General features: G+C 68.9%; 50 protein-coding genes and 3 tRNA genes (1 of these 53 running past the window's edge). 16 read left to right on the plus strand and 37 right to left on the minus strand.

Annotated elements, in window-relative coordinates:
* Positions 1-28 precede the first annotated feature (28 nt).
* The 4 genes from ACFSJG_RS08690 to ACFSJG_RS08705 all read right to left on the minus strand — a co-directional run bounded on the left by ACFSJG_RS08690 (position 29) and on the right by ACFSJG_RS08705 (position 5,244).
* The gene (locus ACFSJG_RS08690; RefSeq protein ID WP_378484801.1) at positions 29-1,729 is read right to left on the minus strand and encodes an Ig-like domain-containing protein; all 1,701 of its coding nucleotides are present in this window, start codon (positions 1,727-1,729) and stop codon (positions 29-31) included.
* A gap of 78 nt (positions 1,730-1,807) precedes the next feature.
* A complete protein-coding gene (locus tag ACFSJG_RS08695; RefSeq protein WP_378484802.1) occupies positions 1,808-3,580 on the minus strand; it encodes an Ig-like domain-containing protein in 1,773 nt (590 codons plus the stop codon).
* A gap of 280 nt (positions 3,581-3,860) precedes the next feature.
* Entirely contained in the window at positions 3,861-4,478 is a 618-nt protein-coding gene (locus ACFSJG_RS08700) for a DUF4304 domain-containing protein (RefSeq protein ID WP_378484803.1), read from the minus strand.
* 100 nt (positions 4,479-4,578) lie between these two features.
* A complete protein-coding gene (locus ACFSJG_RS08705; RefSeq protein ID WP_378484804.1) occupies positions 4,579-5,244 on the minus strand; it encodes a TetR/AcrR family transcriptional regulator in 666 nt (221 codons plus the stop codon).
* Positions 5,245-5,312: 68 nt separating this feature from the next.
* On the opposite strand from ACFSJG_RS08705, the gene ACFSJG_RS08710 reads away from it, so the two are divergent.
* The gene (locus tag ACFSJG_RS08710) at positions 5,313-6,749 is read left to right on the plus strand and encodes an MFS transporter (protein WP_378484805.1); all 1,437 of its coding nucleotides are present in this window, start codon (positions 5,313-5,315) and stop codon (positions 6,747-6,749) included.
* 114 nt (positions 6,750-6,863) lie between these two features.
* Here the strand turns inward: ACFSJG_RS08710 and ACFSJG_RS08715 are convergent, their stop codons facing one another.
* From ACFSJG_RS08715 to ACFSJG_RS08725, 3 genes are all read right to left on the minus strand, one after another.
* Complete coding sequence (locus tag ACFSJG_RS08715; protein ID WP_378484806.1) at positions 6,864-8,315, minus strand: glutamate synthase subunit beta; 1,452 nt, start codon at positions 8,313-8,315, stop codon at positions 6,864-6,866.
* Entirely contained in the window at positions 8,308-12,906 is a 4,599-nt protein-coding gene (gene gltB, locus ACFSJG_RS08720) for a glutamate synthase large subunit (RefSeq protein ID WP_378484807.1), read from the minus strand. The genes ACFSJG_RS08715 and gltB overlap by 8 nt, the downstream gene beginning before the upstream one ends.
* A 282-nt stretch (positions 12,907-13,188) precedes the next feature.
* Positions 13,189-13,776, minus strand: coding sequence for a TetR/AcrR family transcriptional regulator (locus ACFSJG_RS08725; RefSeq protein ID WP_378484808.1), 588 nt, complete (start codon positions 13,774-13,776; stop codon positions 13,189-13,191).
* Positions 13,777-13,872: 96 nt separating this feature from the next.
* Between ACFSJG_RS08725 and ACFSJG_RS08730 the strand changes: the two genes are divergently transcribed.
* The gene (locus ACFSJG_RS08730) at positions 13,873-14,880 is read left to right on the plus strand and encodes an FAD-dependent oxidoreductase (RefSeq protein ID WP_378484809.1); all 1,008 of its coding nucleotides are present in this window, start codon (positions 13,873-13,875) and stop codon (positions 14,878-14,880) included.
* Here ACFSJG_RS08730 and ACFSJG_RS08735 read toward each other — a convergent pair whose 3' ends face one another.
* Together ACFSJG_RS08735 and ACFSJG_RS08740 are read right to left on the minus strand one after the other, a co-directional pair.
* Positions 14,881-15,429 (minus strand): dihydrofolate reductase family protein, encoded by a 549-nt coding sequence (locus tag ACFSJG_RS08735; protein ID WP_378484810.1) that lies wholly within the window; start codon positions 15,427-15,429, stop codon positions 14,881-14,883.
* Between the two features lie 240 nt (positions 15,430-15,669).
* Positions 15,670-16,209, minus strand: coding sequence for a putative immunity protein (locus tag ACFSJG_RS08740; protein WP_378484811.1), 540 nt, complete (start codon positions 16,207-16,209; stop codon positions 15,670-15,672).
* Positions 16,210-16,282: 73 nt separating this feature from the next.
* On the opposite strand from ACFSJG_RS08740, the gene ACFSJG_RS08745 reads away from it, so the two are divergent.
* Complete coding sequence (locus tag ACFSJG_RS08745; protein ID WP_378484812.1) at positions 16,283-16,960, plus strand: DNA alkylation repair protein; 678 nt, start codon at positions 16,283-16,285, stop codon at positions 16,958-16,960.
* Positions 16,961-16,969: 9 nt separating this feature from the next.
* Here the strand turns inward: ACFSJG_RS08745 and ACFSJG_RS08750 are convergent, their stop codons facing one another.
* Together ACFSJG_RS08750 and ACFSJG_RS08755 are read right to left on the minus strand one after the other, a co-directional pair.
* Positions 16,970-17,392, minus strand: a complete 423-nt coding sequence (locus ACFSJG_RS08750) for a VOC family protein (RefSeq protein WP_378484813.1) — start codon at positions 17,390-17,392, stop codon at positions 16,970-16,972.
* A gap of 65 nt (positions 17,393-17,457) precedes the next feature.
* Positions 17,458-18,345, minus strand: coding sequence for an esterase/lipase family protein (locus ACFSJG_RS08755; protein WP_378484814.1), 888 nt, complete (start codon positions 18,343-18,345; stop codon positions 17,458-17,460).
* A 188-nt stretch (positions 18,346-18,533) separates the two neighbouring features.
* On the opposite strand from ACFSJG_RS08755, the gene ACFSJG_RS08760 reads away from it, so the two are divergent.
* Positions 18,534-19,505: an NYN domain-containing protein gene (locus ACFSJG_RS08760; RefSeq protein WP_378484815.1), complete on the plus strand. Its 972-nt coding sequence runs from the start codon at positions 18,534-18,536 to the stop codon at positions 19,503-19,505.
* Between the two features lie 41 nt (positions 19,506-19,546).
* Here ACFSJG_RS08760 and ACFSJG_RS08765 read toward each other — a convergent pair whose 3' ends face one another.
* Positions 19,547-20,188, minus strand: coding sequence for a vWA domain-containing protein (locus tag ACFSJG_RS08765; RefSeq protein ID WP_378484816.1), 642 nt, complete (start codon positions 20,186-20,188; stop codon positions 19,547-19,549).
* A gap of 17 nt (positions 20,189-20,205) precedes the next feature.
* Entirely contained in the window at positions 20,206-20,574 is a 369-nt protein-coding gene (locus ACFSJG_RS08770) for a hypothetical protein (protein WP_378484817.1), read from the minus strand.
* 170 nt (positions 20,575-20,744) lie between these two features.
* Between ACFSJG_RS08770 and ACFSJG_RS08775 the strand changes: the two genes are divergently transcribed.
* Complete coding sequence (locus ACFSJG_RS08775; RefSeq protein WP_378484818.1) at positions 20,745-21,404, plus strand: hypothetical protein; 660 nt, start codon at positions 20,745-20,747, stop codon at positions 21,402-21,404.
* A 115-nt stretch (positions 21,405-21,519) separates the two neighbouring features.
* Here ACFSJG_RS08775 and ACFSJG_RS08780 read toward each other — a convergent pair whose 3' ends face one another.
* Positions 21,520-21,882 (minus strand): arginase family protein, encoded by a 363-nt coding sequence (locus ACFSJG_RS08780; protein WP_378484819.1) that lies wholly within the window; start codon positions 21,880-21,882, stop codon positions 21,520-21,522.
* A 356-nt stretch (positions 21,883-22,238) separates the two neighbouring features.
* Between ACFSJG_RS08780 and ACFSJG_RS08785 the strand changes: the two genes are divergently transcribed.
* Positions 22,239-23,165, plus strand: coding sequence for a helix-turn-helix domain-containing protein (locus ACFSJG_RS08785; RefSeq protein ID WP_378484820.1), 927 nt, complete (start codon positions 22,239-22,241; stop codon positions 23,163-23,165).
* A 235-nt stretch (positions 23,166-23,400) separates the two neighbouring features.
* Here ACFSJG_RS08785 and ACFSJG_RS08790 read toward each other — a convergent pair.
* Positions 23,401-23,483 (minus strand) — tRNA-Leu (locus tag ACFSJG_RS08790).
* A gap of 162 nt (positions 23,484-23,645) precedes the next feature.
* Here ACFSJG_RS08790 and ACFSJG_RS08795 point away from each other — a divergent pair.
* The 7 genes from ACFSJG_RS08795 (at position 23,646) to pknB (ending at position 33,269) form a co-directional block, all read left to right on the plus strand.
* The gene (locus ACFSJG_RS08795) at positions 23,646-24,968 is read left to right on the plus strand and encodes an FhaA domain-containing protein (protein ID WP_378484821.1); all 1,323 of its coding nucleotides are present in this window, start codon (positions 23,646-23,648) and stop codon (positions 24,966-24,968) included.
* Between the two features lie 164 nt (positions 24,969-25,132).
* Complete coding sequence (locus tag ACFSJG_RS08800) at positions 25,133-25,597, plus strand: FHA domain-containing protein FhaB/FipA (RefSeq protein WP_378484822.1); 465 nt, start codon at positions 25,133-25,135, stop codon at positions 25,595-25,597.
* Positions 25,594-27,069, plus strand: coding sequence for a PP2C family protein-serine/threonine phosphatase (locus ACFSJG_RS08805; RefSeq protein WP_378484823.1), 1,476 nt, complete (start codon positions 25,594-25,596; stop codon positions 27,067-27,069). Before ACFSJG_RS08800 ends, ACFSJG_RS08805 begins: the two co-directional genes overlap by 4 nt.
* Entirely contained in the window at positions 27,069-28,523 is a 1,455-nt protein-coding gene (locus ACFSJG_RS08810; RefSeq protein WP_378484824.1) for an FtsW/RodA/SpoVE family cell cycle protein, read from the plus strand. The genes ACFSJG_RS08805 and ACFSJG_RS08810 overlap by 1 nt, the downstream gene beginning before the upstream one ends.
* Positions 28,520-30,016, plus strand: a complete 1,497-nt coding sequence (locus ACFSJG_RS08815) for a peptidoglycan D,D-transpeptidase FtsI family protein (RefSeq protein WP_378484825.1) — start codon at positions 28,520-28,522, stop codon at positions 30,014-30,016. Before ACFSJG_RS08810 ends, ACFSJG_RS08815 begins: the two co-directional genes overlap by 4 nt.
* Positions 30,013-31,344: a serine/threonine-protein kinase gene (locus ACFSJG_RS08820; RefSeq protein ID WP_378484826.1), complete on the plus strand. Its 1,332-nt coding sequence runs from the start codon at positions 30,013-30,015 to the stop codon at positions 31,342-31,344. The genes ACFSJG_RS08815 and ACFSJG_RS08820 overlap by 4 nt, the downstream gene beginning before the upstream one ends.
* Positions 31,341-33,269, plus strand: a complete 1,929-nt coding sequence (pknB, locus tag ACFSJG_RS08825; RefSeq protein WP_378484827.1) for a Stk1 family PASTA domain-containing Ser/Thr kinase — start codon at positions 31,341-31,343, stop codon at positions 33,267-33,269. The genes ACFSJG_RS08820 and pknB overlap by 4 nt, the downstream gene beginning before the upstream one ends.
* A gap of 108 nt (positions 33,270-33,377) precedes the next feature.
* On the opposite strand, the gene ACFSJG_RS08830 is transcribed toward pknB, so the two are convergent.
* Together ACFSJG_RS08830 and ACFSJG_RS08835 are read right to left on the minus strand one after the other, a co-directional pair.
* Positions 33,378-34,037 carry an aminodeoxychorismate/anthranilate synthase component II gene (locus ACFSJG_RS08830; RefSeq protein WP_378484828.1) on the minus strand — a complete coding sequence of 220 codons (660 nt, stop codon included), beginning with the start codon at positions 34,035-34,037 and terminating at the stop codon, positions 33,378-33,380.
* A 25-nt stretch (positions 34,038-34,062) separates the two neighbouring features.
* Positions 34,063-34,797 (minus strand): DUF881 domain-containing protein, encoded by a 735-nt coding sequence (locus tag ACFSJG_RS08835; protein ID WP_378484829.1) that lies wholly within the window; start codon positions 34,795-34,797, stop codon positions 34,063-34,065.
* A gap of 207 nt (positions 34,798-35,004) precedes the next feature.
* On the opposite strand from ACFSJG_RS08835, the gene crgA reads away from it, so the two are divergent.
* Positions 35,005-35,268 carry a cell division protein CrgA gene (gene crgA / locus ACFSJG_RS08840; RefSeq protein WP_378484830.1) on the plus strand — a complete coding sequence of 88 codons (264 nt, stop codon included), beginning with the start codon at positions 35,005-35,007 and terminating at the stop codon, positions 35,266-35,268.
* 92 nt (positions 35,269-35,360) lie between these two features.
* On the plus strand, positions 35,361-35,828 hold the full coding sequence (locus ACFSJG_RS08845; RefSeq protein WP_378484831.1) for a PH domain-containing protein: 468 nt from the start codon (positions 35,361-35,363) through the stop codon (positions 35,826-35,828).
* A 199-nt stretch (positions 35,829-36,027) separates the two neighbouring features.
* Here ACFSJG_RS08845 and ACFSJG_RS08850 read toward each other — a convergent pair whose 3' ends face one another.
* Both ACFSJG_RS08850 and ACFSJG_RS08855 read right to left on the minus strand, forming a co-directional pair.
* A complete protein-coding gene (locus ACFSJG_RS08850; RefSeq protein ID WP_378484832.1) occupies positions 36,028-36,978 on the minus strand; it encodes a rhomboid family intramembrane serine protease in 951 nt (316 codons plus the stop codon).
* 24 nt (positions 36,979-37,002) lie between these two features.
* Positions 37,003-37,530 carry a peptidylprolyl isomerase gene (locus ACFSJG_RS08855; RefSeq protein ID WP_378484833.1) on the minus strand — a complete coding sequence of 176 codons (528 nt, stop codon included), beginning with the start codon at positions 37,528-37,530 and terminating at the stop codon, positions 37,003-37,005.
* Positions 37,531-37,612: 82 nt separating this feature from the next.
* Between ACFSJG_RS08855 and ACFSJG_RS08860 the strand changes: the two genes are divergently transcribed.
* The gene (locus ACFSJG_RS08860) at positions 37,613-38,023 is read left to right on the plus strand and encodes a hypothetical protein (RefSeq protein ID WP_378484834.1); all 411 of its coding nucleotides are present in this window, start codon (positions 37,613-37,615) and stop codon (positions 38,021-38,023) included.
* Positions 38,024-38,093: 70 nt separating this feature from the next.
* Here ACFSJG_RS08860 and ACFSJG_RS08865 read toward each other — a convergent pair whose 3' ends face one another.
* The 18 genes from ACFSJG_RS08865 to gnd form a co-directional block, all read right to left on the minus strand.
* Complete coding sequence (locus ACFSJG_RS08865) at positions 38,094-39,368, minus strand: lipase family protein (protein WP_378484835.1); 1,275 nt, start codon at positions 39,366-39,368, stop codon at positions 38,094-38,096.
* Positions 39,369-39,594: 226 nt separating this feature from the next.
* Positions 39,595-39,667 (minus strand) — tRNA-Ala (locus ACFSJG_RS08870).
* Positions 39,668-39,674: 7 nt separating this feature from the next.
* Positions 39,675-39,785, minus strand: a complete 111-nt coding sequence (locus ACFSJG_RS08875; protein ID WP_378484836.1) for a DLW-39 family protein — start codon at positions 39,783-39,785, stop codon at positions 39,675-39,677.
* Between the two features lie 27 nt (positions 39,786-39,812).
* A tRNA-Ile gene (locus ACFSJG_RS08880) sits at positions 39,813-39,886 on the minus strand.
* Between the two features lie 118 nt (positions 39,887-40,004).
* Complete coding sequence (locus ACFSJG_RS08885; protein ID WP_378484837.1) at positions 40,005-41,402, minus strand: DUF3566 domain-containing protein; 1,398 nt, start codon at positions 41,400-41,402, stop codon at positions 40,005-40,007.
* A complete protein-coding gene (gene gyrA / locus ACFSJG_RS08890) occupies positions 41,403-43,916 on the minus strand; it encodes a DNA gyrase subunit A (protein WP_378484838.1) in 2,514 nt (837 codons plus the stop codon).
* A gap of 175 nt (positions 43,917-44,091) precedes the next feature.
* Positions 44,092-44,901: an MHYT domain-containing protein gene (locus tag ACFSJG_RS08895; protein WP_378484839.1), complete on the minus strand. Its 810-nt coding sequence runs from the start codon at positions 44,899-44,901 to the stop codon at positions 44,092-44,094.
* A gap of 15 nt (positions 44,902-44,916) precedes the next feature.
* The gene (locus tag ACFSJG_RS08900) at positions 44,917-45,468 is read right to left on the minus strand and encodes a GTP-binding protein (RefSeq protein WP_378484840.1); all 552 of its coding nucleotides are present in this window, start codon (positions 45,466-45,468) and stop codon (positions 44,917-44,919) included.
* Between the two features lie 19 nt (positions 45,469-45,487).
* The gene (locus tag ACFSJG_RS08905) at positions 45,488-45,862 is read right to left on the minus strand and encodes a DUF742 domain-containing protein (RefSeq protein ID WP_378484841.1); all 375 of its coding nucleotides are present in this window, start codon (positions 45,860-45,862) and stop codon (positions 45,488-45,490) included.
* 10 nt (positions 45,863-45,872) lie between these two features.
* Positions 45,873-46,286 (minus strand): roadblock/LC7 domain-containing protein, encoded by a 414-nt coding sequence (locus ACFSJG_RS08910; protein WP_378484842.1) that lies wholly within the window; start codon positions 46,284-46,286, stop codon positions 45,873-45,875.
* On the minus strand, positions 46,283-49,432 hold the full coding sequence (locus ACFSJG_RS08915) for an ATP-binding protein (RefSeq protein ID WP_378484843.1): 3,150 nt from the start codon (positions 49,430-49,432) through the stop codon (positions 46,283-46,285). The genes ACFSJG_RS08910 and ACFSJG_RS08915 overlap by 4 nt, the downstream gene beginning before the upstream one ends.
* Before the next feature lie 331 nt (positions 49,433-49,763).
* A complete protein-coding gene (gyrB, locus tag ACFSJG_RS08920) occupies positions 49,764-51,773 on the minus strand; it encodes a DNA topoisomerase (ATP-hydrolyzing) subunit B (RefSeq protein WP_378485260.1) in 2,010 nt (669 codons plus the stop codon).
* A 224-nt stretch (positions 51,774-51,997) separates the two neighbouring features.
* Positions 51,998-52,945, minus strand: coding sequence for an alpha/beta fold hydrolase (locus ACFSJG_RS08925; protein ID WP_378484844.1), 948 nt, complete (start codon positions 52,943-52,945; stop codon positions 51,998-52,000).
* An 18-nt stretch (positions 52,946-52,963) separates the two neighbouring features.
* A complete protein-coding gene (locus ACFSJG_RS08930) occupies positions 52,964-54,076 on the minus strand; it encodes a PDR/VanB family oxidoreductase (RefSeq protein ID WP_378484845.1) in 1,113 nt (370 codons plus the stop codon).
* The gene (locus ACFSJG_RS08935; protein ID WP_378484846.1) at positions 54,073-54,981 is read right to left on the minus strand and encodes a metal-dependent hydrolase; all 909 of its coding nucleotides are present in this window, start codon (positions 54,979-54,981) and stop codon (positions 54,073-54,075) included. The genes ACFSJG_RS08930 and ACFSJG_RS08935 overlap by 4 nt, the downstream gene beginning before the upstream one ends.
* A gap of 109 nt (positions 54,982-55,090) precedes the next feature.
* Positions 55,091-55,639, minus strand: a complete 549-nt coding sequence (locus ACFSJG_RS08940) for a DUF721 family protein (RefSeq protein WP_378484847.1) — start codon at positions 55,637-55,639, stop codon at positions 55,091-55,093.
* Positions 55,640-55,784: 145 nt separating this feature from the next.
* Positions 55,785-56,975 carry a DNA replication/repair protein RecF gene (gene recF / locus ACFSJG_RS08945; RefSeq protein ID WP_378484848.1) on the minus strand — a complete coding sequence of 397 codons (1,191 nt, stop codon included), beginning with the start codon at positions 56,973-56,975 and terminating at the stop codon, positions 55,785-55,787.
* A 1-nt stretch (position 56,976) separates the two neighbouring features.
* Positions 56,977-57,317: the end of a phosphogluconate dehydrogenase (NAD(+)-dependent, decarboxylating) gene (gene gnd / locus ACFSJG_RS08950; RefSeq protein WP_378485261.1), read on the minus strand. It continues 607 nt past the right edge of the window; only the last 341 of its 948 coding nucleotides appear in the window; the start codon falls outside the window, past its right edge; its stop codon occupies positions 56,977-56,979.

The raw sequence follows: 57,317 nt of genomic DNA on the forward strand, positions 1-57,317 counted from the left end.
ACTCGCTCGCTACACGTCCCTCAACTGCTTACGAGGAACCGAACAACCCGTCGAGGCTGCCCGTTCCGCCGCCGTTGTCCGGGTCGCCCGGGACGGTCAGCGTCTGCGGCTGCGAATCGGAGTCGATGAAGCCGGCCGACCCGACGAACTGTGCCGTCACGCTGTACGTGCCCGCGCTCGCGAAGGTCGTGGGCAGCGTGGCAACACCGTTCACCACCGGAACCGGCGCACCCAGCGGGGTGTTGCCGAGCATGAACTGCACGGTGCCGTTCGCGTTCGCCGGATCTACGTTCGCCGTCAACGTGACCGGCTGCCCCTTCGCGACGGTGCCGACCGGAGCGAGCGTCGTCGTGGTCTGGACGTCCGCCGCAGGCGCGTTGGTCACGCTGACCGGGAACGCCGGGGCGACCGACGCCGCAACGCCGTCGGTCCCGGAGTACCGCGCGACGACACTGTGGGTGCCGGTGTTCGTGAAGGTGTACGGCGCGACCGCGACACCGTCGGAGCCGACCGTGCCGGTGACCTTGTCGCCGCCGTTGATCGTGAACTCGACCGTGCCACCCTGGACGGCGGGCGTCACCTGTGCGTGCAGGTTGACGTCCTGACCGACGTACGCCTTGTCCGGCGCCGTCATCGCGAGGCTCGTGACGATGTCGTCGGTGCTGACGTTGATCGTCTTCGGCGCCGACGTGGATCCGACGAATCCGGCGGTGCCGGAGTACACGGCGGTGACGGTGAAGTCGCCGTCGGTGTCGAAGAGGTGCGTCGTGCTCGCGGCACCGTTGACGACGTCGACCGGACCGCCGATGTCCGCACCGTTCACCGCGAACTGCACGGTGCCACCGTTCGCGGCCGGGTTCACGTTGGCCGTGAGGGTGACCGTGTCACCGTTCTTCACCGCACCCGGGGCCGCGACGGTGGTGGTTGTCTGCTTGTCCGCCTCGACGATGCTGGTGGTGGCCAGCGGACCCGCACCGGAGTTGAGCGGTGCGGTCGAGGTGTCGCGCGGGCTGCACTGCGTCGGTGCCCACGCCGTGATGATGAGCGACGCCTCCGGCAGGAACGTCAGGTAGTTCTTGTCGTTGCCGTAGGCACCCGCGTCGCCGGCGGAGCGGAGCTTGATGTCGACGTTGCCCGACGGGCCCGCCTTCAGCCGCACCTTGACCTGCGGCAGCTGGAAGGTCGTGTTGGTGCCCGACTGGGCGAGGGCGACGATGCCGCCGCGAGAGCTCTTGCTCGCGGTCGGACTGTTGCCGATCACCTGGTTGTTGCCGGACAGCCGCAGGATGCCACCGTTGGCATCGACGACACCGTTCTCGTTGACCCGCAACAGGTTCGGAGCGACACCACTGAGCCCGGAGCTGGTGCCCGGAACGATCTCGGTGCTGACGATCTGCGCGTTCTGCGGCACCTCCATGTCGACCTTGAGACGCGACACGCTCTGCAGCGACGACCCCGAGTTCGAGTTCGGAACGGAGAGCGGCGGCGCGGTGACGACGACGTCGTACTCCTCGCCCGCGTTCACGGAGGCGGGTGCGTCGATGACGATCGAGGCTTCCTGGCTCTGGCTCTGCGGGCCCGCGACCGCGGACGGCGTCGCCAGGCAGGTGTTGATGAAGGTGGTGGTCGTCGGGGCAGCGCCGGCCGGAACCCCGGTCAGCATCATCGTGCCGGCGACGACGCCGACGCCGAGCGGCGCCGCGAGTCCCCGAAGTTTGTTCTTGTTCACAAGTTCTCCTACAGAGGCTATGGGAGTAGGGCCACCCCGGCCCGGAGTGTGTCTGTCACTCCGGGCCGGGGTCGGCTGTCACTGTCCGAAAAGACCTGTCACCGAACCGAGGTCGGCGCTACCGGTGCCACCGCCGGTGCCGGCGGGGCCGACACCGATCACGGTCGGGCCGGAGACCGAGTTCTTGAAGGCGCTGCCACCGACGAACTCGGCGGTGACGGCGTAGGTGCCCTCCGCGTCGAACGTGTGGGTGAGCGTGGCGACACCGTTCACGACCGCGACCGGGCCACCGATGTCGGTGTTGCCGACCTTGAACTGCACGGTGCCGTCGGCGTTCGCGGGATCGACGGTGGCGGTGAACGTCGCGGTCTGGCCGACGACCCCGCCGCCGGCGACGACCAGGCCGGTCGAGGTGGCGGTGCGGTTGTCGGGGTTGCTCACCGACACGGTGAACCCGGCCGAGGTGGACGGGGTGAAGCCGGCCGCGCCGGTGAACTCGGCGGTGACGTTCGCGGAGCCCGCCGAGGTGAAGGTGTGCGGAAGCACGGCCACGCCGTCGCCGGTGCCGACCGGTGCGGTGCCCACGACGTCACCGTCGACGCGGAAGACCACGTCGCCGCCGCTCGGGATCGGGAAGACGGTGGCGGACAGGTTCACCGGGGTGCCGACGACCGCGGTGGTCGGGTCGACGACCGTGATGGTGGTGCCGAAATCGGCGTCGGTGACGGTGAGCGAGGACGGAGCGGACGCGGAGTTCGCGTAGCCGCCGGTGCCGACGAAGTTCGCGGTGACGTTGTGCGAGCCGGCCTCGACGAACTTGCGGGTGAGCGTGGCCGAACCGTTCACGACGTCGACCGGTGCACCGAGATCGGCGGCGCCGTCCTTGAACTGCACCTGGCCGGTGGCGCCTGCCGGCGTCACGGTGGCGGTGAAGGTGACGTCGTCACCGACGACAGCGGTCGCGGGTGCGTTGAGCGAGGTGGTGGTGTCGGCGGTGACGTCGACGGTCTTCACGCCCGAGACGGAGCTGTGGAAACCGGCGCCTGCGGTGAACGCCGCGGTGATCGGGTGCGCACCGAGCGTGTCGAAGGTGTGCGCGAGGGTCGCGACACCACCGGAAACGGCAACGGGGCCACCGATGTTGGCGTTACCGTCCTTGAACTGGACGGTGCCGACGGCGTTGGCAGGGCCGACGTTCGCGGTCAGGGTGACGGACTCACCGGTCTTCGCGGTCGCGGGTGCCTGGAGGTCGGTGGTGGTCGCGACGTTCGGGTCGGCGACCTGGACGAAGACGCCGAAGGTGTTGGAGCCGCGTTCGCCGCCGCTCCAGGTGTTGGGCTGGGCGGACCAGGCACCGGAGTCGTAGATGCCCGGGGGCGTGTTGGCGGGCACGGTGTAGGTGGTGGTCAGGACTGCCGACTGACCGGACTTGATGACGTAGCCGCCGACGAGGAAGGTGCAGCCGCTGCTGCAGGTGACCTTCTGGCCGCCATCCTGGGTGGACCAGCTGCCGCCGCCGCCGGCGTAGCTCAGCGACTTCGCGGTGTTGACCCAGCCGGCCGGAGGAACCTCGCGGACGTACGCGATCGACAACTGGTTCAGCGGTGCGTTGCCTGCACCGTTGGCGGTGGTGTAGCCGAGGGTGGTCTTGTAGGTGACGGAGTCGCCGGGGTAGACGACGTTGCTGCCCACGACCTCCTTCGTCAGCAGGATCTGGGCGTCCTGGAGGGACCTCGAGGACGCCGGCGGATCTGCGGCTGCCACGCCGTTCGTGACGCCGAGCACCAGCCCGGCAGCGGCCGAGGCCGCGATCAACGGTGTCGCGAAGCGACGGGGAAGTGAAAGACGCACTACTGCCTCCTCAGCGGGGCCGGCCGGCAGGGCAGGCCTCATATCGTGATCACGATCACATCTCAGCGAGGTAGGCTAATGGTCAGAAATCGGTAACGGGCGAGTTTGCTGAACATTCGTCCATTTCCCCTGGACATTCGTTCAGATTCGTTCGAACGAATGACAGAACCCCTCACCACCACCCGGTAGATGCAGATCCACAGCCCCGGAACGGACCGGGAGAACGGGTTGCTGACTCAAAGCCGGGGTGCCTGTTCTCGGCGTCGGAGGGCGCTCGCGTTCACGCCGACCCGACGCCGTCGTCGATCAGCGACGCTTTCGAGGCCGGTAGGTGGCTCCGCATGATCGCGTCGATCCGCGCCCACCGGGGCTCCGCCCCGAACTCGGCGCGCACGGACCGGTGGATCTCGCGGGCCGACGCCCAGTCGCCGGTCGCCACGCGGTACCGGAACGCCTCGATCGCCACGCCGTCGCTGATCCGGTGCGCGAGCTCGTCAGCGGTGGTGACGGCGCCGAGGGCACGGACCGCTGTGTCCAGGTATCCGACCAGGACGGGGCCGACCGCCGAGGCGTCCGTCTCGTCGTCGATCTCGAACCACTGCGGCGCTTCCGGGGCGAGTTCGTCCAGCCGACAACGGAATTGACAGTCGACCTCGCGTGGACGCTCCACTGTGGGGTCGCCGATCGCGGTCGCGAACTCGGCCGAGTGGACACCGCAGTTCACGTAGAAGCGCACATGGCCGCCGAAGTTGCCCGAGGACCGTTGCAGTGACACCACATCCGTCAGTTCGCCACGGCCGCGGGTGAACACGAGCGCCCGCTTCCGGAAACCCAGCGTCTTCAGTAGCGGACGCACGTGATCCCGCTCGACACCACCGAAACCCACCGATTCATCCATGTCCGGAGAAGCTACCCACGGCGTCGGACACCACCGGCCGGCCCCGCCTCACGAGGCCGATTCCGCGGCGTGACCGGACTGCCGAACTCGGCCGGCACGATCACCGTGACACCTCGTCGGCGTTCGCGCCGAAGGCACGGCAGTACCCCGCGATGAGTGCGTCGAGGCCGTCGAGGTAGGTGTCGCGGGTCGTTCCCATCGGCCAGTTCGCGGTGATCGCGTTCAAGGCCGGCAGTCGTTGCGCGCCGGCTTCCCTGATCTTGGCAGTGAGAGGAGAGACCTCACCTGTCGGGTTGGGCGCGGGGATGTTCAGCAGTGCGCCCAACGTGTAGTTCCACAGTGCCCGATAGAACAGCAGAGAGCGGCGGAGGTCCATGCCGAGGTCCTGTCCGGCCACGATCGCCCGTTCGACGAGCACGATCGCGCCGGACCCTCCGCGTCCGCCGTGTTGGAGCAGTTCGACGAGCCACGTCTCGGCGGTGATGGTGTCGAAGATCGCGACGAAGATCGTGCGGATCCGGGCGACAGGGTCTTCGGGCAGGACGAGCTCGGCAAGACCGGTCGAGTAGCGGTCGAGCACCAGGTCGAGTAGGTGCTCCTTGTCGTCGACGTGCCGATACAGCGCCATCGGCGAGGTGCCGAGGTCCTTCGCCAGTGCACGCATGCTCAGTGCGGCGAGACCGCCTGCGGCGAGGCGGTCCTTCGCGGCTTCCGCGATTCGGTCGGCGGACAGGGTGGGCGGCCGTCCTCGACGGGGCTCGGGCATTGGGACATTGTGCCCGAAGCCGTTGCCGACGCTGTCGGAGTAAGGTAGACCTAATTAATTATGAGAACATGTACACAAACCCTGGAGCTGCCGTGACGACGGCCGGCAGCACCACGGCACAACGCTCCGGCCTCGTCCTCGTCGCCGCGGCGGCCGCACAGTTCCTCGTTGCGTTCGACATGTCGGTGATCAACGTCGCCCTGCCCGACATCCAGCGGTCGCTGCACTTCACGGATGCGGACCTGTCCTGGGTCGTCAACGCCTACGCCCTCGCGTTCGGCGGCCTGCTCCTGCTCGGCGGCCGGCTGTGCGACGTCGCAGGCACCCGGCGTGTACTCGTCACCGGCCTGATCGTCTTCGGTGTGGTGAGCGTGGCCGGCACCTTCGCGCCCACCGCAGGCCTGCTCGTCACCGCACGCGCGCTGCAGGGCGTGGGTGCCGCGATGATCGCACCCGCAGGGCTGGCCGCCCTGAGCCAGGCCTTCCCGGACGGCGCCGCGCGCGCCAAGGCGTTCGGGATCGGCGCGATGTGCTCTGCCCTCGGCGGCGCCATCGGCGTGGTCCTCAGCGGTGTGCTCACCCAGGGGCTCAACTGGAGGTGGATCATGTTCGCCGGTGCACCGGTGGCACTGGCCGCGGCGGTCGCGGCGGTGCGGGGACTGCCGGCTCACCAGGCGGGCGGCGGGCGACTGGACCTTCCGGGCGCGTTGTTCGCGACCGGTGGACTGGTGGTGCTGGTCTGCGCAGTCATCGCAACGGACACCCGGGGCTGGGGATCACCGGCCGTCCTGGGCGGCGGCGCGCTCACGGTGGTGCTGCTCGCGGCGTTCGTGGTGGTCGAGAAGCGCACGCCGGACCCACTCGTCCGGTTCTCGACCCTGTTGCGCCCACGGATCGGGTTGGCCAACGCCATCATGTGCGTGGTCTGCGCCGGGCAGTTCGGTGGCTTCTACTTCGTGTCGCTGTACATGCAGCGCGGACTCGGATACTCACCGTCGACGACGGGCCTGGCCTTTCTGCCGTTCTGCGCCGGGCTCGTGGTCGGCATCGTCGGGTCATCGAAACTGTTGCCGCGCTTCGGCGCTCGCCCCCTCCTCGTCGTCGGGACCGCCCTGGCTGCGCTCGGGATGGCGGTGTTCTCGACGATGAGTGTCGGCGGCGGCTTCGTCTGGACCGTGCTCGTGCCGTCGCTCGTGGCCAGTGTCGGTATCGGTCTGTCGTTCATGCCGCTCAGCAACGTCGCGACCGCCGACGCGCCGCCTGGTGACGTGGGGATGGCGTCCGGGCTGCTCAGCGCATCCCGGCAGATCGGTGGCTCGGTCGGGCTGGCAGCGCTCGTCAGCATCGCCGCCACGGTCACCGCGAACTCGCACGCACCCGCCGATCTCGCGCTGGTGTCCGGATACTCGCGTGCCCTGATGGTGTGCGCACTGCTGTTGCTGGCGGGAACCGTGCTCTCGCTGTTCTTCCCGAGCACGGTGCAGCCCACACCCCGGCCTGCGTGACCGATCGACCGGTCTCCGGTCGGGCCGGACGACGAAAAACCCGCCGCCCCGGATGATTCCGGGACGGCGGGTTTCCTGCGTGAGAGCCGGGCGTCGTTGACCGGCGCCCGGTGCCTACCGCTGGGGAGCGGACGTCGGCACGACCGGCGAGGGCAGCGCGGTGACGCCCTCGAGGTACTTGTCCACGGCGGCCGCGGCGGAGCGGCCCTCCGCGATGGCCCACACGATCAGCGACTGACCGCGGCCCATGTCACCGGCGACGAAGACGCCGGGAACGCTGGTCTCCCACTCCGACGAGCGGGCGACGTTGCCACGCTCGTTGATGTCGACACCGAGATCGGTGAGCAGGCCCGGCTTCTCGGGTCCGACGAAGCCCATCGCCAGCAGCACCAGGTCGGCCTCGAGCTCGAACTCCGAGCCCTCCACCTTCTGGAAGCGGCCGTCGACCATCTGCACCTCGTGCGCCTTCAGGCCGGTGACCTTGCCGTCGGAGCCCACGAACTCCTCGGTGTTGACCGAGAACACGCGCTCGCCGCCCTCCTCGTGTGCCGAGGACACCCGGTACATGAGCGGGTAGGTCGGCCACGGGGTGGACTCGGCGCGGGTCTCCGGCGGGCGCGGCATGATCTCGAACTGGTGCACGATCTCGGCGCCCTGGCGGAGCGAGGTGCCGAGGCAGTCGGCGCCGGTGTCGCCGCCACCGATGATGACGACCTTCTTGCCCTCCGCGGTGATGGAGGGCGCGTCGAGGTCACCGAGCTGCACCCGGTTGGCGATCGGCAGGAACTCCATCGCCTGGTGGATGCCGTCGAGCTCCCGGCCCGGGATCGGCAGGTCGCGCGCCTGGGTGGAACCACCCGTGAGCACGACCGCGTCGAACTCGGCCTTGAGCTCCTCGGCGGTGATGTCGACACCGACGTTGACGCCGGTGCGGAAGACGGTGCCCTCGGACTCCATCTGCACCAGGCGGCGGTCGATGTGCCGCTTCTCCATCTTGAACTCGGGGATGCCGTAGCGCAGCAGACCACCGATGCGGTCGGCGCGCTCGAACACCGTCACCGTGTGACCCGCGCGGGTCAGCTGCTGCGCGGCGGCCAGGCCGGCCGGGCCGGAGCCCACGACGGCGACCTTCTTGCCGGTCAGGCTGGCCGGGCGGATCGGCTTGACCCACCCCTCCTCGAAGGCGCGGTCGATGATCTCGACCTCGACCTGCTTGATGGTGACCGGGTCCTGGTTGATTCCCAGGACGCAGGACGCCTCACACGGGGCGGGGCACAGCCGCCCGGTGAACTCCGGGAAGTTGTTCGTCGCGTGCAGACGGTCGAAGCCCTCGCGCCACCGATCCTTGTAGATCAGGTCGTTCCACTCGGGGATCAGGTTCCCGAGCGGGCAGCCGTTGTGGCAGAAGGGGATACCGCAGTCCATGCACCGGCTGGCCTGGGTGCGGAGGGTCTTCGAGTCGAAGTCCTCGTACACCTCCTTCCAGTCCATCAGGCGCAGCGGCACCGGCCGCCGGACCGGGGTCTCGCGGGAGGTGTGCTTGAGGAAGCCGTTCGGATCAGCCACGAGCTGCCTCCATGATCGCCTCGTCCACGTTCTGTCCGTTCTTCTTCGCGGTGTCGATCGCCACGAGCACCTTCTTGTAGTCGCGCGGCATGACCTTCGCGAAGTGGTTCACCTGCTGCGACCAGTCGGCGAGGATGCGCGCGGCAACCTCGGATCCCGTCTCGTCGCGGTGCTTCTCGACGGTGGCCTTGAGCCACGCGAAGTCCTCGTGCTCGAGGTCCTCGAGATCCACCAGCTCGGTGTTCAGGTTCGCCTCGAACGAGCGGTCCGCGTTGTAGACGAACGCCACGCCACCGGACATACCGGCGCCGAAGTTGCGGCCGGTCTTGCCGAGGATGACCACGCGGCCACCGGTCATGTACTCGCAGCCGTGGTCGCCCACGCCCTCGACGACGGTGGTCGCACCGGAGTTGCGGACCGCGAAACGCTCGCCCGCGACGCCGCGGAAGTACGCCTCGCCGCCGGTCGCACCGAACAGCAGGACGTTGCCGGCGACGATGTTGTCCTCGGCGACGAACCCGGCCGGCGCCTGCAGCGACGGACGCACCACGATGCGGCCACCGGACAGGCCCTTGCCGACGAAGTCGTTGGCGTCACCGAACAACCGGAGCGTCATGCCCTTCGGCACGAACGCGCCGAAGCTGTTGCCCGCGGAACCGGTGAAGGTGATGTCGATGGTGTCGTCGGGCAGGCCCGCGCCACCGTGCACCTTGGTCAGCTCGTGTCCGAGCATGGTGCCGACCGTGCGGTTGACGTTGGTGATCTTGGATTCGATCTTCACCGGGGTGCCGGTGTCGACCGCGTTCCGGGCCTGTGCGATGAGCTCCTGGTCCAGCGCCTTGTCGAGCGCGTGGTCCTGGGTGCCGCTGCAGTACAGATTCTGGTCCGGGAACACCGTCTTCGGCTGCACGAGGACCGGGGACAGGTCCAGCTTGGCTGCCTTCCAGACGTCCTGCGCCTCGGTGGTGTCGAGCATCTCGACCTGTCCGACCGCCTCGTTGAGGGTGCGGAAACCGAGCTCGGCAAGGAGCTCACGCACCTCCTCGGCGATGAACATGAAGAAGTTCTCCACGAACTCCGGCTTGCCGGTGAAACGGCTGCGCAGCAGCGGGTTCTGCGTCGCGACACCCACGGGGCAGGTGTCGAGGTGGCAGACGCGCATCATGATGCAGCCCGACACGACGAGCGGCGCGGTCGCGAAACCGAACTCCTCGCCGCCGAGCAGCGTCGCGATCATCACGTCGCGGCCGGTCTTCATCTGGCCGTCGACCTGGACCACGATCCGGTCGCGAAGACCGTTGAGCAGCAGGGTCTGCTGGGTCTCGGCCAGGCCGATCTCCCACGGAGCGCCCGCGTGCTTGAGCGAGGTCAGCGGGGACGCGCCGGTGCCGCCGTCGTGACCCGAGATGAGCACCACGTCGGCGTGCGCCTTGGACACACCCGCGGCGACGGTGCCGACGCCGACCTCGGAGACCAGCTTCACGTGGATGCGGGCCGACGGGTTGGCGTTCTTCAGGTCGTGGATCAGCTGCGCGAGATCCTCGATCGAGTAGATGTCGTGGTGCGGCGGCGGCGAGATGAGGCCGACGCCCGGCGTCGAGCCACGCACCTCGGCGACCCACGGGTACACCTTGTGCGGCGGGAGCTGTCCGCCCTCACCGGGCTTCGCGCCCTGCGCCATCTTGATCTGGATGTCGGTGCAGTTCGACAGGTAGTGCGAGGTGACACCGAACCGGCCGGACGCGACCTGCTTGATCGCGGACCGGCGCCAGTCGCCGTTCTCCTCGACGTCGAAACGCCGCACGTCCTCGCCGCCCTCACCCGAGTTCGACCGTGCGCCAAGGCGGTTCATCGCGATGGCGAGGGTCTCGTGGGCCTCGGCGGAGATGGAGCCGTAGCTCATCGCGCCGGTCGAGAAGCGCTTGACGATCTCGCTGGCGGGCTCGACCTCGTCGATCGAGATCGACTCGCGCACATCGGTCTTGAACTTCAGCAGGCCACGCAGGGACGCCAGCCGCTCGGACTGGTCGTCGACCATCTTCGTGTACTCCTTGAAGATGGAGTACTGGCCGGTGCGGGTGGCGTGCTGCAGCTTGAACACCGTGTCCGGGTTGAACAGGTGGTACTCGCCCTCACGGCGCCACTGGTACTCGCCGCCCACCTCGAGCTCGCGGTGCGCGCGCTCGGTGGGACGGTTCAGGAACGCCGAGTCGTGGCGGACCTTCACGTCGGCGGCGATCTCGTCGAGACCGATACCGCCGAGCTGCGAGTTGAGGCCGGTGAAGTACTCGTCGACGAGCTCCTGCGACAGGCCGATGACCTGGAACAGCTGCGCACCGGTGTACGAGGCGAGGGTCGAGATGCCCATCTTGGACATCACCTTCAGCACGCCCTTGCCTGCGGCCTTGATGTAGTTCTTCACACCCTCCTCGAAGGTGACGCCGGTCAGGGCGCCGCTCTCGAGCATGTCCTCGATCGACTCGAAGGCCATGTACGGGTTGACCGCGGCGGCACCGAAGCCGACCAGGGTGGCCATGTGATGCACCTCGCGGGCGTCACCGGCCTCGACGACCAGACCGACCTTGGTGCGGGACTTCTCGCGCACCAGGTGGTGGTGCACCGCCGAGGTCAGCAGCAGCGAGGGGATCGGCGCGAACGTCTCGTTCGAGTTGCGGTCGGTGAGCACGATGATGCGCGCACCGCCGGCGATCGCCTGCGACACCTGGTGCTTGACGCTGTCGAGCGCCTCGCGCAGACCCTCGCCACCGTCGGCGACGCGGTAGAGGCCGGGGACGACCACCGCGCGGAAGCCGGGGTAGTCGCCGTCGTCGTTGATGTGGACGATCTTGGCGAGGTCGTCGTTGTGCAGGATCGGCGACGGCAGCACGAGCTGCTTGCAGGAGTCCGAGCCTGGGTTGAGCAGGTCGCTCTCGGGACCGATGCAGCCACCGATGCTGGTGACGACCTCTTCGCGGATCGCGTCCAGCGGCGGGTTCGTCACCTGGGCGAACAGCTGCTGGAAGTAGTCGAACAGCATCCGCGACCGGGTCGAGAGGACCGCGATCGGGGTGTCGGTGCCCATCGAGCCGAGGGCTTCGCCGCCGGTCTTGGCCATCGGCGCGAGGAGGATGTTCAGTTCCTCGTTGGTGTAGCCGAAGACCTGCTGGCGGATGACGACCCGCTCGTGGTTCATGTGATAGACGTCGCGCTCGGGCAGGCCGTCCAGACGGACCAGGCCGGCGTCGAGCCACTCCTGGTACGGATGCTCGGCGGCGAGCTCGGACTTGATCTCGTCGTCGGAGACGATGCGGCCTTGAGCGGTGTCCACGAGGAACATGCGGCCCGGCTGCAGGCGGGTCTTGGTGACCACCTTCTCCGGGTCGATGTCCAGGACGCCGACCTCGGAGGCCATCACGACGAGGCCGTCCTCGGTGACCCAGATACGGCTCGGGCGCAGACCGTTGCGGTCCAGCACGGCGCCGATGACGGTGCCGTCGGTGAAGCACACCGACGCCGGGCCGTCCCACGGCTCCATCAGCGTCGAGTGGTACTCGTAGAACGCCTTGCGGGCCGGGTCCATCGACTCGTGCCGCTCCCACGCCTCGGGGATCATCATCAGCACGGCGTGCGGGAGACTGCGGCCACCGAGGTGCAGCATCTCGAGCACCTCGTCGAAACGCGCGGTGTCGGATGCGCCAGGGGTGCAGACCGGGAAGATCTTGTCGAGCTTGCCCTCGCCGAACACGTCGGACTCGATGAGTGCCTCGCGGGCCCGCATCCAGTTCTCGTTGCCGGTGACGGTGTTGATCTCGCCGTTGTGCGCGACGCGGCGGAACGGGTGCGCCAGCGGCCACGACGGGAAGGTGTTGGTGGAGAAGCGCGAGTGCACCAGGCCGAGGGCCGACTCGACGCGCTCGTCCTGCAGATCCACGTAGAAGCTCTTGAGCTGCGGCGTGGTCAGCATGCCCTTGTAGACGAAGGTCTGACCGGACAGGCTCGGGAAGTACACCGACTCCTTGCCGGGGCCGTCCTCGCCTGCACCGCCGTCGCCGAGCTCGTGCTCGACGCGCTTGCGGACGACGTAGGCCGCGCGCTCGAGCGCCATGCCGGACAGCTCGCCCTCACCGGTCATGAAGACCTGGCGGAAGGTCGGCATCGCGTCGGCGGCCATCTGACCGAGCGAGGACGCATCGGTGGGAACCGCGCGCCAGCCGAGGACCTTCAGGCCCTCCTCCGCGGCAATCCGCTCGACACCGGCGGCGGCCTCGTCGGCGGCGGCCTCACCCTGCGGGAGGAAACCGATGCCGGTCGCGTAGGACCCCTCGGCGGGCAGCTCGAAGTCCACGACGGCCCGGAGGAACGCGTCGGGAACCTGCAGCATGATGCCCGCACCGTCGCCGCTGTTGGGCTCGGCACCCGCGGCACCGCGGTGCTCGAGGTTCACCAGCGCGGTGATCGCCTTGTCGACGATGTCGCGGCTGCGGCGACCGTGCATGTCGACGACGAACGCGACACCACAGGCGTCGTGCTCGTTCGCGGGGTCATAGAGGCCCTGGGGTCCGAGAGACCGGTGGCCTGGAAATTGCTTCATACCTAGCCTTCGTGTGCGTGGAAATGCACAGACGACCAGCAACGCTGATGGCCATCACGTGGCAAAACGAGCGCCGACACAGCGTCGGATCGGCGCGCCCACCCGGCGATCGCCGCGGTCGATTTGTCGGGATGTGATCCCGTCACCGCCGGCTGACCGAGTGGCCCCTGGACTGTTGTGTGTCCAGCATGTTCCGAAAACGATAATTCACAGCCCCCACTTCATGCCAACTAAGGTAATCCTTTTCACTCCCTGAACTGGGAAAACCCGCCAACCTACCGGTCAGATACGGCCCGAATCGGCCCCGAAGAAGGCGGCCAGCAATGTAACAATCCCGGGTCGGGGATCGAAGGGCGTGCGCTCGTCGAGCGCGGTTGGCGAGGTCACGTGATGGAGGATCACCCCGTCGAGGTAGTCGCTGAGCATCCGGCCATGAGCGCCCGGGTCCGAGGATCCGAGCATGGCCAGCATCATTGTCCCCCACTCGAGCAGGTCGGCGCGACCGCGGGAAATCGGCGGGACCAGGGAGGCGTCCGTGGCCGCAGCGGTGAACAGGACCAAACGGGCGACCGTGCGCGTCCGGTGCTCGCCGACCGCGAGCCGCACGTAGCCGGCGAGCCCGTCGGCCAGCTCGGACAGGGTGGCAGGGAACCGCTGCGATCCCGTCGCGTCCCAGTCCTGGCGGTCACGCTCGACGAGGTGCGCCAGCACGGCGTCGACCAGGGTGTTCCGGGTGCGAAACCAGTTCGAGGTGGACCCTTGCGGCAGGCCGGCGGCGGTGTCGACGCCGCGGTGGGTGAGCCCGCGCAGTCCGCTGGTGCCCAGCAGGTCCAGAGCGGCGTCGAGCGCGCGTTCCCTGTTGCCGGCCATGCGCTGACACTACAACGGTAGTACCGCACACTACGACCGTAGTTCCGAGTACTACGAATGTAGTGCACGCTACTACATTCGTAGTACCGTGGGTGCATGCGAGCAACCATCGTCGGCGGCGGCATCGGCGGTCTCACCGTCGCGAACCACCTGATCAGGCACGGCTGGCAGGTCCGGATCCTCGAACGCGCGGGCACCCTCCCGACCACCGGCACCGCGCTGGGCATGTGGCCGCCGGCGCTGCGCGCGCTGGATTCGATCGGGGTCGGCGACCGGATCCGTCAGGTCGGCGTCCCGCAGACCGCGGGCGCGATCCTGCGACCCGACGGATCGACGATCGCCCGACTGCACGTTCCCGGCGGCGCGGTCCTGGTGTCACGCCCCGTACTGCTCGACGCCCTCGTCGCGGACGTCTCCGGCGCCGTGGAGTTCGGGGCGAGTACGGACGCCGTCCCTGCCGACTGCGACGTCGTGATCGGCGCGGACGGCAGCGGCAGCCGCATCCGGGACCGGATCTTCGGTCCGCGATACCGGCCCCGGCCACTCGGCATGGCGGCGTGGCGCGGGTGGGTGTCCGGCGAGGCGACCTCCACGACCGAGACCTGGGACACGGGCGCACTGTTCGGCATCACGCCCCGAGACGGCGGCCAGACCAACTTCTTCGCCGCCGTCCGCGTCGAACCCGGAACCGACGACGGTGGAATCACGTTCCTGCGCAGCAGGTTCGGCGACTGGCATCCGGCCGTCCGCGACGTCCTCGACCGCATCGACGACGAGACGCTGTTGCACCACGACCTGCACCACTCCCCTGCGCTGCCGTCCTATGTGCGCGGCAACGTCGCGTTGATCGGCGATGCCGCGCACACGATGGCCCCGAACCTGGGCCGCGGCGCCTGTGAGGCGATCGTCGACGCGGTCACCCTCGGCCGGGCGCTCACGGAGAGCGGAGACGTCGCAGTCGCGCTGCGCCGCTACGACCGCGCCCGGCGCCGACGGACCCGGATGACGGTGCGGGGATCGGCGGCGATGGCACGCCTCGCCACCACGGGACGGGCGACCGGGGCTCGCGACGCCCTGCTCGGCCTCGTCACCCGTACCGGCTGATCAACGCGCCGCGTAGTGGAGCAGCGACACCCCGCTGCGGAAGGATGTCGACTCCACGAGGTCGAGCCGAGGGATCTCGTAGCCGTCCGGGAAGAGGCGGCGGCCACGACCCTGGACGACCGGGTACACGAACAGGCGATACCCGTCGACGAACCCGGCCTCGATCAGGCTGTGGCACAGGCGAATACTGCCCGTCACACCGATCTCCCGGCCGGGCTGTTCCTTGAGTTCCCGCACCTGCGCGAGCCAGTCTCCCGACAGGATCGTCGAGTTCTGCCACCGCGGGTCCGTCATCGTGGAGCTCACGACGTATTTGTGGACGGCGTTCAGTTCAGCCGCGATCCCGGTGCGGTCGTCGGTCTGCAGCGGCCAGTAGCCGCGGAAGTCCTCGAACGTCTGCCGTCCCAGGAGCAGGGCGTCGCCGCGGTCGGCGTGCAGACGCGTCGCCTCCAGCATCTCGTCGTCCTGGTCGGCGGGATCGAACCAGTCGCCCAGCATTTCGATCGCGCCGTCGAGGGTGATGTTCTGGGTGACGACCAGGGTGCGCACGGCGTGCTCCTCGTTTGCGGGAAAAGGCTTCGCAGATGAAGACCCCGTGAGGACTCTCGACTCATCGGTCGAGCGCGTACGGCCTGTGAAACGGCCCGTAAATGACTACTGACCGCAGCGAATCGAGTCAGCTGCGGTCAGTGCTGTTTGAAACCATAGCGTGACCGGATCGTGACTTCAGCAAATGTGGGGCACATCACTCGGGTGTGTTGCGCGGGCACATCGTCACACACAGCCTGGTCATCGCGCGCGGGCACGCACGTCCTTGTCGAGCATGCGAATCAGCTCGCCCACCCTCCCACCTCCGGACGGCGCGGCCGGATACCGAAGCAGCACGTCGACCAGCTCGGACGTCGCTCGCCGCGCCGTCCGCGCCAGGTGGTCACGACCGACGTCGGGGTCGTCGCCTGCCACGAGCTCGGCGGCGCGGGCCGCGTGCGCCGCCGACCCGAGCACGTGTTTGACCTGGTTCGCATCGGCCAGCGGATGCAGGTAGGCGGCACCCGCCGCCGCCATCGCCGCCATCGCCGCCTGGTGGGCGGCGGGGCCGGCGTCCTTCGCGGCCCGCATCGCCGCCCACGCGGTGTCGCGCAGCCGCTTGCCGCGTCGCCCGCCGTCGGCGAACTCGCGAGCGGCGTCGACAGCATCCCGGGGTCGCGGGTCGTCGGGGCGGTCGGCCTCGAAGATCGCGAGCACCTCCTCCGCACAGTCGGCGGCGAACGCGCTGACCGCGCGCAGGTCCCGGTCGGTCAGCGTGATCTCGTCGTTCTCCGCCGGCATCCCTCCATCCTGGATCACGATGTCGGCTCCGGTTCCTAGGCTGGGGTGAACGAGGACGATCAGGAGGACCGCTGTGGCCGAGACGACGGTGACCGAACTGCTGGCAGAGCTGGCCGAGCTGGAGGATCCGAAGATCCGCGCGGTGAACGAGCGGCACGGCGACGACCACGGCGTGAACCTGACGAAACTGCGGGCCGTCGCGAAGCGGCTGAAGACCCAGCAGGACCTGGCCGTCGAGTTGTGGGCGACCGAGGACACCGCGGCGCGACTGCTGGCGCTGCTGATCTGCAAGCCCAAGGCGTTCGGACGGGACGAGCTCGACGCGATGCTGCGCGACTCGCGCACCCCGAAGGTGCACGACTGGCTCGTCGGGTACGTGGTGAAGAAGAACCCGCACGCCGAGGAACTGCGCCTGGCCTGGATCGACGACCCCTATCCCGTCGTCGCGAGCGCAGGCTGGGCGCTGACCAGCGACCGCGTCGTCAAGAAGCCCGCCGGCCTGGACCTGCCCGCCCTGCTCGACACGATCGAGTCGGAGATGAAGGACGCGCCGGACCGGTTGCAGTGGGCGATGAACACCTGCCTGGCACAGATCGGAATCGAGCACGCCGAGTACCGCACCCGCGCCCTCGACATCGGCGAGCGCCTGAAAGTGCTCGAGGACTACCCGACTCCCCCGAACTGCACGTCACCGTTCGCGCCGAGCTGGATCAACGAGATGGTGCGACGGAAGGAACTCGCCACCAAGTAGCCGGGTCCGTCAGCCCATGACGTTGGTGCCGTCGGACAGCACCGGCGACAGGAAACCGAAGACATTGCCGTCGGGGTCGAGCAGGTAGGCGAGCCGCCCGACGCCGGGCAGGTCGTCGGGTGGGAGCGCCGCGGTGGCGCCCAGTTCGATTCCGCGCGCGAACGTGCCGTCCACGTCGTCGACGGCGACGACGATGTTCGCGCCGGTCACCGGAGCCCCGGGCTCCGGCCGCGGGCCACGGCGCTGGGTGAGACCGCCGTTGATCCCGGAGCCGGGCGAGCCGGGTGACGCCGCACCCTCACCGGTGGAGATCGCCCAGTACGGCATGTCCCCGAACTGCTGGAACGACCAGCCGAGCAGCTCGGAGTAGAAGTCGACGAGCTTCTGCGGCTCGCTCCCGTGAATTTCGAAGTGCACGACCAGGTTCGCCACGATGCCTCCCGTTGTCGGTACCCCGCCACCCTACGCGCGACGGATGACGTGGCGCCGGGACCCGCTCACCGTCCGAGCTGGGCGACCACCCACGATGCCGCCTCGGGGCTGGACCGCAGCGTCGAGTGGTCCACGGCCGACGCATTCGGGTACGCGTCCTCGAAGAGGACGTTCGTCACTCCCGGCTCGTCGATGAACGAGCATCCGCCGGCGGGGGTGGCGACACCGTCGTTGGCGGTGGCGAGCACCGCGTAGGTGACGCCGGGTTGGGTGATCGGCGTGCCGTCCGCGAACACCGCACCGTGGACCTCGGAACCGGGGGCGAGTTGCAGCGCCACGGCGAGATCCGGCGACAGGCGACCGAGGATCGGAGGCAGGACGGGGAGCGCCTGCAGGACCTCGACCGGGGTGACCGGCAGGTTGTCGATGCCGTAGGCGGCGAGGAATCCCGCGCCGTCACAGTCCCTGCCCTCCGGCGCGAGGAACACTGCACGAGTCACGTTCGCCGAGCCGTGCAGCACCTTGAGGTAGTAGTTCGACACGACGCTCCCGGCGGAGTGCGCGACGATGTCGACGGTGCTCGAACCGGTCGCGTCCTGCACCGACCGGACGAACGTCGCGAGCTGCCCGGCTTCGTCGGGAATGTTTCCTGCCCAACGCTTTCCGTTGACGACGCCGCCTTGGAACACGAGCGGACACAGGCCGGATCCGCGGAGGACGTCCGTCACGGTCGCCCACTGCTCCGCCGTGTCGGCGACTGTTCCGTCCGCCCCCGGCAGCACGACCACCGGACGCGAACCGGCGGCGCAGTCGATCGGTGGGGTCACCGCATCACCCGCCGGAAGCACGACCGGATCCACCGACCCGGTCCCGGGATCGGCGAGCGCAGGCGGAGTGGCGACCAGCGCCGCCCCGATCACCAGCGCAGTGACCACACCGGTTCGTCGTGTCATATCCGGGCCTCCCCGCCTCGTCACACGTCCCAGCGAGACTAGCCGGATCGGGCTCCGCTCCGGGTCACGCGACGCACTGCGCGCGCGTCCGGCCTCGCCGCCGCGAATCGAACCGAACATCTTGACCGCCAGGAACGTTCCAGCGAATTGACCCGGTCGACGTCTCACTCCCGTGCCATAGTCGTTTGATGCGATCGACGTGCTCGCTCTACATCGACACCGGGTACCTGCTGGCGTCCGCCGCGACCCGCGTGACCGGTACGTCGCTGCGCAGTGGAATCCACGTCGACTACTCGGCGCTCGTCGGGTCGCTGGTGGCGGCCGCGGAGGCCCGTTCCGGACTGCCTGTGTTGCGGGTGCACTGGTACGACTCCGCCAAGAACGGCGTCCCGGATGCGCAACAGGAACGCATCGGGGAACTCTCCAAGGTCAAGCTCCGCCTCGGTCGGTTCGGCTTCAACGGCGAACAGAAGGGCGTCGACCTCCGCATCGGACTCGACCTGGTGACGCACGCCCGCAACGGCGCATCCGACGTCTTCTTCCTCGTGTCCGGCGACGACGACCTCACCGAGGCGGTCGAGGAAGCGCAGATCCACGGCGTCCAGGTGGTGGTGTTCGCAGTGCCCACCGTCGACGGGAAGCCACACGGTGTGAGCAGGCACCTCATCCGCGCCGCGGACGACCTCGTCACGATCGACGCCGAGACCGTGGACACCGCGGTACTGAAGGTCGATCGTCAGCCGATCCCCGCGACGCCGGCTCCGTCGGCCGTGCCGGCCGCAGCGCCGCGCCCGACGCCGCTGGACCTCGCAACGATGACGCCCCGCCCGGCGGCACCGCGCCAGGCCAGTGTGCTCGCGTACAGCAGCTCGACCGGGGTCCCCGCGCACCTGGTGCCCGCGTACGCGGAGGACATCGACCAGGACCAGCTCATCGACGAGGTGGTGGTGCGCGTCCTCACCTCGCTGCTGGAGAGTGCCACGCCGAACGACCGGCTCGAACTCGAGCGGGCGCGGCCGTCGGTCCCCCGTGACGTCGACCGCGCCCTGCTGCTCGACGCCTCCGACGCGTTACAGATCTACGACCTCGACGAGCCGATCCGCTACCGGCTCCGCACCCGGTTCTGGGAGAAGTACGACAAGGGCCGCGCCCCGCACTGACGGCCGGAACCACCCGTGCGGAACACGGTGCTCCGTGGGAGTCAGTTGCCGGCTGCGTCACGCTGTTCGTCGCTGAACAACGGCATCGCGGCGGCCGGGTTGATCATCTTGGCCTCCCGGTAGTCGCGGATGTTCTTGCCCGCGGCCTCCATGGCCGCCCGTGAGTTGCCCTTGCGGTAGGTCAGCGACTGCTCACGTGCGACGCCCAGCTGCGCACCGACCTCGATCGCGTCCTGGTCGGCACCCATGTACATGAACTGCCAGTCGGACGTCCGCGTGTGCAGGTCCACGAGGTCCTTCACGGCCGCATGGGTCCACTTCCGGCTGGCGTTCTCGTGCCCGTCGGTCATGATCGCGACGATCACGGCCCCGGGCCTCTCGTCCTCGGGCTGCGCGTTGATCTCGGCGCCGAGCTCGGTGACGAGGCGTCCCATCGCGTCGAGGAGTGCCGTCCTGCCGCGCGGCCGCAGATCCAGCGGCGGCGCCTCGGAAACCGGAACATTCTGGTACACAACGTGATAGTCGTCGTCGAACTGGACGAGTGTCACGAGACACGAGCCGTCGGCGGCCTTCTGCTCCTCGACGAAGGCCGCGAATCCACCCTCGATGTCGGACTTGATCGACTGCATCGACCCCGAGCGGTCGAGCAGGAACACGAGTCGGGTGAGCTCGGTATCGGCCATGAGGATCCTCTCGATTGTCAGCTGTTGCGACGTGACTTGAAGCGCATCGGTTGGGTGACGGTCGGCGTCGGGGCGGGCGCGGCGCCCTTCTTGTCGTATCGGGCGCGTTTGACGTCGTCGGCGGTCACCCGACCGTCGGATCGGGCGTAAGGGGCGAGCTGGGTCGTACGGGCGAGACGCGGGCCGACGGCGTTCTCGGACAGGCCGGCCCTGGCTCCTGCAGAACGTAAGGACAGCTCGCCGTCGACCACCGCCCGAGCGAGCTGCTCGTCGAGCAGTTGACTCACCTCGTCGAGCACGATCCGCAGGTGCGACAACGCATCCGGCGGATCGGCGGATTCGGCGTGAGCGAGTTCGGACCGGATTCGGTCGTAGCGATTGGACATGCCCGACATTACCGCAGAAAGTGCGGGTCCGCATCAACTGCGGGGATGACAGTCGATCGGCGGACACCGTATTCTCACCCTGGCGAATCGGCGAACGCGCCGGGCCAGGGCCGCGTATCGTCCGCGCGGTTGCCGATGGACGGCGACCATCCCGACGAGAGGTGGCACGAATGGTCGAACGTCCGGAGCGACTCCGCAGGGGCGCGGCACCGAAGGCTCTCGCGGCCTTGGTGCTGGCGGCCGGGCTGGCAGTCGGCCATGCGGGAGTTGCAGGCGCCCAGTCCTTCTCGAGTTCCTCCTCCTCGGTCGACACCGAATGGGAGATCTCGTGGGCGGCATACCAGGCCGAGGAGCGCCTGGCCGGATCCCTGCTGGAGACCGTCGAGGTCACGCTGCCGATCACCATCGACGCGCCCCTCGACCACGTGTTCCCCGTGTACTCGAACCTCAACAGCAGCCTCGGACGGCACCCCTTCCTCATGGACGTCCTCGACCATCGCAGCTACAGCGAGGACGGTGCCGACGTCCGGGAGTTCATCGCGATCGAGGGCGTCCCCGCCGGTTCGGTGTCCATCCCCGCGCGCACCGTCGGGCAACAGCGGGTGTACGCCGCCGACCACCGGTACACCACGGAGACCTGGAGTGCACCCGGCGTCATCACCCAGCAGGAGATCACCTTCTCCGAGGAGGCCGGCTCGACCACCGTCACCGAGCACCTGACCTTCAAGGCACCCGCGCTGCTCATCGACTTCACGGTGCAGAACGGAACATCCTCCCACATCGAGAACCAGCAGGTACTGAAGCGGGACATCGAGAACGGCACACTCTGACAGATCCGAACACCGGTGCCGCCGAACGACTGTGCGTCGGCGGCGGCGCCGGCCGCCGAGGCGATCGTCAGCCGGTGCAGATCGACGAGGGTGTCCCGATCGAGACGTGGCCCGACTAGCCGCCCGCCAGAACGAACGCGACCGGTAGCCGTCGCCGCCGGCACCAGTCGAACACCAGCCGCTCCCGCTCCGCGAGGACATGCACGGAGACGTCGGCATGCCAGATCCGCGGATCGCGATCGCCCAGCCGCGCGGTCCCACCGCCGCAATGGGCGTCGAGATCAAGGACGAGAACCGACCGGACCACTCCCTCGTCGAGAAGTGTCCTCGCGGCGACGACCAGCCCGTTGGACGTGCAGAACCCGTCCCCCCGATCGGCTTTCGCGTGATGCAGACCGGAGGACAACGATCCGGCCACACCCTCGTCCAGGGCGCTGCGGGCAGCGGCGAGGACGCCGCCGTTGGACGAGAGCACCATCGACCACAGCGCCGGGTCCCAGTCGAACCCCTGGACTCGGCGAGGTATCGCGGCGCACCGGTGCGTGCCGCGTCGACGTAGTCGGCGCGTGGACGCGCTCCAGACACGAGGGCTCGAGTGGGGCCGGCGCGAGAACCTCGACGCCGTCGATCGGACGACGGCCCAGTGAACCCGCGATCGAGCCCGACTTGCGGTTCGTGTCGAATCCGTGTGCGGCACCGACGTAGTCGGGGTGGTAGTACAGCTTCCGAGCTGCCGGGGCGCAGCAAGCTACCGGGGCTGGCGGTGGTCGCCGGGACCGGATCGGAGCCACCTTCACTTGCGCCTCCCGTAGGGGGAGATACGAGAGTGGGGGCATGGACGCTGACACCTCGCTCTCCATCGGTGATCTCGCGCGGCGCACCGGACTGACAGTCAAGACGATTCGGTACTACGCGGACACGGGAATCGTTCCGCCCACGAGTCGAAGTTCGGCGGGGCACCGTCGCTACGGTGCCGATGCCGTCGTCCGACTCGAGTTCGTCCGCACGCTTCGCGACTTGGGCCTGGATCTGGAATCGATTCGAAAGGTGGTCGATCGCGAAGCCGCGCTCGCCGACGTCGCCGAAACTCACGCCGAGGCGCTGGCGGTTCAGATCCGACTGCTCCGGACACGACGCGCACTTCTGCTGGCAGTCGCCGCACGAGGATCCACAACCGAAGCGATGACGACGGTGCCGGCCCTCGCAGCGATGGCCGAGGGGGAACGGCATGCATTGATCGACGCGTTCCTCGACGGGGTGTTCGGAGGGGCGGCGAGCGAAACGGGAGTCCCGGGAATCATGCGCACGCTGACGCCCGAGCTGCCGGACTTTCCCGAACCGGAGCAGATCACGGCGTGGGTGGAACTGGCCGAGCCGATGCAGGACATCGAGTTCCGGAACGTCATGACGGGCCTCGCCGACCATTTCGCCGCCGATCGTGCGCACAGCGTTGGAGTGCACCGCGACACCGCAGCCGTGATTCGCGACCTCGTCGGCCCGGCGCTCGCCGCGAACGTCGCCCCGGCCGCGCCGGAGGCCACTGCCGTGGTCGACGAAGCAGTGGCGAGTTTCGCTCGGACCGTGGACCTACCTGTCGGCCCCCGTGTGCGGCGGCAACTGCTCGACTGGCTCGCCCTCGTGCAGGACCCGCGTCGCGAGAGGTACCTCGAACGTCTCGCCGTCGTCAACGGCTGGTCCGCCCCCGAGTCGCTGTCGCCGGTGTTCGCCTGGCTCGAGCGAGCTGTGTCCGCGAGAGAGTGAGCTAGGGTGCAGCCACCGGACACGGCGCGCCGAGCTGCGACCCCGGGCTGCATCAGCTGCTTCCGGTCCGAACAATTCCCGGCCGCTTCAGGAGCTTTCACTGTTCGGCGCCGGAATCGCGGGCCGTTTCTCCCCTCCCCGACGAGTCGGCCGCGGCACCGGAAACAGAAAACGAGGTCACGATCTCTTTCGAGTTCGTGACCTCATTCGGTGCAGTTCGTGGAACTGCTCTCTGTGGGCGAAGGGGGACTTGAACCCCCACGTCCCGAAGGACACTGGCACCTGAAGCCAGCGCGTCTGCCATTCCGCCACTCGCCCGAGCGACGCTGGAAACACTAGCACGCACCCCGACGAAAACACGATTCGCCCACCTGACCTGCGGCGATGATCACACACCGACAGTGGGTCGCACACCCCGGATACCATGGCGATGCGGTGTGGACTCACCGCGACACGCGAACGAGCCGAGAGGAGGTCGGTGTGGGTATCGTCCAGCGCTTCGAGCGCAAGTTGCAGGGCGTGGTCGGAGACGGCCTCGCCCGGGTCTTCGGCGGCGGCGTCGTTCCCCAAGAGGTCGAGACGGCACTGCAGCAGGAGGCACGCGACGGGCTGCAGCAGCTCGACGGCGGGCACGCTCTCGCCCCGAACTCGTACGTCATCACGATCAACGAGTCGGATCACGAGGAGCTGTCCTCCGACAGGGACTTGACAGTCAAGGCGTTCTCCCGACACCTTGAGGACTTCATCCGGGATCAGGGATGGCAGACGTACGGGCCGATCTCCGTTCGGTTCGAGCCGTCCCCCACACTGCACACAGGTCAGTTCCGGGCCCGTGGAGCGGTGGACCCGGATGTCGGCTCATCGCCGAACCCGCGCCAGGGTCAGCGAGTACCGTTACCGACCGCGAACGCACGACCCTCCGCACCTATGAACCCAGGAGCCGGCCAGATGACGCAAAACCCAGGTTTCGACCCCTCGCGTGAGCCCGCAGACGAGGGTCGGTACTCGCAGGACCGCCCGCCGGTCGGCGCGCAGAACGGTAAGGCCTACCCGTCGTACTCGGCGGCGGGCGGAGGCTACGACCAGCCTCGCAACGGTTACGCACAGAGCGGCGGCCGCCCCAACGGCGCCGAGTACGGCAGCCCGTACCCGCCCGCGGCGGACTACCAGCAGGCCGACTACCAGCAGTCGGAATACTCCAACCCGTACCCGCCCAACCCGGACTACCCGGCCAACCCGTACCCGCCGCAGGCCGGTCAGGAGTACGGCCGCAGCGACTACCAGCAGGCCGACTACGCCAACCCGTACCCGCCGAACCCGGACTACTCGGCCAACGCGTACCCGGGCGGCCAGGACTACGGCCGCAGCGACTACCAGCAGGCGGACTACCAGCAGGCCGACTACGGCTACGGCCAGCAGGCGTACGGCCAGGAGTACGGTCAGCAGTCCTACGGTCAGCAGCCCGCGTACGGCCAGGAGTACGGCCAGCAGTCCTACGGCTACGACGCGAACCGCACCTTCACCGCCACCCTGCAGCTCGAGGACGGCAGCGGCCGCAACTTCCAGCTCCGCGAGGGACGCAACGTGATCGGCCGCGGCCAGGAGGCCCAGTTCCGGCTCCCCGACACCGGCGTCTCTCGCCGGCACATCGAGATCCGCTGGGACGGTCAGGTCGCCATGCTCTCGGACCTCGGCTCGACCAACGGCACCACCGTCAACGGCGCGCCCGTCCAAGACTGGCAGCTCGCCGACGGCGACGTGATCCGTGCAGGCCACTCCGAAATCCTGGTGCGCATCGTCTGATCCCGTCGACTGCGATCAGCTGAGCACGTGAGGACCGACCGGGTACCCACGGCAGCGGTCGAAGCCCCAGCACATTCCGTATTGTGGTTTGTGCGATCGACCCAACCGTATCGCCGTGTACCGCTGTCGGCACCGTGCCGCGCGCCAGGAGGAGGTGGACCGACGTGCAGGGACTGATCCTGCAATTGACCAGAGCCGGCTTCCTGCTGCTCCTGTGGCTGTTCGTGTGGGCGGTTCTGCGCACCCTCCGCAGCGACGTGTACGCGGCTGCCGGTGTTCGGGTGCCGCCGCGATACAACCGCACGTCCTCGGTGCTGCCGTCGTTCGGGAAGCCGAAGATCGCGAAGAACCTGGTCGTGACGCAGGGCGCGCTCGCAGGCACCCGCATCACGCTCGGCACCCAGCCTGTCCTCATCGGCCGCGCCGACGACTCGACGCTGGTGCTCACCGACGACTACGCGTCCACCCGGCACGCGCGCATCTCCCCTCGCGGAACCGACTGGTACGTCGAGGATCTCGGGTCGACGAACGGCACCTACCTGGATCGGGCCCGGGTCACCACGGCCGTCCGGGTACCGCTCGGCACGCCGGTCCGGGTCGGCAAGACAGTGATCGAGCTCCGCCCGTGACCCTCGTCCTGCGCTACGCAGCGCGCAGCGACCGTGGTCTCGTCCGGTCCAACAACGAGGACTCCGTCTACGCGGGTGCACGCCTCCTCGCCCTGGCCGACGGCATGGGCGGCCACGCCGCCGGTGAAGTGGCGTCGCAGCTGATCATCGCCGCCCTCGCCCACCTCGACGACGACGAGCCCGGCGACGACCTTCTCGGCAAGCTGGCCGCGGCCACCCGGCACGGCAACGCCGCCATCGCCGAACAGGTCGAGGAAGAACCCGAACTCGACGGCATGGGCACCACGCTGACCGCGATCCTGTTCGCCGGCAGCAAGCTCGGCCTCGCCCACATCGGCGACTCCCGCGCCTACCTGCTGCGCGACGCCGCGCTCACCCAGATCACCCGCGACGACACGTTCGTCCAGTCCCTCGTCGACGAGGGCCGCATCACCGCCGAGCAGGCGCACACCCACCCGCAGCGGTCGCTGATCATGCGGGCGCTCACCGGCAACGAGATCGAACCGACCCTCACCGTCCGCGAGGCCCGCGCCGGCGACCGCTACCTGCTGTGCTCCGACGGCCTCTCCGACGTCGTGAGCGACGAGACCATCACGGACGTCCTGAGCAGCGGCACCCCCGCCGAATCCGCCGACCGGCTCATCGAACTGGCACTGCGCAGCGGCGGTCCGGACAACGTCACGGTCGTCGTGGCGGACGTCATCGACCTCGACTACGGCCCGAGCCGCCCGATCGTCGGCGGCGCCGCATCCGACGACGACGAAGAGGACACCCCGCCGCCGGACACCGCCGCAGGCCGGGCCGCCGCGATGCGCCCACCGCGCGCCACCCCGCGCCGCGTCCAGGTGACCACCGAGCCGCAGCCGAAGAAGCGTCGGCGCCTGCGCTGGATCCTGGTCGCGCTCGGCCTGATCGCCGTCATCGCGGTCGGGCTCGTGATCGGCCGCGTGCTGGTCCGCAACAACTACTACGTCGGCGCCGACGACGGCCGCGTGGCCGTGATGCGCGGCGTCCCCGGATCGGTCCTCGGCTACTCGCTGCAGGAACCGAATCTTGTCGGATGCGTGACCGACAGCGGTGAGCTGACGCTCGTGCCCGCAGGCGACACGTCGTGCACGGCGCTGACCGTCGACTCCCTGCAGCCGTCCGCGAGGGAACAGGTGCGGGCCGGGCTGCCGTCCGGGTCCCTCGAGGACGCCAAGAGCCAGATGCAGCGCCTGGTCGACGGCGACCTGCTGCCGGTGTGCGCGTCGGAGGAGACCACCACACCGGCCACACCCACCCCGACCCCGCCTCCCCCCGCGGCGCCCGCGCCCACGGCCGAACCGGTGCCCGCACCGGCACCCGAGCCTGCCCCGGCACCCGCCCCGGCGGCGGAGCCCACACCCGCGGCCCCGGTGGTCGAACCGACACAGCCCGCCGAGGCGACACCGGCGCAGATCCCGGGTCAGAACTGCAGGACCGGTAGCTGATGTCCGTGTCCTCTGCGCCTTCCGGGGCTTCGTTCCCGAGCCCGCCCGGAGGGTTTGCCCCCGCGCCCGAGCAGTCCACCCGGCGGACGGTCGAACTACTGCTGATCCTGGCCGCCATCGGCATCACCACGCTCTCGCTGGTGCTGGTCGAGGCGAGCCAGGAACAGACGATCACCTGGGACCTCGCGAAGTACGGGCTCGCGTACGCCGCGCTCTTCCTGATCGCCCATGCGGCCGTGCGTCGCTGGGCCCCACACGCCGATCCGCTGCTGCTGCCGATCGTCGCGCTGCTCAACGGCCTCGGGCTGGTGCTGATCCACCGACTCGACCTCGCCGACGCGTCGACGGCCGCCGCCTACGGGCGAGCGGCGCCGTCCCCCGACGCCACCCAGCAGGTGCTGTGGACGGCGCTCGCGATCGCCGGGTTCATCGCCGTCCTCATGCTGCTGCGCGACTACCGTCTGCTCGCCCGGTACAGCTACACGCTCGGCCTCGCCGGCCTGGTGCTGCTCGCGATCCCCGCGCTGCTGCCGTCGTCGATGTCCGAGGTGAACGGCGCGAAGATCTGGATCAAGCTGCCGTTCTTCAGCATTCAGCCCGGCGAGTTCGCGAAGATCCTGCTGATCATCTTCTTCGCGTCCGTGCTGGTGTCGAAACGCGAACTGTTCACCACCGCGGGCAAGCACGTCTTCGGCCTCGACCTGCCCCGCGCCCGCGACCTCGGACCGATCCTCGTCGCGTGGGTCGTCTCGATCGGCGTCCTCGTCTTCGAGAAGGACCTCGGGACCTCGCTGCTGCTGTTCGGCACCGTCCTCGTGATGCTGTACGTGGCGACGGAACGCGTCGGCTGGCTCGTCATCGGCGGCGCCCTGCTCGCCCTCGGCTTCGTGCTGGCGTACCAGATGTTCGGGCACGTCCGCGTGCGTGTGCAGACCTGGATCGACCCGCTCGGCGACTACAACAACACTGGCTACCAGATCTCGCAGTCCCTGTTCGGGCTCGCCACCGGCGGCGTCGCCGGGACCGGTCTGGGCAGCGGCCGGCCGTCGCAGGTCCCGTTCGCGAAGACCGACTTCATCGTCGCGACGATCGGTGAGGAACTCGGCCTGATCGGCCTCGCCGCCGTCCTGATGCTGTTCCTGATCCTCATCATCCGCGGTCTCCGGACCGCCCTCGCGGTGCGCGACAGCTTCGGCAAACTGCTCGCGGCCGGCCTGTCGTTCACGATCGCGATCCAGCTGTTCGTCGTCGTCGGCGGTGTCACCAAGCTCATCCCGCTGACGGGCCTGACGACGCCGTTCATGTCCTACGGCGGGTCCTCGCTGCTCGCCAACTACCTGCTGCTGGCGCTGCTGATGAAGATCTCCGACTCCGCCCGCACACCTCCGGAACCGAAGAAGAAGGGACCCGCACCGATCGCGGATGCACCGACGGAAATGTTGAGGCGCACATGAACACTCCCCTGCGCCGCGTCGCGATGGCCGTGATGGTGATGGTCGTCGCGCTCCTCGCCAACGCCACCTACGTCCAGGTCATCAAGGCTGACGACCTGCGCACCGACCCGCGGAACTCCCGGGTCCTGCTCGACGAGTACTCCCGCCAGCGCGGGCAGATCTCCGCGGGCGGTCAGGTGCTGGCGGCGTCCGTCCCCACCGACGACCGGTACAAGTACCTGCGCACCTACCCGCCGAACCCGGCCGCGCCGTCGAGCCCGTTCGCGAACGCACCCGTCACCGGCTTCTACTCGATGCTGTACGGCAACACCGGCCTCGAGCGCACCGAGGACGCCGTACTCAACGGCTCCGACAACCGGCTGTTCTCCCGCCGCTTCTTCGACCTCGTCTCCGGACGCGACCCGCGCGGCGGCAACGTCGTCAGCACCATCGACCCCGTCGTCCAGCAGGTCGCCTACGACCAGCTGACCGCGAAGGGATACACCGGCGCCGTCGTCGCGATCCGGCCCAGCACCGGCGAGGTCCTGGCGATGGCGAGCACCCCCAGCTACGACCCGAACCTGCTGGCCAGCCACGACGGCAAGGTCAGCACGGAGGCGTGGGAGACGCTCAACGCCGACCCCGAGAAGCCCCTCATCAACCGGGCCGTCTCCCAGACCTACCCGCCCGGATCGACGTACAAGGTGGTCGTGACCGCCGCCGCCCTCGCCAATGGCGCAAACCCGGAGGAACAACTGACCGCGGCCCCGACCATCACCCTGCCGGGCACGGCGACGACGCTCGAGAACTACAATGGCACCAACTGCGGCGGCGGGCCCACCGCCTCCCTGCGGGACGCGTTCGCCCGGTCGTGCAACACCGCGTTCGTCGAGCTCGGCATCAAGGCCGGGGCCGACGCGCTCAAGGAGACCTCCGAGGCCTTCGGCATCGGACCGGACACCCCCGGCGTGCCGATCCCGGTCGCCGACAGCACCGTCGGCTCCATCCCCGACGACGCGGCGCTCGGCCAGTCCAGCATCGGCCAGCGCGACGTCGCCCTCACACCCCTGCAGAACGCCGTCATCGCCGCGACCATCGCGAACGGCGGCGTCCGCATGCAGCCGCACCTCGTCGCGCAGCTGCAGAGCCCCGACCTGTCGAATCTGGCGACCACCGCCCCCGAATCCCTTGGGCAGGCTGTGTCTCCTCAAGTTGCGTCCACGCTGACCGAACTGATGATCGGCTCCGAGAACAACACGGGCGGCGGCAACAAGATCGCCGGCGTCCAGATCGCCTCGAAGACCGGCACCGCCGAACACGGCACCGACCCGCGCAACACGCCGCCGCACGCCTGGTACATCGGGTTCGCACCGGCGCAGGACCCGCAGGTCGCGATCGCGGTGATCGTCGAGGACGGCGGCGACCGTGCGCTCGCCGCAACCGGCGGTTCGGTGGCGGCCCCGATCGGCCGGGCCGTGATCGGCGCTGCGTTGCAGCGGGAAGGCGAACGATGAGTCTGCAGAACGGCGCCCTCATCGCCGATCGTTACCGCCTGCTGCGCCTGATCGCCACCGGCGGCATGGGCCAGGTCTGGGAAGCCACCGACAACCGGTTGCACCGCCGCGTCGCCGTGAAGGTACTCAAGGCGGAGTTCTCCTCCGACCCCGAGTTCCTCGCCCGGTTCCGCACCGAGGCGCGCACCACGGCGCAGCTGAACCATCCCGGGATCGCCGGCATCTACGACTACGGCGAGACCCGCGACACGACCGGGCAGGACACCGCCTACCTGGTGATGGAACTGGTCAACGGGGAACCGCTGAACACGGTCCTCGCCCGCGTCGGCCGGCTGTCGCTGCCGCATGCCCTCGACATGCTCGAGCAGACCGGCCGGGCGCTGCAGGCCGCGCACGCGAGCGGGGTCGTGCACCGCGACGTCAAGCCCGGCAACATCCTCATCACCCCGACGGGGCAGGTGAAGATCACCGACTTCGGCATCGCGAAGGCCGTCGAGGCGTCACCGGTGACCCGCACCGGCATGGTCATGGGCACCGCCCAGTACATCGCCCCCGAGCAGGCGCTCGGCCAGGACGCCACCCCCGCCAGCGACGTGTACTCGCTCGGCGTGGTCGGCTACGAGGTGCTGGCCGGGCACCGGCCGTTCACCGGTGAGGGCGCGCTGACCGTCGCGATGAAGCACGTCCAGGAGGTCCCGGCACCGCTGCCCGCGGACCTGCCGCCGAACGTGCGCGAACTGATCGAGATCACGATGGCCAAGGACCCCGCGGCCCGCTATCACAGCGGCGGCGAGTTCGCGGACGCCGTCACCGTGGTGCGCTCCGGTGGGCGACCGCCGATGCCGGGCACCGGGCAACCGACCGTCGCCGTCGCACCGCCGACCGCCGCGACCACCGTGCTCGGCCGTCAGAACGGTCCGGAGACGGCCGCCGTCGTGCCCGAGCCGACGGGCCTGACCCGCGAGCAGAAGGCGCTCGCGTGGGCTGCGGGTGGGCTCATCGTCCTCGGACTGCTGATCGGCGGCTGGATGCTGCTGTTCGGCGGCGGTGACGAGCCGTCCGTCCACGTCACGTCGACGACCAGGCATCCGACGGTCACGACGCAGGCGCCGACGACCGCCCGCCCGACGACGACGGAACCCGAGCCGACGACCACGGAGTGGACGCCGGAGCCGACGACGACGGAGCGGACGACCACGACCGAGCCGCCCACCACCACGACCACGACGGAGCGGACGACGACCACCACCGAGCCGCCCACCACCACGACCGCCATCACGACAACGCTGAGCGAGACGACGACCTCGGCCCCTCAAGGACAGCCATGACGACACCGCGCAAACTCTCCTCCCGCTACGAGCTGGGCGAGATTCTCGGCTTCGGTGGCATGTCCGAGGTGCACCTGGCCCGCGATCTCCGGCTCAGCCGCGACGTGGCGATCAAGGTGCTCCGCGCCGACCTCGCCCGCGACCCCACGTTCTACCTGCGGTTCCGCCGCGAGGCGCAGAACGCGGCCGCACTGAACCATCCGGCGATCGTCGCCGTCTACGACACCGGCGAGGCCGAGACCGACGGCGGTCCGCTGCCGTACATCGTCATGGAGTACGTCGACGGCGTCACCCTCCGCGACATCGTGCGCGGCGAGGGGCCGATGGCGCCGCGGCGCGCGATGGAGGTCATCGCGGACGTCTGCGCCGCCCTCGACTTCAGCCACCGCAACGGCATCGTGCACCGCGACATCAAGCCGGCGAACATCATGATCAACCGCGCCGGTGCGGTGAAGGTGATGGACTTCGGCATCGCCCGCGCGATCTCCGACAGCTCCAGCCCGATGACGCAGACCGCCGCCGTCATCGGAACCGCGCAGTACCTGTCGCCCGAGCAGGCCCGCGGCGAGCAGGTCGACGCCCGCTCCGACGTGTACTCGCTCGGCTGCGTGCTGTTCGAGGTGCTCACCGGTGAGCCGCCGTTCAAGGGCGACTCGCCCGTCGCGGTCGCCTACCAGCACGTCCGCGAGGATCCGGCGCTGCCGTCGTCGGTGAACCCCGACATCCCGCGCGAGCTGGACTCGGTGATCCTGAAGGCGATGAGCAAGAACCCAGCGAACCGGTACCAGAGCGCCGCGGAGATGCGCACCGACCTGGTCCGCGTGCTCGGCGGGCAGCGCCCGTCCGCGCCGATGGTGATGAACGACGAGGACCGCACCACCATCCTCGGCGCCGTCGACAACAACTCCGGCCGGTACGCCGCCGCGTCGGCGTCCGGGACCGCCGCGCCCGAGCCGGCCGCCCCCGCGACCCCGTCGTCGGGCAACCGAACGCTCAAGATGGTGCTGGCCGGTATCGCCGCGATCGCGGTCATCGGCATCATCGGTGCGTTCCTGTGGTCCCTCGGACCCGGATCGAAGGCTGCGCAGGTCACCGTCCCCGACGTCACCAACAAGGTGGCGCAGGAGGCGCAGTCGGAGCTGCAGGACCTCGGGTTCCGCGTCCAGACGCAGCCGAAGGCGAGCAAGGTCGTCGGGGAGGGCAACGTGATCGCGTCGATCCCCGTTGCCGGATCCCGAGCCGACGAGGGCACCGTCGTCACGCTCGACGTCTCCAGCGGTCCCGAGCAGGTCTCCGTGCCGCGGCTGACCGGGCTGTCGCAGGCCCAGGCCGCGCAGGCGCTCAGCTCCGTCGGACTGGCCCTCGATCCGGGGATCGAGCGGGCACCGTCGACGACCGAGCAGCTCGACAAGGTCACCGCCCAGGAACCCCCGGCCGGGGCGTCGCTCGAACTCGACAGTCAGGTGAAGGTCACCGTCGGCACCGGACCCGAGCAGGTCCGCATCCCGAACGTCGTCGGGCAGACGCTCGAGGTCGCACAGCCGAACGTCGAGGGAGCCGGCTTCAAGGTCGAGGTGGAGAACATCGACTCCGGCCGCCCGCGCGGTCAGGTCGTGTCCACCGAACCCACCGGCGGCGAGACCGCGGCACGCGGCAGCACCGTCCGGCTGCAGGTGTCCAACGGGAACATGATCGAGATGCCGGACCTCAGCGGACTGACCGTTTCGCAGGCGCTGTCGGCGCTGCGGCAGGCGGGCTGGACCGGGTCCGCGAGCCAGTTCTCGCAGCGTCCCGAGGCCACCCTGGAGACCGATCAGGTCGGCAAGATCGTGACGCAGATGCAGCCGCCGGGCTCCGAGGTGTCGAAGACCGCGACGATCAGCGTCGGCATCGGCCAGCTCGGGATTCCGTCCGGGGGTCGTTAGCCCTCACGACACTCCCGCGATTGGCTCAATGTCACATCGGGTGCGTTGGATGCACCAGATGTGACATTGAGCCGACGCGGCTGGGACTGCCGATCGACGTGAGGGGTGTCAGGAAGCGGTGAGGGCGTCGCCGAGCGCGCGGGCGACCTCCGCCTCGAGCGCCTCGACGAGGGCCTCGGCGGGCCGCTCGCCGCACACCTCGAGCCAGTTCGCCAGCATCCGGTGGCCGCCCTGCGTCAGCACCGACTCGGGGTGGAACTGGACTCCGTGGATCGGCAGGTCGCGGTGACGCAGCGCCATCACGATGCCGGTGTCGGTGTGTGCGGTCGGGATCAGCACGTCCGGCATGGTTTCCGGCAGCACCGTCAGCGAGTGGTAGCGGGTCGCGGTGAACGGGCTCGGCAGGCCCTTGAGCACACCGGTTCCGTCGTGCGTCACCTGGCTGGTCTTGCCGTGCAGCAGCTCCGGGGCACGGTCGACGGTCGCGCCGAACGCGGCCCCGATCGACTGGTGCCCGAGGCACACACCGAGCAACGGCGTCGCCGCGTCGGCACACGCGCGGACCAGGTCCATGCTGGCGCCCGCACGCTGCGGGGTGCCCGGGCCGGGGCTCAGCAGGATGCCGTCGAACTCCGCCGCGACTGCGGAGCGGTCGTCGAGGCGGGGATCGTCGTTGCGCCACACGGTCGCCGCCGTGCCCAACTGTCCGAGGTACTGGACCAGGTTGAAGACGAAGCTGTCGTAATTGTCGACGACGAGGATGCGCATTGCGCCAGGATAAGCGGCGCCGCGGTCAGCGGGCGAACTTGGTGCGCATCTGGCCGCCCCACGCGGGCACCGTCAGCGAATCGGACGACTCCTGCGTGTACCCGAGTCCGTACCGGACCGCGTACTGCTTGAACAGGCGCACACCCGGCTCCGCGTCGAGTGCCGCCGTCAGTCGCGCCGGGTCGCCGATCGCCGTCATCACGTAGGGCGGGCTGTAGGTGCGGCCGTGCAGGAGCAGGGTGTTGCCGATGCAGCGAGGCGCAGAGGTGCTGACGATGCGCTGGTCCTGCATCCCGACCGCCGTCGCCCCGCCTGCCCACAGCGCGTTGAGGACGGACTGCACGTCCTGCTGGTGCACGACCAGGTCGTCCGGTCGTGCGCCCGCCGGATAGTTGCCGTCCGAGTCTCGGGACGCGTCCGTCATCGTGACGGTGACGCCTGCACCGGTGACCTCGGATGTTCCGGCCGCGCCCTCCAGCGACCGCACCTGGTCGAGCACCGCGGCGACGTCGCTGTCGGAGTAGCCGGCGCTGTCCTGCAGTGCGTCGACCCGGCCGGCGAGATCGTCGTGTTCGGCGGTGACGCCGTCGAGGTCGGACTGCGCAGCCCGGACCAGGTCGGAGAGCCGGGTGGTGTCGCCACGCCGCAGCTCGTCGCCTGAGGAGACCTCGCGGGCGGTGGCGAACAACAGTCCAGCGACGAGGAGGACGATGGGCACGCACACCAGCCAGAACCGCGACCGTCTGGCGGGTTCGGTCATGCGAAGCCTCCCGGCACGATCGACTGTGATGGGCGTCGGCCCGGTTCTCGGCGGACCCGACCGGATCCGATCGGGCCTGAGCTAGCGTGTTCCCCGCTACCGTAGGCTCGAATGTACCTGGCGCGGCGTCCACGAGGACGCCGACCGCCGCGCGTACACCGTTCATCCACAGGGCCGGCTGCCCTGGTCAACGCATCCGAGGACGTCATGCCGAAGTCGAAGGTCCGGAAGAAGACGGACTACAACATCGCCCCTGCGAACCGCACCCCGGTGAAGGTGAAGGCCGGTCCGTCCAGCCCGATCTACGTGTCGGTGATGCTCGGTCTGATGCTGATCGGCCTCGCCTGGCTGATCGTGTACTACCTCGCGGGCGATCAGATCGAATTCATCAACAGCCTGGGCGCCTACAACTTCCTGATCGGCTTCGGGTTCATGGTTGCCGGACTGATCATGACCATGAGGTGGCGCTGACCTCGGGTTTCATGGAATCTCCCGGCTTCAATTACACACCTGTCATTAATCCCCACTGTGGATAAGCACTGTGGATAACTTCGGGAGCATCTGTGCAGAACCTGCCGACCAGCTGGTCGACGCCGGTCGGGGCGCTCACCGCGACCGGCATCGGCGGGGTGGCGATGGCGGTCGCTGCGCTGGCCGTGACCGCTGATCCCGCGGGCCGCTTCCTGATCGGGCTGGCCGCCCTCGGTTTGCTGGTCGTCACCGCGCTGGGTCTGCGTCAGCGCCCTCGACTCGCGATCCGCGACGGCAACCGCGGGATCGTGCTGCAGCGGCTCGGTGGACGGCTGGACGTCGACCGCACCGAGCTGCGTCGGGTGCGCATCGTGCGCTACCCGAGGCTCGGGCGACGGGTCCCGATGCTGGAGATCGACGTGCGGCCTCCCGGCGCCGACGACGACCGGCTGCTCGTCTTCGGGCGCTGGGATCTCGGCACCGACCCCACCAACGTCTTCGACGCGCTCAACGCGCGCGGACTCGTCCCGCCGGACCCGCACCGCACCCCCGACCGCTGACGGCTGAACGTCACATTCACGCGACCTGACGAGATGAACGCCACCTTCAGCCATAACAATACGGTCGGCAGCGAGCACCAACTGCTGCACCCGCTTACGGCTGAACGCCACACTCACGCGACCTGACGAGATGAACGCCGCCTTCAGCCAGGGCGGGCGGTCGGCTGACGTGGCCTGAAGTGCGGTGAAGTGGGGTGCCTCAGAGTCCGTACTCGCTGCGCAGCTGAGCCGCGCGCAGAGCGATGATCCCCACGGTGAGGACCGCGACCACGGCGAGCCCGATCCAGCCGATCCGAATCGCCTTGGCCCGATCCTGACCTGCGCCCAGCCACTGCGGGCCGTACAGCAACGCCGCGGTGGCAGCGGCACCCGCGACAAGCCCGCCCATGTGCCCGAACAGCGAGATGCCGGGCACAGTGACGCTGATGATGACGTTGATCGCGACCACACCGATGACCGGTGCCGGGCTGCGCCGGAGTTTGAGCAAGATGATGGCCTGAGCGCCCATGATGCCGAAGATCGCGCCGGACGCACCGGCGGTGAAACCACCGTTCTCGAACGCCATCACCGACGCCGAACCGCCGAGCAACGAGATCAGATACACGCACACGTAGCGCGATCGTCCGAGCACCAACTCGGTGTCCCGCCCGAGGACGTACAGCGCGAACATGTTGACGGCCAGGTGGATCAGCCCGAAGTGCAGGAATCCGCTGCCGAGCACCCGCATCCAGTCGCCGTCGGCGACCTCGACGGGTGAGAGCACCCAGCGGCCGAACAGCTCCGAATCGAAGAGCGCACCGTACGGGGTGACGACCCCGCGACCGTTGTCGAGGATCGACTGCGCCTGCAGCGCCGTCACGAGGAAGACGACGACGTTGATCGCCATCAGCGCATAGGTGACGACGGGGGTCGGCAGTCCCGCGCGGACCGGGGCACCGGCAACGGTGCGCACCGATGCGGTCCGGCGGTTGTCCTCGGCGACGCAGTCGACGCAGTGCTGACCGACCGAGGCGGGTCGGAGGCACTCGGGACAGGCGGGGCGTCCGCAGCGCGTGCAGGACAGCCCGGTGGGGCGGTCCGGATGTCGCACGCACCGCGGCTGGGGCGGAACGCCCTCACCGGGGTTTCCACCCCAACCGGGGTTCGTCATGTGATTCCTAGAAGGTGCTGGTGCTCAGGAGATGGTGACGCTGTTGATCACGACCGGCTCGATCGGGCGGTCGGACCGGTCCACCGGGGTGCTGGAGATCGCGTCGACGACCTTCTTCGACTCCGCGTCGACGACCTCACCGAAGATGGTGTGGCGACGGTTCAGGTGCGGCGTGGGGCCGGTGGTGATGAAGAACTGCGAACCGTTGGTGCCCGGCCCCGCGTTCGCCATCGCGAGCAGGTAGGCGCGGTCGAACTGGAGCTCCGGGTGGAACTCGTCGGCGAACTTGTAGCCCGGGCCGCCGCGGCCGGTGCCGGTCGGGTCGCCGCCCTGGATCATGAAGCCGTCGATGACGCGGTGGAAGATCGCGCCGTCGTAGAACGGACCGGAGTTCTCCCCCTTCGCGTTCTGGGTGGAGTAGTCGGCGGATCCGTCGGAGAGCCCGACGAAGTTCGCGACCGTTTTCGGCGCGTGGTTGCCGAACAGGGCGATCTTGATGTCGCCGCGGTTGGTGTGCAGCGTTGCGGTTGCGGTCTGATTCGGTGTGCTCACACCCCCATCGTGCCATTCACACGCCGCCCCGGGGCCAGCCGCACACATGAAGGGCACCGTGAACATGTGCGACAGTGGACCGATGACGCGCTCGACGACGCACACGCCGACCCCGGACCCGGTAGAACTCGAAGCCGAATCCCCCAGCGCCACCGACCGTTCCGCGGCCCTGCGCCTCGCGCAGGCGACCGCCCTCGGCGTTGCGCGTGGCACCGGCAGCATCGCGAAGGGCGGTGGCCGCCTCCTCGGCCGGGGCTACTCCGCCGCGAAGGCCGGCCTCGCGCGGAACACTGCGGACGGCACCGTCCGGACCGAGGACGTCGCCGCGGCGTCCAGCGGTCGCCGTCTGCGGCCGATCCTGCTGGTCGGAGCCGCCGTCGCCGTGGTCGCGGCCGGTGTCGCGGCATGGCGGCTGCGCCGACCGGAACCGGCTCCGGTCGCCGACCGTCCGCCGAGCCTCCGCGACCTCGACGCTCCGGACCAGGCGAACTGACGCGCCGAGACCGGTTTCACGTGGAACGGGCCCGACAGATGTCGGGCCCGTTCGTCGTCGAAGAGTCGGGTCAGCAGTTGCCCGACGTCGGCACCCCGTCGAAGCGGTCCAGCATGTACTGGGTCGCCTCGGGAAGGCCGAGCAGCATCGGCGCGGCGTGGTTCACCCCGAGCCTGCCCCCCACCTCCGGCAGATCGTTCGGACTGAACTGGACGTTCGCGCCTGCCGAGCACCAATCCGCGGCCAACTGGGCGGCCTGACCGAACGGCACGATGTCGTCCGCGACACCCGACTGCACGAGCACGGGCGCAGACGGCGTGAGCCGGCCGATCCGCTGCCGATCGACCAGGTCCTTGGCGACAGGCATCCGGTCCAGGACCACGGACAGCGGCTCACCGCTGTTGGTGAAGTCCGAGGTCCGCTGGTAGCCGAAGGCCGCCACGGTCTCGGCGATGCACTGACCGGCGACGCGGGTCAGCATGTCCCGGCCCCGGTCGTTGATCTCGGTCTCGAGGGACGCCTGCAGTTCCGGGTAGGCCTCCACGAGGCTGTTGATGGTGTAGCCGATCGCGCCGGTCAGCGAGGATCCGTCGATCTCCTCCAGCGTCTTGAACAGGTCCGCGGGCGGTGCGCCGGCGTAGGTGCCCTTGACGTCCAGCTCGGGCGCGTATCGGGGCGCGAGTTCGGCCGCCGCTGCGGCAGCGCCTCCACCCTGGGAGTACCCCCAGAAGCCGACCGGCCCGTCCGGGGTGATCGAGGTCCCCGGCAGCGACTGCGCCGCCCGCACGGCGTCGAGGACGGCCTGGCCCTCGGACACCCGGTTGACGTAGGTGTGGTCGCCGTCGGTCCCGAGTCCCTCGTAGTCCGTGACGACGACCGCGACTCCGCGGAGCAGCAGGTTGTTCACGGCGATGGACTCGTACTCGACCATCGGCGCGAGATGCTCGTCGACGTTGAGTACCTGCCCGAACAGCTTGGACGGCGCGCACTGGTCGCCCTGCCCGTGGGTTCCGATCGCGAGGCCGACGAGCGGCCGCTCCCCCGCGCCGCCCCAGGGGGCCTGCGGATCGAAGTAGGTGCCGGTGACGGCAATCGGCGCACCGTTCGCGTCGGCGGTGCGGTACATGATCCGGGTGGCGTCCGCGGGCAGTCCGCCGGTGGCGGTCGGGACGCGGAGCAGCATCGACGCCGGTTCGGTGCGGACGAGTTGTCCGGCCGACGCGGGCAGCTCCGCCGGGGTCGCGTAGAAGCCGGGTGCAGCATTGGCCTGCGGGGCTGCTGCAGCCGTCAGACCCACGGCCAGCGCTGCCACGACGGCGCAGCGCGCCCGCTTGTCGATCGTCACGTCGAGAACCCCCGAGAGCTAGATGTTACGTTCGGTAACATATTTTCCCGGAGGCTAACACAGGGGTGGACGTCACCGAATTCGCGGTTAACTTACACGATCCCGACCTGGCGTTTCCCCGCCGGTGGGCACTTGATCCACAGGAGTTGTCCACAATTCCACAGGCGACACGACAAAGCCCCACACCGTCTGGTGTGGGGCTTCGTGAATCCGTGTGGAGAACTTGTGGAGCCTAGGAGATTCGAACTCCTGACATCTGCCTTGCAAAGGCAGCGCTCTACCAACTGAGCTAAGGCCCCGTCCGCGTCAGCGGCTGGTAACCTCGTGCCAGACATCCTCGCCGCCGCGTTGCGATCGCAACTTGGCAATTCCGAAGACCACTGCAACCGCGGTAAGGGCGACCAACAGAATCTTCATCCGCGAATCCTTCGTTGACACGGGGAGTGGGCCTAGGAGGACTTGAACCTCCGACCTCTTCGTTATCAGCGAAGCGCTCTAACCGCCTGAGCTATAGGCCCGTGTCCGGCTCGTGAAACACTCTCTCGAACCGAGGCATGACACTACCTCACCGACCCGCAGCCACCAAAATCGGGCCGGTGAGGCAGCAAAAGACCAGGTCAGACGCCGCCGAGCCGGTCAGTCACGATCAGCCAACGTCACCTCGACACCGCCGACGAGATCGGTGCAGAGGTTGTAGATGAACGCACCGACCGTCGCGAGCGCGGTGAACAGGATGATGTTGATGCCACCGATGAGCGCCGAGTACCCGAACACCTGCCCCGCGGTCACGAGACCGGACTCGGAGGACTCGGACACGATGTCGGTGAAGGCGTTGTTCAGCCGGTCCCACACACCCATGCCGTCGAGCACGATGTAGAGGAACCCGACCGCGAACATCCACACGAAGAACATCGAGACCGACAGGATCAGGGCCACCTTGAGGGTGGACCACGGGTCGACCTTCCGGATCTGAACCGACGCCCGCAGCGGGTCGCCCACCGGGGTGGTCGCCGCGACCGTCACCGCGGGCCGCTTGGTCGCCGCCGACTCGGCCGGAACCGCGACCGGCGTCGGATGCCGAACCTCGGAGAGGTCGGGCAGGTCCTTGGCCAGATCCTCGCGATCGATGTGCCTCGTCGGCCCGTCGATGACGGCAGCCTTCGCCTGAGCGGCCTGCTTGCGCGCAGGATCGGCGGCGGGGCGCACCGTCTGGGGCGCGGGTTTCTGCAGACCTGCCTGCGCGACAGGCTTCTGCACGTTCGTCTGCGGAGCGGTCTGCCGCACCGGCGCCGTTTTCGGGGCCTCGGCCGAAACCGGTCCCGCCGGAGCCGGATTCGGTCGCGCCGACGGTGCCGCGGAGCCCTGCGCCGAGGCCGTCGGAACCGCCTTCGTCGCGGCATCGTCCGGCTTCGGGCCGGCCGCGGCGGGTGCCTGCTTCGCGGCGGGCTGGGGCGCTGTCGCCGGCTTCGGTTGCGGAGCCGGTGCCGCGGCGGGCCGCGGCGCTCCGGGGTAGGGCTGCGCACCCGACTGCTGCGCGGCGGCCGGGGTGCCTGCGCTCTGCGCGCCACGCTGCCACGGCGGCGTCTGGGCGCCGGTGCGGGCCGGGCCGGGGCTGACTGCGCCCGAACGACCCGCCTGCGACTGCCCGGCACCTGCCTGCCCGGTGGGAGCACCGGAGTGCGATCCGGGTGCCCCCGACTTCACGTCCCGGGCGCCCTCCGACGCCGTCGCGGACCCGCTCGGCGCCGGCTTGGTCTCGGCTGGCTTCGCCTGCTCACCAGTGGTCGGCTTCGCCTCGACGCCGTTCGACACCGGCTTCGCCTCGGTGCCGTTCGCGGCCGGCTTCGCCTGCTCACCCGACACCGGCTTCGCCTCAGGGCTCTTCGCGGCGTCGGTACCCTTCACCGGTTCGGTTGCCTTCGCGCCACCGGACCCGTTCGCGGCGCCACCCGAACCGTTGGGCGCGCCGGGCTTCGGCTCGGTGGAACCCACCGGGATCGGCCGGTCACTACCCGGCTGGTGGGGAGTGCTCACTTACGACTCCTTTGCTGCGTCGGTCGCGGCGGCATCCGACTCTTCGGGTTCGTCGGCGTTGCGCGCGATCGCGAGCAGGTTGTCACCGTCTCCGAGGTTCATCAACCGCACGCCCTTGGTCTGCCGGCCGGCCTTGCGGACCTGCTTGGCGGCCGTACGGATCACGCCGCCACCGGAGGTGATGGCGTACAGCTCGTCGTCGTCGTCGACGATGAGCGCTCCGACCAGGGTGCCACGCTTGGGGTCGTACTGGATCGTCAGCACTCCCTTGCCGCCGCGGCCCTGCACCGGGTAGTCCTCCATCGCGGTCCGCTTCGAGTAACCGCCGGACGTCGCGACCAGCAGGTACGTTCCCTCCTTGACCACGTTCAGGGACAGCAGAGCGTCCTCGCCGTTGAATCGCATGCCCTGGACGCCGGACGTCGCGCGACCCATCGGCCGCAGCGCCTCGTCCGTCGCGGAGAACCGGATCGACTGCCCCTGCTCGGACACCAGCAGCAGGTCGTCCTCCGCGGAGCACAGCACCGCGCCGACCAGTTCGTCCTCGCCGCGCAGGTTGATCGCGACGATGCCACCGGAACGGTTCGAGTCGAAGTCCGACAGCTTCGACTTCTTGACCAGGCCGTTGCGGGTCGCGAGAACGAGGTAGGGCGCGTCCTCGTACGTCTGCAGGCGGATGACACCCTGGATGCGCTCGTCCGGCTGGAACGCGAGCAGGTTGGCGACGTGCTGACCGCGAGCGGTACGGCCCGCTTCGGGCAGCTCGTACGCCTTCGCGCGGTAGACCCGGCCCTTGGTCGTGAAGAACAGCAGCCAGTCGTGCGTCGAGGTGACGAAGAAGTGCCGGACCAGGTCGTCCTGCTTCAGTTCGGCACCCTTGACGCCCTTGCCGCCGCGCTTCTGCGAGCGGTACAGGTCGGTCTTCGTCCGCTTGGCGTAGCCGGTCTCCGTGATCGTGACAACGACGTCCTCGCGGGCGATGAGATCCTCGTCGGCGACGTCGCCGTCGGCGGCGATGATCCGGGTACGGCGGTCGTCACCGTACTTGTCGACGATCTCCTTGAGCTCGTCGCGGACGATCGCGCGCTGCCGCTCGGGCTTGGCGAGAATGTCCTGGAGGTCGGCGATCTCGCGCTCGATCTCGGCGAGCTCGTCGATGATCTTCTGACGCTCGAGGGCCGCGAGGCGACGCAGCTGCATCGCGAGGATCGCGTCGGCCTGGATCTCGTCGACGGTGAGCAGGTTGATCAGGCCGGCCCGGGCGATGTCGACCGTCTGGGACGCGCGGATCAGGGCGATGACCTCGTCGAGCGCGTCGAGCGCCTTGACCAGGCCGCGCAGGATGTGGGCGCGTTCCTCGGCCTTGCGGAGCAGGTAGCGGGTCCGTCGGACGATGACCTCGAGCTGGTGGGTCACGTACAGGCGGATCATCTGGTCGATACGCAGGGTGCGCGGCACACCGTCGACGATGGACAGCATGTTGCAGCCGAACGTGGTCTGCAGCTGGGTGTGCTTGTACAGGTTGTTCAGCACGACCTTCGCGACCGCGTCGCGGCGGACGGTAACGACGATGCGCAGACCGGCACGATCGGACGACTCGTCGTGGATGTCGGAGATCCCGGCGATCTTCGCGTCCTTGACCTGCTCGGCGATCGCGTTGACGAAGTTGTCGGTGTTGACCTGGTAGGGCAGCTCCGTGATGACGATCGTCGTCTGGCCCTTGGCGTTCTCCTCGATCTCCACGACGCCACGCATCCGCACCGAGCCGCGGCCGGTGCGGTAGGCATCCTGGATGCCCTGACCGCCGACGATCAGGCCGGCCGTCGGGAAGTCGGGGCCCTTGACCCGCTCCATGACGGCTTCGAGGGTGGCCTCGTCGTCGGCCTCGTGGTTCTCCAGCACCCAGTAGATGGCTTCGGCGACCTCGCCGAGGTTGTGCGGCGGGATGTTGGTGGCCATACCGACAGCGATGCCGTTGGAACCGTTGATCAGCAGGGCCGGAATGCGGCTCGGCAGAACCGTCGGCTCCTGCGTCTTGCCGTCGTAGTTGGGGGCGAAGTCGACCGTGTCGTGGTCGATCTCCCGCAGCATCTCCATCGCCAGCGGCGTCAGGCGGCACTCCGTGTACCGCATCGCGGCAGCGCCGTCGTTGCCGCGGGAACCGAAGTTGCCCTGGCCGTCGACCAGCGGGTACCGCAGCGACCACGGCTGCGCCATGCGCACGAGGGTGTCGTAGATCGAGGAGTCGCCGTGCGGGTGGTAGTTACCCATGGTGTCGGCGACGGGTCGCGCGGACTTCACGTAGCCGCGGTCCGGGCGATAGCCGTTGTCGTACATCGCGTAGAGCACGCGGCGGTGCACGGGCTTGAGGCCGTCACGCACGTCCGGCAGCGCGCGGCCGACGATCACGCTCATCGCGTAGTCGATGTAGCTGGACTGCATCTCCTGCTGAATGTCCACCGGCTCTACGCGGTCGTGCCCCGGTTCGTCCGGCGGCAACGTGGTGTCAGTCATCGGCTCCTCTTCTTCTCAGCATCGGTGTGCCGGGTGCGACGGCCGCGGGCAGAGCGCGCGGACCCGGGGCGACGGTCGACTCCGGAAGTCCGCACTCCCGACGTCCCGCGTCGCACAACCACACAAGTCTATAGGTGCTGGTCAGCTGGAAGCGGCAGCCTCGGCGGAGCGTGACCTAGTGATGCTCGACTTCCCGCTGTGACCAGGTGCGCGCCCGCGCCTCCAGTTCGGCCGTCGTGCGGTCCGGCGCCATGAGCAGTGCGGCGATCGGGACGGTGAGAACCAACATACCCAGCACGAACCCGGGGAACAGGATGGTGAAGAGCTCGACGCCGGGGGGTGTGGCCGAGCCCGCATCCAGCCGGACCCGCAGCGCCGACATCATCGCCGCGTGCATCAGCAGGGGCGCAAGCGCGACCGCGAGCGAGCCGCCCGCCAGCACCGGCCGCGGGACGTCCGCGACGCACATCCAGAGGATGCCGATCGACGCGATCACCGCGACGACGGCGGCCACCGCGATCAGCGCGGCATCCATGTAGGTGCGGCCCTGCACCTCGATCGCGGTCATCGACAGGTAGTACCCGCCGCTCACGCCGAGTCCGGTGACGACGGCGGCGCCCATGACCGTGAGGATCCGGGCGTCACCGGCACCATCGGCGCGGCCGACCCGCCTGGAGACGATCGTCAGACCCGCCAGCACCGCGACGAGGCACAGGAAGAACGAGATCACCATGAGCGTCGGGTCGAAGCGGACGGTGCTGCCGTCCACGGAAAACCCGGCCATCAGCACGACGTTCGGCAGCCAGAAGGTCACGACCGCCGTCGACGTCGCCGACAGCAGCGTCCACAGCAGGGTCCGCGTGGGAGCGAAGGACGCCCGGCGCGCACACGCGACCCCGACGTACGTGCCGATGACGGCGATGCCGACGGCGAGGAAGATCACCCAGACACCGATGGAGAGGTGGTGCACTTGGTCGTCGGACATGCCTCGGAACTCCGTTCAGGCCACGGTCTGACCGAGGCGCCGCAGCGCGTACTCGGTGACGGCGACCAGCGCACCCTTCGCGGACTCCCGCACGCGCGCGTCGATCGACAGGATCGGCACGTCGGCCGGGATGGCCAGTGCCTGCCGGATGTCCTCCGGGTGGTAGCGCGGCGCGTCGTCGAACTCGTTGATCGCCACCAGGAACGGCAGGTTGCGGGCCTCGAAGAAGTCGACGGCGGCGAACGACTCGTCCAGCCTGCGCGTGTCGATCAGCACGATCGCGCCGATAGCGCCGCGGATCAGGTCGTCCCACATGAACCAGAAGCGGTTCTGCCCGGGCGTCCCGAACAGGTACAGCACGAGATCGTCGGCGAGGCTGATGCGACCGAAGTCCATCGCCACCGTGGTGGTCGCCTTCTGCGGGGTGGCACTGATGTTGTCGATGCCGTCGGATGCGTTGGTGACCAGCGCTTCCGTCCGCAGCGGAACGATCTCGGAGACCGTTCCGACGAGCGTCGTCTTGCCGACGCCGAAGCCGCCGGCAATGACGATCTTGGTTGAAGTCACCTGACTGCTGCGTCGGGTGTCAGATCTTGCGAAGTCCACCGAGGACCCTTTCGATCAGGTCACGACGTTCGTTTTCGCTCGAATCGTCCTGAAGTGTTGCCAGGATCCGGACGTGTCCGGCCTCGACGAGGTCACCCACGAGAACGCGGGCGACCCCGATCGGAACGCCGACCCTTGCTGCGATCTCGGCAACGGAGGGTGACTGCGCACACAGTGCCACAATCGCCGAATCCACGTCGCCAAGTTCGAAAGCTCGGTTCTCCGGATCGGGCAACGATTGAATCAACGCCTCGATCGCCAGTTCGACCTTGGGTTTCGTGCGTCCCGAGGTCAGCGAATAGGGCCGGACCAAACTCGGTCCGGCCACTCCGGGGGCGTCGTAGAACTCGTCCATCGCGTCTCCGTCAGGAGCCCATCGACGCGCGCGGCACGGCCTGAACCGAGGCACCGACCCGGTCGACCAGGATCGCCATCTCGTATCCGATCTGACCGATGTCGCAGTTCGTCGAGGTGAGCGCGGCGAGGTGCGAGCCGTCGCCCACGCTCATCAGCAGCAGGTAGCCGTGCTGCATCTCGACCACCGACTGCAGCACTCCACCGCCGTCGAACAGGTTCGACACGCCTGCGGACAGGCTCGCCAGACCGGACGTCACGGCGGCGAGCTGCTCGGCGCGGTCGGTCGGCAGGTGGGCGCTGGCCGCCATGAGCAGGCCGTCCGCGGAAACCAGGACGGCGTGCGAGACGCCCGGGGTGTCCCGTGCGAAGTTCGAGACGAGCCAGTCCAGCGGATGGCCGTTGGACACATGATCGCTGCTCATCGATCTCCTTCATTGGTGTTGCGTTCGGCGCGGCCCGCTGCACGGCCCGCGCGAATACCCATCTGATGTCGGCTGAGATTGTCGCGAACCGCTTCCGGGTTGCGTGTGCGCGCCTGCGGTTCGGGCTTCTCGACGCCGCCCGGCACGAGGCGACGCCCCGGCGTCCGCTGCGGGAGGCCCGTCTCGGTGTGCCGATCGATCGGCGCACCGGCGGCCCGCTCCGCGGCACGCCATCCGGCATCTGCTGCGGTGTTCCAGTCGCTGCTCGATCCGCCGGGATCGGTCGGGTCGGTCAGCCAGTCCGACACCATTCCCGAGAAGATCGGTGTTCCCGTCGCGGTCACGTCCTGGGTCGGCGGAGCGGGCGGGCGGTTCTGGAAGAACGACGCGGTCTTGACCGGGTTGCTCTTGTAGCGGTGCCGCGTCCCCGACGAACCGTTCGGATCGCCCGAGTGCGTCGGCTCGGGACGTTGCCCGTTCGGAACAGGAGCCGGGGCCGGAGCAGGAGCCGGGGCCTGCTGCGGCCGGCGGTCCGGGGCAGCGTCGGGCACGGCACGCCGCGGCACACCGCTGGCGCCGGGAGTGCGCTGCGGGAGTCCGTGTGTCGTACCGGGAACTCGCTGCGGGAGGCCACTGACCGTGGTGCCGTGGGACCGCGCAGGGGAATCCGTAGTGGGGGCGGCAGCCGTGGGCGCCGCGGGAGCCTCCGACACGACCCGCGCGGGCGGCGGAACAACGGCGCCCGGAACACGCTGTGGCAGCGAGGGTTCCGCTGGCGTCGGCCGGTCCGCGGGGCCTGTCTCGGCAGCGGGCCCCCCGGTACCCGGAACACGCTGCGGAAGTGCCGGCGCATCCCGGTTGACCGAACCTTGCAGGTCGGCCGACGGCGTGGCCCCGGGCGGGGTGACCGTGGCGCCGGGAACGCGCTGCGGCAGCCCGAGCACCGGTACCGAGACCTGCGGTTCCTGCGCATCGGATGACGCGGTCGCATCGGATGACGCGTCCGGGACCACCGAGGTGCGGGGAAGCCGCTGCGGGAGCGCGGGAGCGCCCGAATCGGCCGGCACCGGATGGGCGCCGCCGGGAACGGGCTGGGAGAAGGCCGTGGTCGCCGGAGCGGACGAGTCCGTCGGTGTGGGATCACCCGAGGCCGGTGCCGTCGCCGGTCGCAGCCGCAACGGCGCGGACTGCGTCGGCTCGGCGACCAGCTGCGGCATCTCGCCGGACTGGACGACGGTCAACGGAAGACCGCCGGTGTCCAGACGCACCTGGGGTCCGGTGATGTCCATCTCGACGGTCGACATCAGCAGATTCGTCGGCATGTGGATGCTGGCGGAGATGCCCTTCGGCCGGCCGTCCACCATCGACGAGCGCAGGCGAACGGTGAGACCGTGACGCGCCGCGAGGCGGCTGGCCACGAACAGACCCATGTGTCGTGCGGTTTCCGGGCCGACCTGGCCACCGGACGCGAGTCGTTCGTTGATGACCGACAGGTCCGCGTCGGGGATGCCGATGCCCTGGTCCGTCACCTCGAGCAGGACACCGCCGTCGACGGCGCGCGCGAACGTGATCCGCACCCGGGTGTCCGGCGGGGAGGCGCGCAGCGAGTTGTCCAGCAGCTCGGCGAGAAGGTGGACGATGTCGGTGGCGACGGCGCCGGACAGGGCACCGCTCGGCGTGCTGCCGACCTGGACCCGCTGGTACTCCTCGACCTCGGACATCGCGGCGCGGACGACGTCGCCGAGCTGCACCGGCGCGGAATGTCCACGACGGGTCTGGGTACCCGAGAGGATGAGCAGGTTGTCACCGTTGCGGCGCATGCGGGCCGCGAGGTGGTCGAGACGGAAGAGGCTCTCGAGACGCTTCGGGTCCTTCTCCTCGAACTCGAGGCTCTCGATGAGGCCGAGCTGCGAGTCGACGAGCGACTTGGAGCGGCGGGCGAGGGTTTCGAACATGTCGCTGATCTGCATACGCAGCTCGGCCTGTTCGCCTGCGAGCTTGAGTGCCTGGCCGTGGATGTCGTCGACGGCGCGGGCCAGCTGCCCGATCTCCTCGGTCGTCTCCACCGGCAGGGGTGCGAAGTTCTTGGCTGCGTCGGAGTCGCCGGCCATGACCCGGTCGATGGCGTCGGGCAGGTCCTGACGCGCCACCTGGAGTGCACCGAAGCGCAGGCGGCGAATGGGGCCGACCAGCGACCGCGAGACGAGCAGTGCCAGCACCAGCGCGGCGAGCAGGGTCGCGAGAACGATGGCCGCGTCACGCAGTGCGGCGGACCGGGTCTCCTCGGCGCGCTGCTGGACGGTGGTGGAGATCGAGTCGGACGCCTCGTCGAGGAGCGTGCCGTAGATGTCGACGCTGTCGACCAGCGACGCACGGAGTTCGAGGAGGGGCAGAGCCCCGCCGTACGCCTTGTCGATCATGTCGAGTCGTTCGCGGACACCGGCCTTCAGCTCGTCCGTCTTCTCCTTGGCATCGGGGAAGGAGTTCGCGAGGGTGTCGATCATCGCGAGCTCGGCGCCGGTCGCGGTGATCAGATCGGTGAGGGGCGCGTCCGGGTTCTTGAGCAGCGCGATCGCGCCGGTGACCTGGTCGGCGAGCCGTCGCTGAGCGGACCACGCGTCGACGAGGCTGGTGTGGGCCGCGACGACGGTGGGGTCCTCGATCGGCGCGACGATGTCGTTGACGACCTGCGCGAGGTTGGCGCGGATAGCGGAGGTACGCGCAGGGAGGTCGGGGCTGGGGGGTGTACCGGCACGCATCGCCGCCTGGATGTCCTCGATCTCCGCGATCGAGCCGTTGAGCTGTTCGGCGACCGCGGTGGGCAACTCCGGGTTCGCCGCCGCGGTCCTGACGGACTCGAGGGACTGGTCTACGGCGTCGAGATCCTCGGGCAGCATCGTGTTCACCGAGTAGCCGGCGGACGCAAGACCGAAGCGGGTGCCGAGGTTGACGATGTCGGGAATGTCGACGACCTGGTCCGCGGCGGAACTGAAGGCCATCGCGCGGCTGAGTTCGTTCTGGACACGGATGCCGCCGAGCACCATGGCGACGGTCAGCGGGATCGCGAGCACCGCGGTGATCTTCCACCGCAGGCCCCAGCCCTCAATGTTCCACAGCCTGCGGTCAGGCGGCGATTGTGTGTTCATCTCTCCCACGCTCACTTTCCACCCAGGTCCGGTGCTGGTCGCCGACCTTGCACCGTCCTCCCCACATCGAGTGTTCGCACGGGCGCCGAAAAACAGACTGCTGGGCGATATCGGAGTGTAAAGCCTGTTCGCTCACGACTGTAGGGCGAATGTACTCAATTGGTTACCGTGTCGTTATCAATTTCCACGCGGTGACGCGACACAGACGCGGTGGCGCGCACCACACGTCACAATTGTCACGTTCGTCCCTGAATGGGCGCCACCGTCCGGACGAAGGCCGCACCCGAGCGTGATTCATATCACAGCATGGATGCGGCCGTCGTCCGCTCGATCACACGTCCAGGAAACGGACATCCTTCGCATTGCGGGTGATGAAGCTGCGACGAGCCTCCACGTCCTCGCCCATGAGGACGCTGAAGAGTTCGTCGGCCGCCGCGGCGTCGTCCAGGGTCACCTGACGGAGAACGCGGACGCTCGGGTCCATCGTGGTCTCCCACAGTTCCTTGGCGTTCATCTCGCCGAGACCCTTGTAGCGCTGGATGCCGTCGTCCTTGTTGATCTTCTTGCCCGCGGCGAGGCCGGCCTCGAGCAGTCCGTCACGCTCGCGGTCGGAGTACGCGAACTCCGGATCGGTGCGCTGCCACTTGAGCTTGTAGAGCGGCGGCATCGCCAGGTAGACGTGACCGTGCTCGACCAGCGGCCGCATGAAGCGGAACAGCAGCGTCATGAGCAGCGTCGAGATGTGCTGGCCGTCGACATCGGCGTCGGCCATGAGAACGATCTTGTGGTAGCGGAGCTTCGAGATGTCGAACTCGTCGTGGATGCCGGTACCGAAGGCGGTGATGATCGACTGGACCTCGGTGTTCTTGAGGACGCGGTCGATGCGGGCCTTCTCGACGTTGATGATCTTGCCGCGCAGCGGCAGGATCGCCTGGTACATCGAGTCCCGGCCCGACTTCGCGGACCCACCTGCGGAGTCGCCCTCCACGATGTAGATCTCGCACTTGCCCGGGTCGTTCGACCGGCAGTCGGCGAGCTTGCCCGGCAGACCGCCGATGTCGGTGGCGCTCTTGCGTCGCACCAGCTCACGAGCCTTGCGGGCGGCGAGACGCGCCTGCGCCGAGGAGACCGCCTTGTTGACGATCGTCTTCGCGTCGGCCGGGTTCGACTCGAACCAGTGCGCGAGGTGCTCGTTGCACGCCTTCTGCACGAACGACTTGACCTCGGTGTTGCCGAGCTTCGTCTTCGTCTGACCCTCGAACTGCGGTTCGCCGACCTTCACCGAGATGATCGCGGCGAGACCCTCGCGGATGTCGTCGCCGCTGAGCTTCGGGTCCTTGTCCTTGAGCAGCTTCTTGTCGAGCGCATACTTGTTGACCGTCGCGGTCAGCGCGGCGCGGAAGCCCTCCTCGTGGGTACCGCCCTCGTGCGTGTTGATCGTGTTGGCGAACGTGTGGACGGACTCCGAGTACCCGGAGTTCCACTGCATCGCGACCTCGAGCTCGTGGCCGGTGCCCTTCGCGGTGAACCCGACGACCGAGTTGTGGATCGACTGCTTCGTGCGGTTGATGTGCCGCACGTAGTCCTCCAGGCCGCCCGGGTAGTGATAGGTGCGGGTGCGGATGGTCTCCTGCTCCGGCGCCTTCGTCTCCTCGGTGGCGAACTCCTCGTCGGCGGCCACCTCTTCGTCCGTGATGCGCTGGTCGGTGAGGGTGATGGTCAGTCCCTTGTTCAGGAACGCCATCTCCTGCAGGCGACGGGCGACCGTCTCCGCGTTGTAGGTGGTGGTCTCGAAGATGTCGGGATCGGCCCAGAAGCGGACGGTGGTGCCGGTCCGCTTGGTCTCCTCGCCCCGGACCAGTTCGCCGGGCTTCGCATTCGTGTAGGTCTGGAACCAGTGGTACCCGTCGTTGTCGATCTCGACCTCGACCTTGGTCGACAGTGCGTTGACCACGGAGATGCCGACGCCGTGCAGACCGCCCGAGACGGCGTACGCATCGGAGTCGAACTTGCCGCCGGCGTGCAACTGGGTCATGACGACCTCGACCGTCGGGATGCCGGACGCGTGCATGCCCGTGGGGATGCCGCGGCCGTCGTCGACGACCTCGATGCCACCGTCGGCGAGGAGGGTCACGTCGACTCGTGTCGCGTGGCCGGCCATCGCCTCGTCGACCGAGTTGTCGACGACCTCCCAGATGAGGTGGTGCAGACCGCGTTCACCGGTGGAGCCGATGTACATGCCGGGACGCTTGCGGACCGCCTCGAGTCCTTCGAGGACGGTGATCGAGGAAGCGCCGTAGTCCTTGTTACCGGTGTTCTTGTCTGACTTCTGGGCAGCCACGGGAGGTGTGTTCTCCTTCTCGTTCACACGACGGTCCATCGCACGACGGTCGCGCCGGCGTCGATGCGCGCACCGGCATGGCGATCGCGGTCGGCGAGGCGACCGCGAGGTACCTGACCATCCTACTGGTAGGGCCGGACGCAGGAGTATCTACGACACCCCTGAGCTGCCCGTAGACGCAGTTTCGGCGACCTTTGCGGGTGCCGGGGACCACTCGGGTGCGATCACGCCGACGCGGCCGCACCGTCGGCGGGCGGGCGCGCGGCGACGCTCGCCACGAACTCCGCGGTGCGGGACGCCACCTCGGGCGCGTGCGACAGCGGCGACCAGTGTCCGGCGGGGACCTGCATGCGCCGCAGGTCGGGGGCCCAGTGTCCGGTCTCCTCGAAGCCGAACGGCAGGACCGCCTTGTCCTTGGTGTTGACGAGCAATTGGACCGGGACCTCGGTGCGCCGCAGTCGCGGCCGGAAGAGCCGGTCGATCGTGTTCGCGCGGTAGCGCTTGATGCCGTTGGCCGCGTCGCGGGTGATCGTCTCGGACGGCAGCGCCAGCGCCGGGTCCATCCGGTCGAACAGGGCGAGGAACCGCGGCCAGCGCGGTGCGATCAGCCGTCCGGTGACGATCTCGGGAATGACCGGCACGTGGAAGAGCACAGCGTAGAACGACGCGGCGAACTGGGCGAGCACCTTCCCCACCCCGGACGGGCTCGGAGTGCGGAGGGTGCGCCGCATCCAGTGACCGAGGTGGTCGAAGCACCACCCCGAGGTCGACGTGAACGACGCGATGCGATCGGCGGCGCCGGGCGAGCAGACTGCCTCCCATGCCTCGAGCGATCCCCAGTCGTGCGCGACCACGTGCACCGGCTCGTCGGGACTGACCGCGTCGACGACGGCGAGCAGATCCGAGGCGAGCAGTTCGAGCCGGTAGTCCGCGACGGATGTCGGCGACGTCGACCGTCCGGCACCCCGCGTGTCGTACCGGACGATCCGGAACCGGTCCGCCAGCAGCGGGACGACGTGATTCCACAACCGGTGGGTGTCCGGCCAGCCGTGGACGAGGAGCAGGGTCGGTCCGTCCGGGTTCCCCTCCTCGTACACCGCGAGTTCCACCGCTCCGTTGCGGACCGTGGTCTCCCGGATCGAGTCTCGAAGATTGTTGTCGTTCGGCGTCATTCGTGCGTTCCTTGGGTGTCAGAGATCGAGGATCAGGCGGTCGCCCGCGGCGGCACGCGAGACGCAGATCAACATCTCGTCGCGTTTCTCGTCAGCGCCGAGGCGGGAGTCCCGGTGGTCGGGGGTGCCCGCGAGGACCCTCACCGCGCAGGTGCCGCAGAATCCCTGCCTGCAGGAGTACCCGACGCCCGGGTGACGACGCCGGACCACGTCGAGGATCGACTCGTCGGCGGGGACGGGGAGCACCTCGCCGCTGCGGGCCAGTTCCACCTCGAACGGTGTTCCGCCGAGAATCGGTGGCGCACCGAACCTCTCGATGTGCAGTGCAGCCGCACCCGTTTCGTCGACGTGGTCGCGCACCGTCTCCAGCATGGGTGCCGGCCCGCAGCAGTACACGGATCCGCCCGGCACCGCACGGCCGAGGAGATCGGCAGCGGTCGGCAGCCCGTCCTCGTCGTCGGTGCGGATCACGACCCGCTCCGGGTCCCATCCCTCGATCTCGTCGAGAAACGGCATCGTCTCGCGTGATCGGCCGGAATAGACCAGCTGCCAGTCCATTCCGATCTCACGCGCCCGCCGCACCATCGCGATCACCGGTGTGATTCCGATGCCGCCCGCGACGAACAGCGCACTGCCGGTGCCGACGAACGGGAACCCGTTGCGTGGCCCTCGTACGGTGACGCCCGTTCCCGGCTCGAGCGCGTGCATCTCGAGCGACCCGCCCCCGCCGTCCGGAATCGACCGCACCGCAACGGTGTAGTGCGACGAGTCGGCCGGGTCACCGCACAGCGAGTACTGCCTGCGCCGACCGGACGGCAGGTGGAAGTCCAGGTGGCAGCCCGGCTGCCATCGGGGCAGCTCGCGCCCGTCGGGTGCCGCGAAGGTCAGTGCGACGACGTTCTCGTCCGTCGCGACGACCCTCCGGTCCGTGACGACGAGTGTCATCGCGGAATCCGGGTTGTGCCCGGCGTGCGCCGGGTCGTAGTCACGCCGGGCGAGGACGTCCAGATAGCCCTCGACGACGGTTCCGAGCACTCTCATCACGCGATCCGGACGCCTGCGCCCCCGCAGATCGGAGGGAAATCGTCCATGAATCATGTTTTCTTCCATGGCGTTTCGAGTTCCCGTCATCGAACTGCGGCGCGGGCCGCGGGCGAGGACGCCAGGTAGGCGACGGCCTGCGCGGTCGACCCCTCCTGCGACGGGTGGTACCCGCGGCGGAAGTACCGGCTCATCCGGCGGACCAGACCCGTGGTGGTCGGCAGCACGCCGCGCCGTCCGGCGGCACGGAAGTCCGCGACGTGCGGCCGGCGGCGGTGGTGCGCCAGGTGCGCGAGCTCGGGATCGTTCGCCATCAGGAATCGCGTGCCACGAATCCACAGGTACACCAGCGCCGGAGTCGCGACGAGCTGGGTACGCAGCCTGCGCGATTCCCGCTTGTCGAAGTAGCGCAGCACGTCGTAGGCCACCGACCGGTGCTCGACCTCTTCCGACCCGTGCCAGCGCAACAGGTCGAGCATCGTCGGGTGCACCCCGGCCGTGTCGAGGGCACGTGCGTTGAGTACCCAGTCGCCGAGGAACGCGGTGACGTGTTCGATCGCGGCGATCAGCGCGAGACGTTCGATGAGGTAGTTCTCCTGCCGTCCCGCTGTGAGCGGCCGCGGTCCGAGGAGGGTTTCGAACAGCCAGTTCATCTGGTCCGTGTAGGGCGTCGGGTCCAGCCCCTTCGCCTTGAGGTGGACCAGCACGCCGGAGTGCGCGGCGGAGTGCATGGCCTCCTGCCCGATGAAGCCCGCCACGTCCGCCCGCAGCTGCTCGTCGTCGATCAGGGGCAGCGCCTCCTTGAAGGTGTCGACGAACCAGTCCTCACCTGCGGGGAGCAGGATGTGCATGACGTTGAAGACGTGGGTGGTGAACGGGTCGCCGTCGACCCAGTGCATCGGCAGGTCGGTCCAGTCGAAGTCGACGTTCCTGGCCTGCAGGATCAGATGGTCCGGCTCGTCGGCCACTGTCCGGTCGACCGTCTCGGTGCCCATTCGTCGTCCCCTTCCTGCGACGCCGGGGCGTCGCGCGTGACACAGCTCACTCACGGCTGGTGAGGTAACTGTAACACTGGGTAATAGACAAAAACAGGCGTGTGCGAACTCAGCCGTAGGTGTCCCGGGGGCCACGCCCTCGGATGTGACGCTCTCCCTTTCGCCAGCTCGGAGCCGTGGGCCCGGTGATACGCAGGCTCGTCACCACGCCGTCGCCGACCGCCGCCGCGATCTTCGCGAGGATCTGTCCCTGCATGAGCCGCAGCTGCGTCGCCCATGCCGTCGACTCGGCCGACACCGCCAGCACACCGTCACGCAGCGCCACCGGCTCGGCGTGGGTGGCGATGTCCTCGCCGACCACCTGCGCCCACCGGCCGAAGACGGTGCCCTCGGTGACCCGCGCCGACCAACCACGACTCTTGGCGACCGCGTTCGTCAACGCACCGAGCGGCTGCGGATCCCTGCCGTCGGGTCCCGAACCCGACCAGCCCCGGCGGCCCGTGACGCGCGCGCGGGGCTTCGGTGACGACCGGCCCTGCCCGACGGCCTTGCCGCTGGCCTTTGCGGCCGCCCGGGCCTCCTCGAGTGCCCGGCGAGCGATGTCGACGCCGCGCAGCTCCGGCTCGCCGCCGCTCGCGTTCTCCGATTCACCACTCATCGACGCTCCCTTCCGTCCCGATCATCCCAGCAGATCCGCCTCGACACCCCGTACGGCACTCGCCGCAGGTGGGCCGAATGTCACATCGTGCTCGTCGGACGGAGCGGATGTGACATCGCGCCCATCACTCACAGGGTGTGGATGGTCAGCGAAACGTGGAGATGCGGCCCTCGGGCCGGTCGACGGCTTCGATCGCGAACCGGGTCGCGTTCAACTCCTCCGGTACGTCCTCGGTGACGGCCGCGGTGATCAGCACCTGCTCGGCGTCCGCTGCGACGGTCGCGAGGGCGCGCCGACGCTTGCGGTCCAGTTCGGCGAAGACGTCGTCGAGCATGAGCACCGGGTCGGTGCCGTCCGACCGCAGCAGCTCGAACGCGGCCAGCCGCAGCGACAGCGCGAACGACCAGGACTCGCCGTGGCTCGCGAACCCCTTCGCGGGCTGGTCTCCGAGACGCAGTTCCAGGTCGTCGCGGTGTGGACCGACGAGGCAGACGCCGCGATCGATCTCCCGCGGCCGGGCCTGGGCCAGCTCGTTCAGGAAGCTCGCCTCGAGCAGCTCGACGTCCTCACGGATCCACTGATGGCCGGGGTCGGTCAGCTCCTCGGGCATGGAGGCACCGAGGCTGGACCGGTAGGCGATCGACGCCGGCCGCGACTCCGGGGCGATGCGCGCGTACGACTCCGCGACGTGCGGTCCCAACTCGGCGACGAGCCGCATCCGCGCCGCGAGCAGTTCCGCGCCGTGCATCGCGAGGTGCCCGTCCCAGACGTCCAGGGTGGCCAGTGCGCTCGCGCCGTCGCTGGAGCGGGTACCCCGCCGCAGGGCTCCGCCCGCGGTCTTGAGCAGCGCGGAGCGCTGTCGCAGCACCTTGTCGTAGTCGGCGCGTACGGCGGCCATTCTGGGGATTCGGGAGCTGAGCAGTTCGTCGAGGAACCGGCGCCGGTCCCCGGGGTCGCCGCGGACGAGTGAGAGGTCCTCGGGCGCGAACAGGACGCCGCGCAGCACGCCGAGGATCTCGCGGGGCCGACGCAGCGGCGAGGAGTTCATCCGTGCCCGGTTGGCCTTGCCGTCGTTGATCTCGACGTCGATCGACAGTTCGCGCGAGTCGTTGACGACCGTGGCCCCGATCTGCGCAGCCTGGGCGCCGGCGCGGATCAGCGGAGCGTCGGCCCCGACCCGATGCGACGACAGGGTGGCGAGGTAGCCGAGCGCTTCGAGCAGATTGGTCTTGCCGTGACCGTTCGGCCCGAGGAACAGGGTGATGCCGGGACCGGGTTCGACGGTGACTGCGTCCCAGGATCGGAAATCTCGCAGAGAGAACTTGCGAACGAACACCCTATGGCTGCCCGGATTCCGAAATGCGTTGCACCGCATGCCCTCCGAACTGGTTCCGCAACGCCGACACGGCTTTCATCGCGGGAGAGTCGGCTTGGCGCGAGGCGAACCGGGCGAACAGCGCGGCCGAGATCACCGGCGCGGGGACGGCGTGGTTGATCGCTTCCTCCACCGTCCACCTCCCCTCACCTGAATCCTGGGTGTATCCGGAGATCTCGGCGAACTCGGGATCCTCGGCCAGTGCCTTGACCAGCAGATCCAGCAGCCACGATCGGACCACCGTGCCCTTGGTCCAGGCACGCAGCACGCCGTGCACGTCGGTCACCAGGTCCTCGGCGGCGA

The organism is Rhodococcus gannanensis (assembly GCF_042681175.1).
Lineage (GTDB): Bacteria > Actinomycetota > Actinomycetes > Mycobacteriales > Mycobacteriaceae > Rhodococcus_G > Rhodococcus_G gannanensis.

Bases quoted from the DNA above. Each gene is read 5' to 3' on its own strand.
- ACFSJG_RS08895 (WP_378484839.1), bottom strand. From the start codon at position 44,901: ATGTCCGACGACCAAGTGCACCACCTCTCCATCGGTGTCTGGGTGATC.
- ACFSJG_RS08925 (WP_378484844.1), bottom strand. From the start codon at position 52,945: ATGACGCCGAACGACAACAATCTTCGAGACTCGATCCGGGAGACCACG.
- ACFSJG_RS08755 (WP_378484814.1), bottom strand. From the start codon at position 18,345: ATGACACGACGAACCGGTGTGGTCACTGCGCTGGTGATCGGGGCGGCG.
- ACFSJG_RS08835 (WP_378484829.1), bottom strand. From the start codon at position 34,797: ATGACCGAACCCGCCAGACGGTCGCGGTTCTGGCTGGTGTGCGTGCCC.
- ACFSJG_RS08785 (WP_378484820.1), top strand. From the start codon at position 22,239: ATGGACGCTGACACCTCGCTCTCCATCGGTGATCTCGCGCGGCGCACC.
- ACFSJG_RS08915 (WP_378484843.1), bottom strand. From the start codon at position 49,432: ATGAACACACAATCGCCGCCTGACCGCAGGCTGTGGAACATTGAGGGC.
- ACFSJG_RS08905 (WP_378484841.1), bottom strand. From the start codon at position 45,862: ATGGACGAGTTCTACGACGCCCCCGGAGTGGCCGGACCGAGTTTGGTC.
- ACFSJG_RS08820 (WP_378484826.1), top strand. From the start codon at position 30,013: ATGAGTCTGCAGAACGGCGCCCTCATCGCCGATCGTTACCGCCTGCTG.
- ACFSJG_RS08860 (WP_378484834.1), top strand. From the start codon at position 37,613: ATGACGCGCTCGACGACGCACACGCCGACCCCGGACCCGGTAGAACTC.
- ACFSJG_RS08940 (WP_378484847.1), bottom strand. From the start codon at position 55,639: ATGAGTGGTGAATCGGAGAACGCGAGCGGCGGCGAGCCGGAGCTGCGC.
- ACFSJG_RS08935 (WP_378484846.1), bottom strand. From the start codon at position 54,981: ATGGGCACCGAGACGGTCGACCGGACAGTGGCCGACGAGCCGGACCAT.
- ACFSJG_RS08780 (WP_378484819.1), bottom strand. From the start codon at position 21,882: ATGGTGCTCTCGTCCAACGGCGGCGTCCTCGCCGCTGCCCGCAGCGCC.
- ACFSJG_RS08740 (WP_378484811.1), bottom strand. From the start codon at position 16,209: ATGCCGGCGGAGAACGACGAGATCACGCTGACCGACCGGGACCTGCGC.
- ACFSJG_RS08710 (WP_378484805.1), top strand. From the start codon at position 5,313: ATGTACACAAACCCTGGAGCTGCCGTGACGACGGCCGGCAGCACCACG.
- ACFSJG_RS08775 (WP_378484818.1), top strand. From the start codon at position 20,745: ATGGTCGAACGTCCGGAGCGACTCCGCAGGGGCGCGGCACCGAAGGCT.
- ACFSJG_RS08770 (WP_378484817.1), bottom strand. From the start codon at position 20,574: ATGTCCAATCGCTACGACCGAATCCGGTCCGAACTCGCTCACGCCGAA.
- ACFSJG_RS08910 (WP_378484842.1), bottom strand. From the start codon at position 46,286: ATGAGCAGCGATCATGTGTCCAACGGCCATCCGCTGGACTGGCTCGTC.
- ACFSJG_RS08765 (WP_378484816.1), bottom strand. From the start codon at position 20,188: ATGGCCGATACCGAGCTCACCCGACTCGTGTTCCTGCTCGACCGCTCG.
- ACFSJG_RS08730 (WP_378484809.1), top strand. From the start codon at position 13,873: ATGCGAGCAACCATCGTCGGCGGCGGCATCGGCGGTCTCACCGTCGCG.
- ACFSJG_RS08705 (WP_378484804.1), bottom strand. From the start codon at position 5,244: ATGCCCGAGCCCCGTCGAGGACGGCCGCCCACCCTGTCCGCCGACCGA.
- ACFSJG_RS08725 (WP_378484808.1), bottom strand. From the start codon at position 13,776: ATGGCCGGCAACAGGGAACGCGCGCTCGACGCCGCTCTGGACCTGCTG.
- ACFSJG_RS08810 (WP_378484824.1), top strand. From the start codon at position 27,069: ATGTCCGTGTCCTCTGCGCCTTCCGGGGCTTCGTTCCCGAGCCCGCCC.
- ACFSJG_RS08930 (WP_378484845.1), bottom strand. From the start codon at position 54,076: ATGACGGGAACTCGAAACGCCATGGAAGAAAACATGATTCATGGACGA.
- gyrA (WP_378484838.1), bottom strand. From the start codon at position 43,916: ATGACTGACACCACGTTGCCGCCGGACGAACCGGGGCACGACCGCGTA.
- ACFSJG_RS08875 (WP_378484836.1), bottom strand. From the start codon at position 39,785: ATGAAGATTCTGTTGGTCGCCCTTACCGCGGTTGCAGTGGTCTTCGGA.
- ACFSJG_RS08830 (WP_378484828.1), bottom strand. From the start codon at position 34,037: ATGCGCATCCTCGTCGTCGACAATTACGACAGCTTCGTCTTCAACCTG.
- ACFSJG_RS08700 (WP_378484803.1), bottom strand. From the start codon at position 4,478: ATGGATGAATCGGTGGGTTTCGGTGGTGTCGAGCGGGATCACGTGCGT.
- pknB (WP_378484827.1), top strand. From the start codon at position 31,341: ATGACGACACCGCGCAAACTCTCCTCCCGCTACGAGCTGGGCGAGATT.
- gltB (WP_378484807.1), bottom strand. From the start codon at position 12,906: ATGAAGCAATTTCCAGGCCACCGGTCTCTCGGACCCCAGGGCCTCTAT.
- ACFSJG_RS08850 (WP_378484832.1), bottom strand. From the start codon at position 36,978: ATGACGAACCCCGGTTGGGGTGGAAACCCCGGTGAGGGCGTTCCGCCC.
- ACFSJG_RS08760 (WP_378484815.1), top strand. From the start codon at position 18,534: ATGCGATCGACGTGCTCGCTCTACATCGACACCGGGTACCTGCTGGCG.
- ACFSJG_RS08815 (WP_378484825.1), top strand. From the start codon at position 28,520: ATGAACACTCCCCTGCGCCGCGTCGCGATGGCCGTGATGGTGATGGTC.
- crgA (WP_378484830.1), top strand. From the start codon at position 35,005: ATGCCGAAGTCGAAGGTCCGGAAGAAGACGGACTACAACATCGCCCCT.